At 58.3% G+C, this 54888-nt stretch carries 59 protein-coding genes and 1 pseudogene (1 of these 60 only partly in view); 24 read left to right on the top strand and 36 right to left on the bottom strand.

Annotated features, from left to right (window positions below; translation table 11 throughout):
- From PMI22_RS06385 to PMI22_RS06395, 3 genes are all read right to left on the bottom strand, one after another.
- On the bottom strand, positions 1-30 hold the 5' portion of the coding sequence (locus PMI22_RS06385; protein WP_007947951.1) for a thiol:disulfide interchange protein DsbA/DsbL. 612 nt of this gene lie to the left of the window's left edge; only the first 30 of its 642 coding nucleotides appear in the window; it begins with the start codon at positions 28-30; the stop codon falls past the left edge of the window.
- A gap of 200 nt (positions 31-230) precedes the next feature.
- Complete coding sequence (locus PMI22_RS06390; protein ID WP_007947949.1) at positions 231-860, bottom strand: c-type cytochrome; 630 nt, start codon at positions 858-860, stop codon at positions 231-233.
- 46 nt (positions 861-906) lie between these two features.
- On the bottom strand, positions 907-1197 hold the full coding sequence (locus PMI22_RS06395) for a c-type cytochrome (RefSeq protein WP_007947948.1): 291 nt from the start codon (positions 1195-1197) through the stop codon (positions 907-909).
- Positions 1198-1388: 191 nt separating this feature from the next.
- Here PMI22_RS06395 and yihA point away from each other — a divergent pair, with 191 nt between their 5' ends.
- Positions 1389-2030 carry a ribosome biogenesis GTP-binding protein YihA/YsxC gene (yihA, locus tag PMI22_RS0129685; protein WP_033049579.1) on the top strand — a complete coding sequence of 214 codons (642 nt, stop codon included), beginning with the start codon at positions 1389-1391 and terminating at the stop codon, positions 2028-2030.
- Between the two features lie 300 nt (positions 2031-2330).
- Here yihA and polA read toward each other — a convergent pair whose 3' ends face one another.
- Positions 2331-5102, bottom strand: a complete 2772-nt coding sequence (gene polA, locus PMI22_RS06400) for a DNA polymerase I (protein ID WP_007947946.1) — start codon at positions 5100-5102, stop codon at positions 2331-2333.
- A gap of 74 nt (positions 5103-5176) precedes the next feature.
- On the opposite strand from polA, the gene PMI22_RS06405 reads away from it, so the two are divergent.
- Positions 5177-5467 (top strand): DUF2782 domain-containing protein, encoded by a 291-nt coding sequence (locus PMI22_RS06405; RefSeq protein WP_007947945.1) that lies wholly within the window; start codon positions 5177-5179, stop codon positions 5465-5467.
- A 58-nt stretch (positions 5468-5525) separates the two neighbouring features.
- Positions 5526-6476, top strand: coding sequence for a homoserine kinase (locus PMI22_RS06410; protein WP_007947943.1), 951 nt, complete (start codon positions 5526-5528; stop codon positions 6474-6476).
- 118 nt (positions 6477-6594) lie between these two features.
- On the opposite strand, the gene PMI22_RS06415 is transcribed toward PMI22_RS06410, so the two are convergent.
- On the bottom strand, positions 6595-7515 hold the full coding sequence (locus PMI22_RS06415; RefSeq protein WP_007947942.1) for a zinc ABC transporter substrate-binding protein: 921 nt from the start codon (positions 7513-7515) through the stop codon (positions 6595-6597).
- A gap of 66 nt (positions 7516-7581) precedes the next feature.
- On the opposite strand from PMI22_RS06415, the gene zur reads away from it, so the two are divergent.
- From zur to PMI22_RS06435, 4 genes are read left to right on the top strand one after another with little or no spacing between them, the layout of a single operon-like run.
- Positions 7582-8064 (top strand): zinc uptake transcriptional repressor Zur, encoded by a 483-nt coding sequence (zur, locus tag PMI22_RS06420; protein WP_007947941.1) that lies wholly within the window; start codon positions 7582-7584, stop codon positions 8062-8064.
- On the top strand, positions 8064-8849 hold the full coding sequence (gene znuC / locus PMI22_RS06425; protein WP_007947940.1) for a zinc ABC transporter ATP-binding protein ZnuC: 786 nt from the start codon (positions 8064-8066) through the stop codon (positions 8847-8849). Before zur ends, znuC begins: the two co-directional genes overlap by 1 nt.
- Positions 8842-9630, top strand: a complete 789-nt coding sequence (znuB, locus tag PMI22_RS06430; protein WP_007947939.1) for a zinc ABC transporter permease subunit ZnuB — start codon at positions 8842-8844, stop codon at positions 9628-9630. The genes znuC and znuB overlap by 8 nt, the downstream gene beginning before the upstream one ends.
- A gap of 37 nt (positions 9631-9667) precedes the next feature.
- Positions 9668-10384 (top strand): PA5502 family lipoprotein, encoded by a 717-nt coding sequence (locus tag PMI22_RS06435; protein ID WP_007947938.1) that lies wholly within the window; start codon positions 9668-9670, stop codon positions 10382-10384.
- Between the two features lie 106 nt (positions 10385-10490).
- Here PMI22_RS06435 and katE read toward each other — a convergent pair whose 3' ends face one another.
- Positions 10491-12686 carry a catalase HPII gene (gene katE / locus PMI22_RS06440; RefSeq protein WP_274517764.1) on the bottom strand — a complete coding sequence of 732 codons (2196 nt, stop codon included), beginning with the start codon at positions 12684-12686 and terminating at the stop codon, positions 10491-10493.
- A gap of 205 nt (positions 12687-12891) precedes the next feature.
- Between katE and PMI22_RS06445 the strand changes: the two genes are divergently transcribed.
- The 3 genes from PMI22_RS06445 to PMI22_RS06455 all read left to right on the top strand — a co-directional run bounded on the left by PMI22_RS06445 (position 12892) and on the right by PMI22_RS06455 (position 15417).
- The gene (locus PMI22_RS06445; RefSeq protein ID WP_007947933.1) at positions 12892-13899 is read left to right on the top strand and encodes a methionine ABC transporter ATP-binding protein; all 1008 of its coding nucleotides are present in this window, start codon (positions 12892-12894) and stop codon (positions 13897-13899) included.
- Complete coding sequence (locus tag PMI22_RS06450) at positions 13899-14573, top strand: methionine ABC transporter permease (protein ID WP_007947931.1); 675 nt, start codon at positions 13899-13901, stop codon at positions 14571-14573. The genes PMI22_RS06445 and PMI22_RS06450 overlap by 1 nt, the downstream gene beginning before the upstream one ends.
- Before the next feature lie 73 nt (positions 14574-14646).
- Entirely contained in the window at positions 14647-15417 is a 771-nt protein-coding gene (locus tag PMI22_RS06455; RefSeq protein WP_007947930.1) for a MetQ/NlpA family ABC transporter substrate-binding protein, read from the top strand.
- Positions 15418-15595: 178 nt separating this feature from the next.
- Here the strand turns inward: PMI22_RS06455 and PMI22_RS06460 are convergent, their stop codons facing one another.
- The 5 genes from PMI22_RS06460 to PMI22_RS06480 are packed head-to-tail and all read right to left on the bottom strand — an operon-like array spanning position 15596 to position 19519.
- Complete coding sequence (locus PMI22_RS06460; RefSeq protein WP_007947929.1) at positions 15596-16231, bottom strand: SCO family protein; 636 nt, start codon at positions 16229-16231, stop codon at positions 15596-15598.
- Positions 16228-17127, bottom strand: a complete 900-nt coding sequence (gene cyoE, locus PMI22_RS06465; RefSeq protein ID WP_007947928.1) for a heme o synthase — start codon at positions 17125-17127, stop codon at positions 16228-16230. The genes PMI22_RS06460 and cyoE overlap by 4 nt, the downstream gene beginning before the upstream one ends.
- Positions 17115-18194: a COX15/CtaA family protein gene (locus PMI22_RS06470; RefSeq protein ID WP_007947926.1), complete on the bottom strand. Its 1080-nt coding sequence runs from the start codon at positions 18192-18194 to the stop codon at positions 17115-17117. The genes cyoE and PMI22_RS06470 overlap by 13 nt, the downstream gene beginning before the upstream one ends.
- Positions 18195-18204: 10 nt before the next feature.
- Positions 18205-18813 (bottom strand): hypothetical protein, encoded by a 609-nt coding sequence (locus PMI22_RS06475; RefSeq protein WP_007947923.1) that lies wholly within the window; start codon positions 18811-18813, stop codon positions 18205-18207.
- Positions 18779-19519 (bottom strand): SURF1 family protein, encoded by a 741-nt coding sequence (locus PMI22_RS06480; protein ID WP_007947922.1) that lies wholly within the window; start codon positions 19517-19519, stop codon positions 18779-18781. The genes PMI22_RS06475 and PMI22_RS06480 overlap by 35 nt, the downstream gene beginning before the upstream one ends.
- 70 nt (positions 19520-19589) lie before the next feature.
- On the opposite strand from PMI22_RS06480, the gene PMI22_RS06485 reads away from it, so the two are divergent.
- Positions 19590-19793 carry a twin transmembrane helix small protein gene (locus tag PMI22_RS06485; RefSeq protein ID WP_007940724.1) on the top strand — a complete coding sequence of 68 codons (204 nt, stop codon included), beginning with the start codon at positions 19590-19592 and terminating at the stop codon, positions 19791-19793.
- Positions 19794-19826: 33 nt separating this feature from the next.
- On the opposite strand, the gene PMI22_RS06490 is transcribed toward PMI22_RS06485, so the two are convergent.
- The 4 genes from PMI22_RS06490 to coxB all read right to left on the bottom strand — a co-directional run bounded on the left by PMI22_RS06490 (position 19827) and on the right by coxB (position 24211).
- Positions 19827-20714, bottom strand: coding sequence for a cytochrome c oxidase subunit 3 (locus PMI22_RS06490; RefSeq protein ID WP_007947921.1), 888 nt, complete (start codon positions 20712-20714; stop codon positions 19827-19829).
- 25 nt (positions 20715-20739) lie between these two features.
- Positions 20740-21291 carry a cytochrome c oxidase assembly protein gene (locus PMI22_RS06495; protein ID WP_007947919.1) on the bottom strand — a complete coding sequence of 184 codons (552 nt, stop codon included), beginning with the start codon at positions 21289-21291 and terminating at the stop codon, positions 20740-20742.
- A 117-nt stretch (positions 21292-21408) separates the two neighbouring features.
- On the bottom strand, positions 21409-23001 hold the full coding sequence (gene ctaD, locus PMI22_RS06500) for a cytochrome c oxidase subunit I (protein WP_007947918.1): 1593 nt from the start codon (positions 22999-23001) through the stop codon (positions 21409-21411).
- Between the two features lie 82 nt (positions 23002-23083).
- Entirely contained in the window at positions 23084-24211 is a 1128-nt protein-coding gene (gene coxB, locus PMI22_RS06505) for a cytochrome c oxidase subunit II (RefSeq protein WP_007947917.1), read from the bottom strand.
- Positions 24212-24582: 371 nt separating this feature from the next.
- Here coxB and PMI22_RS06510 point away from each other — a divergent pair, with 371 nt between their 5' ends.
- The gene (locus PMI22_RS06510; protein WP_007947916.1) at positions 24583-25233 is read left to right on the top strand and encodes a hypothetical protein; all 651 of its coding nucleotides are present in this window, start codon (positions 24583-24585) and stop codon (positions 25231-25233) included.
- Between the two features lie 123 nt (positions 25234-25356).
- Here PMI22_RS06510 and PMI22_RS06515 read toward each other — a convergent pair whose 3' ends face one another.
- From PMI22_RS06515 to PMI22_RS06525, 3 genes are all read right to left on the bottom strand, one after another.
- A complete protein-coding gene (locus tag PMI22_RS06515) occupies positions 25357-26883 on the bottom strand; it encodes a SulP family inorganic anion transporter (RefSeq protein ID WP_007947915.1) in 1527 nt (508 codons plus the stop codon).
- A gap of 90 nt (positions 26884-26973) precedes the next feature.
- Positions 26974-27705: a carbonic anhydrase gene (locus PMI22_RS06520; protein ID WP_007947914.1), complete on the bottom strand. Its 732-nt coding sequence runs from the start codon at positions 27703-27705 to the stop codon at positions 26974-26976.
- A gap of 243 nt (positions 27706-27948) precedes the next feature.
- Complete coding sequence (locus PMI22_RS06525; RefSeq protein ID WP_007947913.1) at positions 27949-29007, bottom strand: PA0069 family radical SAM protein; 1059 nt, start codon at positions 29005-29007, stop codon at positions 27949-27951.
- A gap of 193 nt (positions 29008-29200) precedes the next feature.
- On the opposite strand from PMI22_RS06525, the gene PMI22_RS06530 reads away from it, so the two are divergent.
- Together PMI22_RS06530 and PMI22_RS06535 are read left to right on the top strand one after the other, a co-directional pair.
- Positions 29201-29503: a hypothetical protein gene (locus PMI22_RS06530; RefSeq protein ID WP_007947912.1), complete on the top strand. Its 303-nt coding sequence runs from the start codon at positions 29201-29203 to the stop codon at positions 29501-29503.
- A 218-nt stretch (positions 29504-29721) separates the two neighbouring features.
- Complete coding sequence (locus PMI22_RS06535) at positions 29722-30369, top strand: dual specificity protein phosphatase family protein (protein WP_007947911.1); 648 nt, start codon at positions 29722-29724, stop codon at positions 30367-30369.
- Between the two features lie 55 nt (positions 30370-30424).
- Here the strand turns inward: PMI22_RS06535 and PMI22_RS06540 are convergent, their stop codons facing one another.
- Together PMI22_RS06540 and prlC are read right to left on the bottom strand one after the other, a co-directional pair.
- Positions 30425-30712: a YheV family putative zinc ribbon protein gene (locus PMI22_RS06540; RefSeq protein WP_007947910.1), complete on the bottom strand. Its 288-nt coding sequence runs from the start codon at positions 30710-30712 to the stop codon at positions 30425-30427.
- A complete protein-coding gene (gene prlC / locus PMI22_RS06545; RefSeq protein ID WP_162830881.1) occupies positions 30709-32787 on the bottom strand; it encodes an oligopeptidase A in 2079 nt (692 codons plus the stop codon). Before prlC ends, PMI22_RS06540 begins: the two co-directional genes overlap by 4 nt.
- Positions 32788-32849: 62 nt before the next feature.
- On the opposite strand from prlC, the gene PMI22_RS06550 reads away from it, so the two are divergent.
- Both PMI22_RS06550 and PMI22_RS06555 read left to right on the top strand, forming a co-directional pair.
- A complete protein-coding gene (locus PMI22_RS06550) occupies positions 32850-33395 on the top strand; it encodes a gamma carbonic anhydrase family protein (RefSeq protein ID WP_007947908.1) in 546 nt (181 codons plus the stop codon).
- A 29-nt stretch (positions 33396-33424) separates the two neighbouring features.
- Complete coding sequence (locus PMI22_RS06555) at positions 33425-34075, top strand: HAD family hydrolase (RefSeq protein ID WP_007947905.1); 651 nt, start codon at positions 33425-33427, stop codon at positions 34073-34075.
- A gap of 101 nt (positions 34076-34176) precedes the next feature.
- Here the strand turns inward: PMI22_RS06555 and PMI22_RS06560 are convergent, their stop codons facing one another.
- Complete coding sequence (locus tag PMI22_RS06560) at positions 34177-35268, bottom strand: aminopeptidase (RefSeq protein WP_007947904.1); 1092 nt, start codon at positions 35266-35268, stop codon at positions 34177-34179.
- A 59-nt stretch (positions 35269-35327) separates the two neighbouring features.
- On the opposite strand from PMI22_RS06560, the gene PMI22_RS06565 reads away from it, so the two are divergent.
- Positions 35328-35750: a PA0061/PA0062 family lipoprotein gene (locus tag PMI22_RS06565; protein WP_007947903.1), complete on the top strand. Its 423-nt coding sequence runs from the start codon at positions 35328-35330 to the stop codon at positions 35748-35750.
- A 41-nt stretch (positions 35751-35791) separates the two neighbouring features.
- Positions 35792-36217, top strand: a complete 426-nt coding sequence (locus PMI22_RS06570; RefSeq protein WP_007947902.1) for a PA0061/PA0062 family lipoprotein — start codon at positions 35792-35794, stop codon at positions 36215-36217.
- A 6-nt stretch (positions 36218-36223) separates the two neighbouring features.
- Here the strand turns inward: PMI22_RS06570 and PMI22_RS06575 are convergent, their stop codons facing one another.
- Complete coding sequence (locus PMI22_RS06575; RefSeq protein WP_007947901.1) at positions 36224-36457, bottom strand: DUF1161 domain-containing protein; 234 nt, start codon at positions 36455-36457, stop codon at positions 36224-36226.
- Between the two features lie 158 nt (positions 36458-36615).
- Positions 36616-37047, bottom strand: a complete 432-nt coding sequence (locus tag PMI22_RS06580; protein ID WP_007947900.1) for an OsmC family protein — start codon at positions 37045-37047, stop codon at positions 36616-36618.
- 243 nt (positions 37048-37290) lie between these two features.
- Between PMI22_RS06580 and PMI22_RS06585 the strand changes: the two genes are divergently transcribed.
- Complete coding sequence (locus PMI22_RS06585; protein WP_007947899.1) at positions 37291-38292, top strand: LLM class flavin-dependent oxidoreductase; 1002 nt, start codon at positions 37291-37293, stop codon at positions 38290-38292.
- A gap of 63 nt (positions 38293-38355) precedes the next feature.
- Here PMI22_RS06585 and PMI22_RS06590 read toward each other — a convergent pair whose 3' ends face one another.
- Entirely contained in the window at positions 38356-38580 is a 225-nt protein-coding gene (locus tag PMI22_RS06590; protein ID WP_007947898.1) for a DUF1161 domain-containing protein, read from the bottom strand.
- A 123-nt stretch (positions 38581-38703) separates the two neighbouring features.
- Positions 38704-38919 (bottom strand): dodecin, encoded by a 216-nt coding sequence (locus PMI22_RS06595; RefSeq protein WP_007947897.1) that lies wholly within the window; start codon positions 38917-38919, stop codon positions 38704-38706.
- Positions 38920-39074: 155 nt separating this feature from the next.
- On the opposite strand from PMI22_RS06595, the gene PMI22_RS06600 reads away from it, so the two are divergent.
- Positions 39075-39401 carry a DUF883 family protein gene (locus PMI22_RS06600; protein ID WP_007947896.1) on the top strand — a complete coding sequence of 109 codons (327 nt, stop codon included), beginning with the start codon at positions 39075-39077 and terminating at the stop codon, positions 39399-39401.
- Here PMI22_RS06600 and PMI22_RS06605 read toward each other — a convergent pair.
- Positions 39374-40291, bottom strand: a complete 918-nt coding sequence (locus PMI22_RS06605; RefSeq protein ID WP_007947895.1) for a LysR family transcriptional regulator — start codon at positions 40289-40291, stop codon at positions 39374-39376. The two genes, PMI22_RS06600 and PMI22_RS06605, sit on opposite strands and share 28 nt — an antisense overlap.
- Before the next feature lie 126 nt (positions 40292-40417).
- Here PMI22_RS06605 and trpB point away from each other — a divergent pair, with 126 nt between their 5' ends.
- Together trpB and trpA are read left to right on the top strand one after the other, a co-directional pair.
- Positions 40418-41653, top strand: coding sequence for a tryptophan synthase subunit beta (gene trpB, locus PMI22_RS06610; protein WP_007947894.1), 1236 nt, complete (start codon positions 40418-40420; stop codon positions 41651-41653).
- Complete coding sequence (trpA, locus tag PMI22_RS06615; RefSeq protein WP_007947893.1) at positions 41653-42465, top strand: tryptophan synthase subunit alpha; 813 nt, start codon at positions 41653-41655, stop codon at positions 42463-42465. The genes trpB and trpA overlap by 1 nt, the downstream gene beginning before the upstream one ends.
- 95 nt (positions 42466-42560) lie before the next feature.
- Here the strand turns inward: trpA and PMI22_RS06620 are convergent, their stop codons facing one another.
- The 10 genes and pseudogenes from PMI22_RS06620 to PMI22_RS06665 form a co-directional block, all read right to left on the bottom strand.
- Complete coding sequence (locus PMI22_RS06620) at positions 42561-44522, bottom strand: DUF7844 domain-containing protein (protein ID WP_007947892.1); 1962 nt, start codon at positions 44520-44522, stop codon at positions 42561-42563.
- Positions 44519-44839 carry a DUF2388 domain-containing protein gene (locus tag PMI22_RS06625; protein ID WP_007947891.1) on the bottom strand — a complete coding sequence of 107 codons (321 nt, stop codon included), beginning with the start codon at positions 44837-44839 and terminating at the stop codon, positions 44519-44521. The genes PMI22_RS06620 and PMI22_RS06625 overlap by 4 nt, the downstream gene beginning before the upstream one ends.
- Positions 44840-44866: 27 nt before the next feature.
- A pseudogene (locus PMI22_RS32135) lies at positions 44867-45016 on the bottom strand (DUF2388 domain-containing protein); the annotation flags it as partial.
- 56 nt (positions 45017-45072) lie between these two features.
- Positions 45073-45390, bottom strand: coding sequence for a DUF2388 domain-containing protein (locus PMI22_RS06635; RefSeq protein WP_007947888.1), 318 nt, complete (start codon positions 45388-45390; stop codon positions 45073-45075).
- A 340-nt stretch (positions 45391-45730) separates the two neighbouring features.
- Complete coding sequence (locus PMI22_RS06640; RefSeq protein ID WP_007947887.1) at positions 45731-45946, bottom strand: DUF1127 domain-containing protein; 216 nt, start codon at positions 45944-45946, stop codon at positions 45731-45733.
- A gap of 319 nt (positions 45947-46265) precedes the next feature.
- On the bottom strand, positions 46266-47759 hold the full coding sequence (locus tag PMI22_RS06645; RefSeq protein ID WP_007947886.1) for an acetyl-CoA hydrolase/transferase family protein: 1494 nt from the start codon (positions 47757-47759) through the stop codon (positions 46266-46268).
- A 214-nt stretch (positions 47760-47973) separates the two neighbouring features.
- On the bottom strand, positions 47974-49407 hold the full coding sequence (locus PMI22_RS06650) for an NAD(P)(+) transhydrogenase (Re/Si-specific) subunit beta (RefSeq protein WP_007947885.1): 1434 nt from the start codon (positions 49405-49407) through the stop codon (positions 47974-47976).
- The gene (locus PMI22_RS06655; protein ID WP_007947884.1) at positions 49407-49730 is read right to left on the bottom strand and encodes an NAD(P) transhydrogenase subunit alpha; all 324 of its coding nucleotides are present in this window, start codon (positions 49728-49730) and stop codon (positions 49407-49409) included. Before PMI22_RS06655 ends, PMI22_RS06650 begins: the two co-directional genes overlap by 1 nt.
- Before the next feature lie 15 nt (positions 49731-49745).
- Entirely contained in the window at positions 49746-50867 is a 1122-nt protein-coding gene (locus PMI22_RS06660) for a Re/Si-specific NAD(P)(+) transhydrogenase subunit alpha (RefSeq protein WP_007947883.1), read from the bottom strand.
- Positions 50868-51302: 435 nt separating this feature from the next.
- Entirely contained in the window at positions 51303-52202 is a 900-nt protein-coding gene (locus PMI22_RS06665; RefSeq protein ID WP_007947882.1) for a LysR family transcriptional regulator, read from the bottom strand.
- Between the two features lie 158 nt (positions 52203-52360).
- Here PMI22_RS06665 and PMI22_RS06670 point away from each other — a divergent pair, with 158 nt between their 5' ends.
- Both PMI22_RS06670 and PMI22_RS06675 read left to right on the top strand, forming a co-directional pair.
- Entirely contained in the window at positions 52361-53542 is a 1182-nt protein-coding gene (locus PMI22_RS06670; RefSeq protein ID WP_007947881.1) for an acyl-CoA dehydrogenase, read from the top strand.
- 13 nt (positions 53543-53555) lie between these two features.
- Positions 53556-54776, top strand: a complete 1221-nt coding sequence (locus tag PMI22_RS06675) for a CaiB/BaiF CoA transferase family protein (RefSeq protein ID WP_007947880.1) — start codon at positions 53556-53558, stop codon at positions 54774-54776.
- Positions 54777-54888 lie beyond the last annotated feature (112 nt).

Here is a 54888-nt window from a genome sequence, read left to right as displayed (position 1 = left end):
GAACGCGGCGCTGATGATCAGATTACGCATGCTTTACTCCTGGACAATTTTGGTCGCCTCGCGCGACCTGTTTTCAGACAGGTCCTGGCGGGCTTGAGTTCTGTAGTGTAACGGCAGCGGCCACAAAAAAGGGCGGCCTAAGCCACCCTTTTTATACTTGCTGCGACGGATTAATCGAGCGTTAACGTTGCATGAGATGTTCATCACTCGCAACGCCCGATCAACCGGCCTTAGTGCAGGCCTTGAATGTAGCTGGACACGGCGGCGATATCTTCGTCGCTCAGTCGTTTGGCGATTGTCTGCATGGTTTTGGCATCGCCATCGTTGGTGCGTCCGCCTTCTTCCTTGCGGAAATCGGTCAGTTGCTTGGCGACGTATTGAGCATGCTGGCCGCCCAGATGAGGGAAGCCGGCGGTCGCATTGCCCTTGCCGTCTGGAGAGTGGCAACCGGTGCAGGCCGGCAGGCCCTTGGCCAGGTCGCCGCCGCGGAACAGGGCTTCACCGCGAGCCACGATTTTAGGGTCGGCGGCTCCAACACTGCCGTTCTGTTTGGCGAAGTAGGCCGCGATATCAGCCAGATCCTGGTCGCTCAGGTTGGTCAGCAGGCCGGTCATTTCCAGAACGGTGCGCTTGCCCGACTTTATGTCGTGCAGCTGTTTGGTCAGGTAGCGTTCACCCTGACCTGCCAGTTTCGGAAAGTTAGGCGCCATGCTGTTGCCATCCGGGCCATGACAGGCGCCACATACAGCGGCTTTTGCCTGGCCTGCGGCGGCGTCACCAGGTTTTACTGGCTCACCTGCAGCATGGGCAATGCCGGAGATCCCCACGGTCAACAGCAGACTCACGATCAATTTGTTCATCAGCTAATCCAACTACGGCTAAGGGTTAAGGAGTTATGGACCGGGATCACTCGCTCATCCACTGGATGATTGCCTGGTAATCCTCGGCACTGCAGTCCATGCACAAACCACGCGGCGGCATCGCCTTGAAACCCTGGGTCACGTGTTGCACCAGCGTCTCCATACCTTTCGCCAACCTCGGCGTCCAAGCTTCCTGATCGCCCTTTTGAGGGGCCATGGGTAGTTGGCCGGAATGACAGGCACCACAAACACGGTTGTACACAGCTTCCGGATCCTGTGTAGCCTGAGCGCTGTAAAGCGGCATCAAGACACCGGCAGCTAGCAGCCATTTCGTCATAAAACGACCTTTTCAGGGTTGAGAGCATGTTGCGTTCTAGTGCGCAATCAAGGTCAATCGCTCTCGTGATCTTCATCCTACGCTGGGACAAAGCGCACACAAAATCTGCGGCATTATATACTGGCGTCACTGAAACGGAAACGACACCGCTTGCCGCGTCCATTCCCGGCGCCGCCCACATCGGAAATCCCATGCAACTCAAGAATCCCATCCTCGGCCTGTGCCAACAGTCCACCTTCATGCTCAGCGCTGCCAAAGTCGATCAATGCCCGGACGATGAAGGCTTTGAAGTGGCCTTCGCCGGCCGTTCCAACGCCGGCAAGTCCAGTGCGCTGAACACCCTGACGCACGCCAGTCTTGCGCGAACCTCGAAAACTCCGGGGCGCACGCAGCTCTTGAACTTCTTCAAGCTAGACGATGATCGTCGTCTGGTCGACCTTCCGGGTTACGGTTATGCAAAAGTACCTATCCCGTTGAAGCTGCACTGGCAGCGTCACCTGGAAGCGTATCTGGGTGGTCGCGAGAGTTTGAAAGGTCTGATTTTGATGATGGACATCCGTCATCCAATGACCGACTTCGACTTGTTGATGCTTGATTGGGCCGTCGCCAGCGGCATGCCCATGCATATTTTGCTGACCAAAGCCGACAAGCTGACGTACGGGGCGGCGAAAAACGTCCTGCTCAAAGTCCAGGCCGATATCCGTAAGGGTTGGGGGGATGCGGTCAGTATCCAGCTGTTTTCGGCGCCAAAACGCTTGGGTCTGGAAGACGCCTACACGGTACTGGCGGGCTGGATGGAGCTGGCGGACAAGGGTTCCGAAGCTGCCGAGTAAAGCCCTTGAGGCAAACGGCAGGCAAAAAAAACCCCGGACTTCTATGGGGAGGGGGAAGTTCCGGGGCTCAAGTTCCGGACCGCTAGGGCGGGGTCCAGATTATCTGCCAACACTTAACACAACATAGGAGCATCGAAGGGCTTCACCAGCCATTCAGTAACTCTGAGTGGCGGTTGACGGGTTTAGTTCCGAAGAAGTTCCAAATCGATTGGAAATAACGCCAGGCATCTTTATGAAATAGCAGCGCTCGGCGCTTCTGCCACGGCGCTATGCCGCAACAGAAACGCCTGTTTAGACGGATTAGTGAGCCTCGTCCCAGTTATTTCCGACCCCAACCTCTACCAACAGCGGCACATCCAGCTTCACCGCGTTGCTCATGTGGAGGCGAATTTCCTCGCGAACCTGATCGACCAAATCCTCACGGACCTCAAGCACCAATTCATCGTGCACCTGCAAGATGACTTTGGCGTCGAGGCCTGAGGAGGTCAGCCAGTTATCCACAGCCACCATGGCTTTCTTGATGATATCCGCCGCCGTGCCTTGCATCGGCGCGTTGATCGCCGTGCGCTCGGCACCTTTGCGCAGGGCCGGGTTTTTCGCATTGATTTCCGGCAGGTACAGACGGCGACCGAAGATCGTCTCGACAAAACCTTGTTCGGCAGCCTGGGCGCGAGTGCGCTCCATGTATTGCAGCACGCCAGGGTAGCGGGCGAAATAACGGTCGATGTACGCCTGCGACTGCTTGCGATCCACCCCGATCTGCTTGGCCAGGCCAAACGCACTCATGCCGTAGATCAAGCCGAAGTTGATCGCCTTGGCGCTACGACGCTGATCAGTGGTCACATCCGCCAGTTCAACACCGAAAACTTCAGCTGCGGTAGCTTTGTGCACGTCCAGATCATTGCGGAAGGCGTGCAGCAGCCCTTCGTCCTTGGCCAGATGGGCCATGATCCGCAGTTCGATCTGCGAGTAGTCCGCTGCCAGCAATTTGTAGCCGGTTGGTGCCACAAACGCCTGACGAATGCGACGGCCTTCGGCGGTGCGGATCGGAATGTTCTGCAGGTTTGGATCACTGGACGACAAACGCCCGGTCGCCGCGACGGCCTGATGATAAGACGTGTGGATTCGCCCTGTACGCGGATTGATCTGTTCCGGCAGGCGATCCGTGTAGGTGCTTTTCAACTTGCTCATTGAGCGGTACTGCATCAGCACCTTGGGCAGCGGGAAATCCTGCTCGGCCAGTTCGGCCAGTACGGCTTCGGCGGTGGAGGCCTGGCCCTTGGCCGTTTTGCTGAGAACCGGCAGGCCGAGTTTTTCGTACAGAATCACGCCTAATTGCTTGGGCGAGCCCAGGTTGAACTCTTCGCCGGCGATGGCGAACGCCTCACGCTCGAGGGCGACCATCTTCTCGCCCAGTTCCACACTCTGAATGCCCAGCAGATTGGCGTCGACCAATGCACCCTGGCGTTCAATCCGCGCGAGCACCGGTACCAGCGGCATTTCGATTTCGCTGAGGACTTTGCTCAGGCTCGGGATGGCATTGAGCTTTTCCTGCAACGTTTGATGCAGGCGCAGGGTCACGTCGGCGTCTTCGGCGGCGTAAGGCCCGGCCAGTTCCAGTGAAATCTGGTCAAACGTCAGTTGCTTGGCGCCTTTGCCGGCGATGTCCTGAAAACTCGTGGTGGTGTGATTCAGGTACTTGAGCGCCAGGCTGTCCATATCGTGGCGGGTCGCCGTGGAGTCCAGCACGTAGGATTCGAGCATGGTGTCGAAAGCGATGCCTCGCACGGTGATACCGCAGCTCTGATCGCCGCCGATGGCGCAGTTCGCCAAAATGTTCATGTCGAACTTGGCGTGCTGGCCAACCTTGAGCTTGTTCGGATCTTCCAGAATCGGCTTCACTGCGCGAAGCACGGTGTCGCGGTCCAGCTGATCCGGCACGCCCATGTAGGAATGGGTCAGCGGGATATAGGCCGCTTCGTTGGCTTGTACAGCGAACGACAGACCGACCAGTTGTGCCTGTTGCGCATCAATGCCGGTGGTTTCCGTATCGAAGGCGATCAGCTTGGCGTCGTTGAGTTTCTTCAGCCACAGGTCGAAATCGGCCTGGGTGAGGATTGTTGTGTATTTGAGCTCAGTCTCGGCGACGGCTTCTTCAACCACTGGCGCAGTCACTTCCTGGCCGGAGCGTTTGGCATCGCGCTGGTTGTCTTCGAACCAGCTCTTGAACTCCAGCAAGGTGTACAGCTCAGCGAGCTTGTCGTGATCCGGTTTGCCCATTTGCAAGTCATCAAGGCCAATGTCCAGCGGCACGTCGATCTTGATGGTTGCCAGTTGGTAGGAGAGGAACGCCATCTCCTTGTGCTCTTCGAGCTTGGCCGGCAGGGTTTTCGCCCCGCGAATCGGCAGGGTCGGGACGATGTCGAGCTGTGCATACAGTTCGGTCAGGCCGCCATTCACACCCACCAACAGGCCGGAAGCGGTCTTCGGGCCAATACCCGGAACGCCCGGGATGTTGTCGGAAGAGTCGCCCATCAGTGCCAGATAATCGATGATCTGCTCGGGAGCGACGCCGAATTTCTCCTTCACGCCCTCCACGTCCATGCTGCTACCGGTCATGGTATTGACCAAGGTAATGTGGCCGTCGACCAGTTGCGCCATGTCCTTGTCGCCGGTGGAGATGATCACTGGGCGGTCCGCCGCCGCGCTGCTGCGGGCCAGGGTACCGATCACGTCATCGGCCTCGACGCCTTCGACGCACAGCAGCGGGAAGCCCAGGGCGATTACGCTCTGGTGCAGCGGCTCGATTTGCACGCGCATGTCGTCGGGCATGCTCGGACGGTTGGCCTTGTATTCGGCGTACATGTCATCGCGAAAGGTCCCACCCTTGGCGTCGAACACCACGGCGAATGGACTGTCCGGGTACTGCTTGCGCAGACTCTTGAGCATGTTCAAAACGCCCTTGACCGCACCGGTCGGCAGGCCTTTGGACGTGGTCAGCGGTGGCAGCGCGTGAAAGGCGCGGTACAGGTAAGAAGAACCGTCCACCAGGACGAGGGGGGCTTGGCTCATGAGCAGGATCAACCTTTTCGGCGGGTCCGGCGCTAGAATAGCGGGACCGTTGACGACAAAAGGACAAGGTTATCATGCGCACACTAAATCGCCTGTTGCTGGCTGGCTTGTTTGCAACTGTTCCATTAGCCGTCATGGCGGCGGACGATGCGCCGACAGCGGAGCCGGAAGTTACGATCCGCACGGAAGGGGACAAGGTCATTCAGGAGTACCGTCAAAATGGTTTCCTGTATGCGATCAAGGTCACACCGAAAGGCGCACCGCCATATTTTCTGGTGCGCGCCGATGGTACAGATGCAAACTTCATCCGCTCGGATCAGCCGGATATGCTGATTCCGGCGTGGAAAATCTTTGAGTGGAAGTAGTTTCTTAATTTCAATTGGCGCTGGCTCACCAGCGGCGCCCGTACTGGCAGTTTTAACCATGTCTGTGTTCACCCCCCTGGCTCGGCCCGAGCTGGAAACCTTTCTCGCCCCTTATGGCCTCGGCCGCCTGCTTGATTTCCAGGGGATTGCTGCCGGTAGCGAAAACACCAATTTCTTTATCAGTCTTGAGCAGGGCGAGTTCGTCCTGACTCTGGTCGAGCGCGGTCCGGTCGACGAGATGCCGTTCTTCATTGAACTGCTCGATGTCCTGCATGAGGCCGATTTGCCTGTGCCTTACGCCCTGCGCACCACCGATGGCGTCGCCCTGCGCGAACTGGCCGGCAAACCTGCGCTGCTGCAACCGCGACTGGCCGGCAAGCACATCAAGCAAGCCAACGCGCAGCACTGCACCCAGGTGGGTGAGTTGCTTGCACACCTGCACTTGGCGACTCAGGCCAACATGATCAAGCGCAAAACCGATCGTGGTCTGGACTGGATGCTGGAGGAAGGCACGCAGTTTCTCTCCCACCTGAGTGCCGGGCAAAGCGATTTGCTGAAGCGGGCGCTGGATGAAATTGCCGAGCAGAAGGTAAAAATTCTGGCGTTGCCGCGCGCCAATATCCATGCCGACCTGTTTCGCGATAACGCGATGTTCGAAGGCACGCACCTGACCGGCTTGATCGACTTTTACAACGCCTGCTCCGGGCCAATGCTCTACGACGTGGCGATTGCCTTGAACGACTGGTGTTCGGATGACGACGGAGTGCTCGATGGGCCGCGAGCGCGGGCATTGCTGGGAGCTTATGCGGCGTTGCGTCCGTTCACGGCAACTGAAGCCGAGCTGTGGCCGACAATGCTGCGCGTGGCGTGTGTGCGGTTTTGGTTGTCACGGTTGATCGCGGCAGAGTCTTTTGCAGGGCAGGACGTGTTGATTCACGACCCGATGGAGTTTGAGTTGCGGTTGGCGCAGCGGCAGAAGGTCAGCACGCCGTTGCCGTTTGCCCTTTAAAAGCTTCGCGAGCAGGCTCGCTCCCACAGTTGACCGATGTGAGCACAGATTTTGTGTCCACTAAAGATCCCATGTGGGAGCGAGCCTGCTCGCGAATGAGGCGAAGCCGAACAAGCTTTTAAAGCGACTCCAGACACCCTGCCAAATCATTCCCCAACTTCTCCAGCACCTGCTCATACCCCTGAGCGGTCGCTGGCGTGTACCCGCCCAGCGCATCCAGTTCCGCCAGTTTCACCGGCAAGCCCGCTACCAGTGTTTCCGCCAGGCGTGGACGCAGGGGCGGCTCACTGAATACGCAGGTCTTGCCGACTTCCTGCAATCGCGCGCGCATCGCTGCAACGTGTTGGGCGCCAGGCTGGACTTCGGCAGCGACGCTAAATACTCCGGTGTGTTTCAAGCCATAGGCGTCTTCGAAGTAGTCGAACGCTTCGTGGAATACGAAGTACGGTTTGTCTGCGATTGCTGCCAGCCGCGCCTTCAAGCGCAGGTCCAGCGCGTCCAGTCGTTCGTCGAACGCTTTGAGGTTGCTCTGATATCGCACCGCATTGGCCGGATCAGCCGTACTCAGGTCGACGGCCATTTTTGCGGCGATCACCCGGGCATTGGTCGGTGATAACCACAAATGCGCGTCCAGACTGCCAGGCCGGTGATCGTGGTCATGCTCATCAGCATCTTCGGCGTGGGAGTGATTGTCTTGGGCGAAATGACGCAATTTCAGCCCCGGCAAATCCTGTACGGCGACGCTCGGCAGCGTACGACCCTTCAGCACGCGCGGCAGAAAGCCTTCCATGTCTGGCCCGATCCAATACAGCAGATCGACCGATTGCACCTTTCGTACATCGGAAGGGCGCAAGGCATAGCTATGCGGCGAAGTGCCCGGTGGCAGCAATACCTCCGGAACCGCCACGCCATCCTGCACCGCAGCGGCAATCAATTGCAGGGGCTTGATGCTGGTGAGGACTCTGACCTCGGCATGCGCCGAACCGATCAGCAGAAAACTTGTGATAAATGCGATAAAAATAGAAAAAAGTCGGGACACGATGACCACTCGAGGAGGCGAGAACGAGTAACATAATAACGTCTCTCACAAAACCCGTCGCCGCTCATGCCTAAAACACCGATTGCCAGCCGTCCCCACGACCACTCACATTGCGTGCATAGCGCATTGTCTGAGGCGGATGCCTTGTGCGCACGCCAAGGGTTGCGGCTGACCGCGTTGCGCCGGCGAGTGTTGGAGCTGGTATGGCAGAGCCACAAACCGTTGGGTGCCTACGACATCCTCGCGGTGCTCAGTGAGCAGGACGGTCGTCGTGCCGCGCCGCCGACCGTGTACCGCGCGCTGGATTTCCTTCTGGAAAACGTCCTCGTGCACCGCATTTCCTCGCTCAACGCCTTCGTCGGCTGCAATCATCCGGGCCACGCCCACCAGGGGCAGTTCCTGATTTGCCGCGAATGCCACGCTGCCATTGAGCTTGAACAGAAGTCCATCAGCGACGCGATCATTGGCAGCGCCAAGGACGTGGGATTTATCGTCGAAGGCCAGACCGTTGAAGTGGTCGGTCTCTGTTCTGGCTGCCAGGGGGCTTGATGAGCAACGCGCTGATCCGCCTCGAGCAGGTTGCCGTCACGTTTGCCGGGCAAAATGTGCTGGATAACATCGAGTTGAGTGTTGAGCCGGGGCAGATTGTCACCCTGATCGGGCCTAACGGTGCCGGCAAGACCACGCTGGTTCGCGCGGTGCTCGGTCTGTTGAAACCGACCAGCGGCAGCGTCTGGCGCAAGCCGAAACTGCGCGTGGGTTACATGCCGCAAAAACTCCACGTCGATCCGACGTTGCCGCTGTCGGTGCTGCGCTTCTTGCGGCTGGTGCCGGGCGTGGACCGCGCCATGGCGTTGGCGGCACTCAAGGAGGTCGGCGCCGAACAGGTGATCGACAGTCCGGTGCAAAGTGTTTCTGGCGGTGAAATGCAGCGCGTGCTGCTGGCCCGGGCGCTGCTGCGTGAGCCGGAACTGCTGGTGCTCGACGAGCCGGTACAAGGCGTCGACGTGGCGGGGCAGGCTGAACTTTATAACCTGATAACGCGCCTGCGCGATCGTCACGGTTGCGGCGTACTGATGGTTTCCCACGATCTGCACCTGGTCATGAGCACCACCGACCAGGTGGTTTGCCTCAACCGCCACGTTTGCTGCTCCGGGCATCCTGAGCAAGTCAGCGGCGATCCGGCATTCGTCGAGCTGTTCGGCAAGAACGCCCAAAGCCTGGCGATCTATCACCACCATCACGACCACGCCCATGATCTGCATGGCTCGGTGGTCACTGCGGCCTCGGCAGCTCAACCCCACGTTCACGGAGATAGCTGCAAGCATGGCTGATTTTCTGCTCTACGCCCTGCTTGCAGGTTTGGCTTTGGCGCTGGTGGCGGGCCCGTTGGGCTCGTTTGTGGTCTGGCGGCGCATGGCCTATTTCGGCGACACCTTGTCCCACGCGGCCTTGCTCGGTGTTGCGTTGGGATTCTTGCTGGATGTCAGCCCGGCCGTTGCGGTGACCGTTGGCTGCTTGTTGCTGGCGGTGTTGCTGGTGACGTTGCAGCAACGCCAACCGCTGGCGTCTGACACGCTTTTGGGAATTCTCGCTCCGAGCACGCTCTCTCTGGGCCTGGTGGTACTAAGCTTCATGCACGAAGTGCGGATCGACCTGATGGCGTATCTGTTCGGCGACTTGCTGGCGATCAGCCCGACCGATCTGGCCTGGATCCTGGGCGGCAGCGCTGCCGTACTGGCGTTGCTGGTGACCTTGTGGCGGCCGTTGCTGGCCATCACGGTGCATGAAGAGTTGGCCAGGGTCGAAGGTTTGCCGGTGGCGTCGTTACGTCTGGCCCTGATGCTCTTGATTGCCGTGGTGATCGCTGTCGCGATGAAAATCGTCGGCGTATTACTGATTACGTCGCTGTTGATCATCCCGGCGGCTGCGGCACAACGTCACGCCCGGTCACCGGAGCAGATGGCACTGGGCGCGAGCCTGTTGGGCATGCTCGCGGTCTGCGGCGGGCTGTCATTGTCGTGGTTCAAGGACACACCGGCGGGCCCCTCGATTGTTGTGACGGCTGCCGCACTGTTTCTGCTGAGTTTTGTCCTGCCCCGTCGAGGGGTGTAGACTTGCTCGTTTTTTGCGCAAATAGAGAGTCGCAGGAATGAAGTTGTTCGCCTCCCGTTATCTGCTCCTTGTCGCATTTTCTTTGCTGCTGGGCGCCTGCCAAAGCACGCCACCGGCGGCCCCAGAGGCCTCTGAGTCTCGGGCTACGGCCATCGCGCAGCTGGAAAAAAGCCTCGCCAGCAGCGAGTTGGCCACCGCCGAAGATCAACTGGCCGCTTTGCAGGCGCAGTTCCCTGACGATCAATCCCTTGAGCAATACCAACGCCAATTGGCCGAAGCGTATTTGCACCGTAGCCAGATCGTGTTGCAAAAAGGCGATGTGAATGCCGCCGCCACCGCGTTGAGTCGCGCTCGGGCCCTTATGCCGAAAGCCCCGGCGCTGACGGGCGGGGTGAACAATGCGATCGTCACCGCCCGCAAAGCCGAGCTGGATAAAGCCGAAGCCGATCTTAAAGCCGCAGAAGCGCAACCCAAGGCGAAGGTTATTGATCCGACGGCCGAAAGCACTACGGTTGCATTGAATATCACGGATATGGCAAAACTTCGTCGCCAACTCGACGCCATCGCCGCTGATGTGGTGAATTTTAATTGCGACGTGAGCATTCAGGTGCCACGCACCGATGATTATCCTTGGCTGTCGACGTTGCTGACCAAGCGGGTGGAGAAACTCGATTCAGACTTCGATTTGAAGCTGGAAAAGCAGATTCTGCGCAATGTTCAGGCGCAGATGGTTCTGAGCCCGCGCAAGCCTTAAAAGCATCGCGAGCAGGCTCGCTCCCACAGGGGGTTATGTGATCGACACAAATCCAATGTGGGAGTGAGCCTGCTCGCGATAGCGTCCTAACTACCGATATAAAACCTCAAGCCGGAATCGCCTTGGCCTTGGGCTCCCTATCCCAAACCCGATGTTGCCCGATCGCTGCAAAAAACGGCTTGATCAACTGCGTATCCGTCCCCACGATCAATCCCGCATCAGCCTCCAGCTTCAGCACATCCAGCAACTGCTTCGCCTCGCCATGCAGCGCAATCGCCTTCAAGTGCTTGTACGCCTCCAGCAGGTAATGCAGCGCGACACCATCGCCACTCAATGCCTTGATCGACGCCGCGCCACCCGGCACGAACACCGCATCGAATGCCACTGAAGGCAAACCTTCCATCGAAGCATCCACTGGCAATGTTTTGCCATCGGCCGTTTTCACCGGTGCCGAGGTTGGCCCCAGCAATTTGGCGTGTGCGCCTTCTGCCTCCAATGCCTTCTTCATGGCATCAATCGCCGCACCATCGACGCCGTTGGCCGCAAGAATCGCCACTTTTCGGGTTTTGATGTTGCCCGGCAGCAAGTTGGCCTGGCTCAGGGCCGGCGAGCGGTCCAGGGAAGTTTTTGGTACCTCGACGGTCCCGGCTTTCGGCGCTGGCAAACCAAGGTTGGCGGCCACACGCGTGGCCAGCTCCAGATCGATATTGGCCAATATCTCGTTCACTTCGCGGGCGCGGATGGCTTCACGCTCCACCTTGCCGAGTTCAAAGCTGTAAGCGGAGATGATGTGTTCCTGTTCGTGCTTGCTCATGCTGTGGAAAAACAGCCGTGCCTGGGAGAAATGGTCGCTGAACGATTCGCTGCGCTGGCGGATCTTGTTGGCGTCGATGCGCTCCGGATAACTCTCGAAACCGCCATCCTTTGCGGCGGGCGGCGTTTCTTTCGGCCATCCGCCGTCGATGGAGTTGGGTTCGTAGGCTGCGCGCCCCTTGTCGATGGTGGTGCGGTGCATCGCATCCCGTTGACCGTTGTGGAACGGTGCTACCGGCCGGTTGATCGGGATCTCATGAAAGTTCGGCCCGCCCAGTCGGCTGATCTGCGTATCGGTGTAGGAAAACAGCCGACCTTGCAGCAGCGGATCGTTAGAGAAATCGATCCCCGGCACGATATGGCCCGGGCAGAACGCGACTTGCTCGGTCTCGGCGAAGAAGTTGTCCGGATTGCGATTGAGCACCATCTTGCCCAAGGGCGTGATGGGTACGATTTCTTCGGGGATCAGCTTGGTGGGGTCGAGGATATCGAAGTCGAAACTGTGCTCGTTTTCCTCTTCGATGATCTGCACGCCCAGCTCCCACTCCGGATAATCGCCCATCTCGATGGCTTCCCAGAGGTCGCGGCGGTGGAAGTCGGTGTCCTTGCCGGCGAGCTTCTGCGCCTCATCCCACACCAGCGAGCAAGTGCCGGCGGTGGGACGCCAGTGGAATTTGACGAAGCGTGATTTGCCTTCGGCGTTGATCATTCGGAATGTATGCACGCCGAATCCCTGCATGCTACGCAGGCTTTTCGGGATAGCCCGGTCGGACATGGTCCAGATCACCATGTGTGCCGACTCGGGCACCAAAGAGACGAAGTCCCAAAACGTGTCGTGAGCCGAGCCGCCTGTAGGGATCTCGTTATGCGGTTCCGGTTTCACCGCGTGTACGAAGTCTGGAAACTTGATCGCGTCCTGGATGAAGAACACCGGCATGTTATTGCCCACCAGATCGAAGTTGCCCTCGTCGGTGAAGAACTTTACGGCGAAACCTCGTACGTCCCGCACGGTATCGCCTGACCCGCGTGGGCCCTGCACCGTGGAAAAGCGCGTAAATACGGGGGTTTTCTTGCCCGGATCCTGCAGGAAACCGGCCTTGGTCAGCGTGGAATGGTTTTCGTAGGCCTGGAAGTAACCATGCGCCCCGGTCCCGCGAGCATGGACGATGCGCTCGGGAATGCGTTCATGGTCGAAGTGCGTGATTTTCTCACGCATGATGAAGTCTTCCAGCAACGAAGGCCCGCGGGCGCCGACCTTCAAGGTGTTTTGATTGTCCGCAACCTTCACGCCCTGATTGGTGCGCAGGGCCTGTTCGGTGGCGTCGGAGCGAAATTTTTCCAGGCTGTCGAGCTTGGTGTTGGTGTTGCCGCGGTCCAGGGTGTCGGTACCGGCCAGTGCGCTTTTGGTTGGGGCAGGCTTCTTGATACTCATCAGTCTAAACTCCTCGTTGCGATTCCCGCCGTAGCCAGGACTCTGTGCATTCCCCAGGCACGGCACCGGGGGCGTTTTCGAGTTGCCCTATTAGTGACTGATGGGGTTTTTAGCCGTTCCTTTTTTATGATCTTTGATCGAGTTATTGCCAAATCGAAGGATGAATGCGGAATAAATGCTAATAACCTCTATACGGACAGGCTAAAATGCGCGCCCGGCTATCCGCTGATCCTTTTCTAACGCGCCCCACAAGGTTCGCTACGTGATCGAGTTTCAAAACGTCCACAAAACCTACCGCGTCGCCGGTAAGGATATTCCCGCCCTGCATCCGACCAGTCTGACGATTGAGAACGGCCAGGTCTTCGGCCTGATCGGTCATTCCGGTGCGGGAAAAAGTACCCTGCTGCGTCTGATCAATCGCCTGGAGAACTCCAGCGGCGGCAAGATCATCGTCGACGGGGAAGAAGTCACCGCGCTCGACGCCAACAGCCTGCGACGTTTCCGTCAGCAAGTCGGGATGATTTTCCAGCACTTCAACCTGCTGGCGTCCAAGACAGTTGCCGACAACGTTGCGTTGCCGCTGACCCTGGCCGGAGAACTGTCGCGCAGCGAAATCGACCTGCGTGTGGCCGAATTGCTGGCGCGAGTGGGTTTGTCCGACCACGCCAGGAAGTACCCGGCGCAGTTGTCAGGTGGCCAGAAGCAGCGCGTCGGCATTGCCCGCGCCTTGGCGACCAAGCCGAAAATCCTGCTGTGCGACGAAGCCACCAGCGCCCTGGACCCGCAGACCACTGCGTCGGTTTTGCAGTTGTTGGCCGAGATCAACCGCGAGCTGAAGCTGACCATCGTCCTGATCACCCACGAGATGGACGTGATTCGCCGGGTTTGCGACCAGGTGGCGGTGATGGACGCCGGTGTGATCGTCGAGCAAGGTACGGTGGCCCAGGTGTTCCTGCATCCGAAACACCCGACCACCAAGCGTTTTGTGCAAGAAGACGAGCAGATCGATGAAAGCGAGCAGCGCGACGACTTCGCTCACGTGCCGGGCCGCATCGTGCGTCTGACCTTCCAGGGCGAAGCGACCTACGCGCCATTGCTGGGCACCGTCGCCCGGGAAACCGGTGTGGACTACAGCATCCTGGCCGGTCGTATCGACCGCATCAAAGACATCCCCTACGGGCAATTGACCCTGGCCGTGACCGGTGGCGATATGGACGCGGCGTTTGCCCGTTTCACCGCGGCTGACGTCCACATGGAGGTGCTGCGCTAATGGAAGCCCTGACTACGTTCTTCGCCAATATCGACTGGTTCGAAATCTGGCTGGCCACCGGCGACACACTGTTGATGCTTGGCGGTTCGCTATTGTTCACCGTGTTGCTCGGCTTGCCGCTGGGCGTGTTGCTGTTCCTGTGCAGCCCGCGTCAGTTGCTGGAAGCCAAAGGCGTCTATGCAATGCTGTCGCTGGTGGTGAACATCCTGCGGTCGCTGCCCTTCATCATCCTGTTGATCGTGATGATTCCGTTCACCGTGCTGATCACTGGTACGTCGCTGGGTGTCGCCGGTGCGATTCCGCCACTGGTGGTGGGCGCCACGCCGTTCTTCGCCCGACTGGTGGAAACCGCGCTGCGTGAAGTGGATCGCGGCATCATCGAAGCCACCCAGGCCATGGGCGCGACGACGCGGCAGATCATCACCAATGCCTTGCTGCCAGAGGCTCGTCCGGGCATTTACGCGGCAATTACGGTAACGGCGATTACACTGGTGTCCTACACGGCAATGGCCGGTGTGGTCGGCGCTGGCGGTCTGGGCGACCTGGCGATCCGATTCGGATACCAGCGTTTCCAGACAGATGTGATGGTTGTGACAGTGGTGTTGCTGCTGGTGCTGGTTCAAGTGCTGCAAACCGTTGGCGACAAATTGGTTGTCCATTTTTCCCGTAAGTAAGACATGAGCCGGCCATTCGCTGGCAGGCGCCAAACGGGCGCCGCAAGCGGGTGCCTCATATGGAGTTAGCTGAATGAAGAAACTACTCGTCGCGTTCGCTGCTGTTGCAGCCTTTTCCGCCCACGCCGACACCCTGACTGTCGCGGCCACCCCGGTTCCGCACGCAGAAATCCTCGAATTCGTGAAACCTGCCCTGGCCAAAGAAGGCGTGGACCTGAAGGTCAAAGTTTTCACCGACTACATTCAGCCGAACGTGCAGGTGGCGGAAAAACGTCTGGACGCCAACTTCTTCCAGCACCAGCCGTACCTCGATGAGTTTAACAAGGCCAAGGGCACCAACCTGGTCGCCGTGGCCGGTGTTCACCTGGAACCGCTGGGCGCTTACTCCAGCAAGTACAAGGCTCTGACCGAGTTGCCGGGCGGCGCCAATGTGGTGATCCCGAACGACGCCACCAACGGCGGCCGTGCGTTGTTGCTGCTGGCGAAGGCTGGCGTGATCAAGTTGAAAGATTCGAACAACATCCTGTCGACCGTGAAGGACATCACCGAGAACTCCAAGGACCTGAAATTCCGTGAACTGGAAGCCGCGACGATCCCGCGCGTGCTGACTCAGGTCGACCTGGCGCTGATCAACACCAACTACGCGCTGGAAGCCAAGCTTGATCCGGCCAAGGATGCATTGGTCATCGAAGGCAACGACTCGCCTTACGTGAACATCCTGGTTGCCCGTCCGGACGACAAGGACAGCGAAGCGATGAAGAAACTGGTTGCTGCGCTGCACAGCCCGGAAGTGAAAGCTTTCATTCTTGAGAAGTACAAAGGCGCGGTCGTGCCGGCGTTCTGATTGACTGAAAGCAACGAAAAAGGGGACGCCAAATGCGTCCCCATTTTTGTGCCCGAAACACTAATCCCCTGTGGGAGCGAGCCTGCTCGCGAAGAGGCCATCACACTCAACATCACTGCTGACTGACACACCGCTTTCGCGAGCAGGCTCGCTCCCACAGGGGGTATGCGGTGTTTGTTTATTTGCGGTTAAGCATCACCGGCAACTGCGCCACCAATTTAGCGTTGTTCAGCGGCCCCCGGATAAACCCGCGCTGAGTGCCGTCCGGCCCGATCACCGCCAGGTTGCCACTGTGATCCACGGTGTAATTGGGCTTGCTGGTGTCCGCCGGAATGAACGGAATGCTCACCGCGTTGGCCAGCGTCTCAATGTCATCAACCGAGGACGCGGTCAGGCCTTTGAACTGTGGATCGAAGTAGCCCAGGTATTGCTTGAGTTGAGCCGGGGTATCGCGGTTCGGGTCGATGCTGACCAGGATGATCTGCAACTTGGCCACCGCTTCCGGTGGCAGTTCGCTCTTGATCTGGCGCAACTGGGCGAGGGTGGTTGGGCAAATGTCCGGGCAGAAGGTGTAGCCGAAGAATAGCAGGCTCCACTTGTCCTTCAGCTGATTGACCATCACCGGGTTGCCGTCCTGATCGGTCATCTTCACATCCGGCAGGTTGCGACTTTGTGGCAGCAAGATAATGCCCGCGTCGATCAGTGCTGTCGGGTCGCCCTGGCCTTTACCGGAAAGCACTTTGTTGATGGTCAGGCCCAGGACCAGTGCGATCAGGGCGACGAGAATGAAGACGGTTTTCTGGGTTCGGGTCATAGGTTCAACAGTAAGTAGTGGTCTACGAGCAGCGCGATAAACAGCAGGAACAAGTAGTAAATAGAGTACTTGAACGTGTTGATCGCCGCGTGCGGCCGAGTGCCACGGTACAGCACCACGGCCCATTGCAGAAACCTTGCGCCCAGCCCCAGTGCGCAAATCAGATAGAGCATGCCGCTCATGTGGATCACGTAGGGCATCAGGCTGACGGCCAGCAACGCGAAGGTATAAAGCAGGATGTGAACCTTGGTGTAGTGCTCACCATGGGTCACTGGCAGCATCGGGATATCGGCCTTGGCGTATTCCTCTTTGCGGTGAATTGCCAGGGCCCAGAAGTGTGGCGGGGTCCAGGCGAAGATGATCAGCACCAGCAGCAGCGGTTCGGCACTGACGTGACCGGTGGCAGCGGTCCAGCCGAGCAGCGGCGGGGCTGCACCGGCCAGGCCGCCGATGACGATGTTCTGTGGGGTCGCACGTTTCAGGAAACCGGTGTAGACCACTGCGTATCCAAGCAGCGAAGCCAGGGTCAGCCAGGCGGTCAGTGGATTGGTGAACGCGAGCAGCACGGCTTGCCCAAGCACCGCCAATACCAAGGCGAACGTCAGCGCGGCCGCCGGTGACACCCGGCCTTCGGCCAAGGGGCGTTTGTGGGTGCGGGCCATCACTGCGTCGATGCGCCGGTCCACCACATGGTTGACCGCCGCCGCCCCACCGGCACACAGGGCGATCCCCAGATTGCCGAACACCAGCACCGTCCATGGCACTCCGGCGCGGGTCGCGAGGAACATGCCGACCAGCGAGGTGATGAGCATCAGCACCACCACTTTCGGCTTGGTCAGCTCCAGATAGTCACGCCAGATTGCCTGACTGTGACGTTCGCCGATCAGCGTCGCCATGGCATCTCTCCTTTTATTGTTATGGGCCCGGCCGAGTGTGTACGCAGGCTGAAGCGCCAACGACCGTGGGATTGCTGCTTGACCCGAACCAGACTGGTTCGCGCGTGATAATTGACCAGCACCATCGTCAGTAGCAGCATTGCACCGCCGGCGTTGTGGGCGACGGCTATCGGCAGTGGTAAGTGAAACACTACGTTGCTGATGCCAAGGGTGATTTGGGCTGCAAGGGCGATCAGCACCATGGCGGCCAGGCGTGTCATGCCTACGACCTTCAGTTGCCAGGCCAGCCCGAACAGTACGAGCGTGACCAACACCGCGCCGATACGGTGAGTCAGATGAATCGCTGTGCGGGCATCGCTGTCCAGTTGCCCGCCCAGATAATTGGGGCCGATGTGCTGAGTCAGGTGAAAGCCGTTGGCGAAATCAGCTGGAGGCAGCCATTGCCCGTGGCAGGTGGGGAAGTCGATGCAGGCCACCGCTGCGTAATTGGAACTGACCCAGCCACCCAAGGCAATTTGCAGGATGACCAGCAACAGCCCGGCGGTCGCCCAGTACTGCAAACGCCGTGGCACGGTCAGCGCCGGCAATACGCCGGACAATCGCAACGTCAGCAAAAACAGCAGGCTCAACGTCGCAAAACCACCGAGTAAATGCCCGGTGACCACTTGCGGCCAGAGCTTGAGCGTCACCGTCCACATGCCGAACGCGGCTTGAGCGACTACCACCGCCAGCAGGAACAGCGGCAACTTCACCGGCTGCCCTGGATGACGACGATGAACCCAGGCGCGACCGGCCAGTACCGCGATCAATAACCCCAAGGTGCCGGCAAAGTAGCGATGGACCATCTCGTTCCAGCCCTTGTGGGCTTCGACGGGAGCATCGGGAAAATGCAGTTCGGCATGGGCCAATTGAACTTCGCCTTTCGGTACGCTGATAAAACCATAGCAACCCGGCCAGTCCGGGCAGCCAAGGCCGGCGTGGGTCAGGCGGGTATAGGCGCCGAGCAACACCACAATCAGTGCCAGCAAGGTGGCAAACAACGCGAGGCGAAATCCAGGTTTGGCCATGACGATGCCCTTATCCGATGTTCGACAGTTTCAGCAGATGACGCAGGTCGTTAAGCAGATCCTTACCCTTCACCGTAGGGTCGTAGCGCAGCACCAGATTGCCGTGAGGGTCGATGATCCACAGCAGTGGCGCGGTCTTGTCCCCGGTGCCGGCGGTTTTGTTGAAGGTACTGAAGCTGGCGGGGTCCAGGGGATACCTCTGCAGTTGAGGATACTCGCGCGCCAGCTTGGCGTCGTATTCACTGCTCAGCGGTTGGGCCGCGGCCAAGGCATGACTGGCGCGCCCGGCATCGCGACCGAGGCCGATCTGGATCTGCCGCGCCAGGTACACCAGTTGCTGGCAGTCGACCGAACACTCCTTGGGCGCCGTCACCAGTATCTGCCAGCGATCCTCCTGCGCCTGCACGCCGAGGTCGGCGCGGGTCTGGCCATTGCCGATCAGTTCGCCGTGATAGCTGCGCCCCTCCGGTACCCAGAACTGCAATTTGTACATGCCGGTAGCGAGGATCATCGGACCGATCACCCCGAGCACAATCAGCAGTAATTGCAAGCGACCCTTGCGTCGACTCGCCGGCGTTTTCGCCTCAGACATGCTGGGTGGATTCATGGCCGCTCCCATGGTGTTTCTCCTTTGCGTTGTGCCAGCCGAGATAGAGATAGAGGCCGAACAGGGCAAGCGACATGGCGAACCACTGCACGGCATAAGCGATGTGTTTTTCCGGGCCCATGGCGACTACTGGCCAATCGGCCTGATAAGTCGCGGGACCATTTTCTGCGCGTAATTCGTAGGCAAATCCTTCACGGTCCAGCGTTGTCCAGAGCTTCGAAGGCTCGACGGCGGTGACTAACTCCGGCCAGGTGGCGGTGCTTGGGTCGGCGTGCAACTGGAAGGTCGCGCCGGGTGAAACGTAGACCCAGGCGTCCAGGCTCAAGGCTTCTTTGGGGGTGGTGAATTGTGGCGGTGTGCGCCGATCCGGCCACGGCAGCCAGCCACGATTGACCAGCAACCAAAGGCCGGTTGCCTGATCCTGAAATGGTTGCAACAACTCCACGCCGACCTTGCCGTCGCGCTGACGGTTGTCCAGCAGCAGGCTGTGCGCAGCATCGAACTGGCCGTGCAGGCGGACGCGGCGGAAGGCCGGGTCTTCGGTGTGTTGCAGTTCGGTACTGGCCATCGGTTCGGCGACACGGCGCTCGGCGTAGCTTTGCAGCAGCGCACTTTTTTCCGCGCCCCGGTTCAGTTGCCAGAACCCGAGCGACACCAGCAGCGGCAGCAACAGGGCGACCACCAGTGTCGGCACGATGCCCGGCCGAAAGCGCTTCATGGCATGGCCAAAAAGTCGGTATGCGCGATAGCTATACTCACGTGCATCGCCTTTCCCCCGGAGTCTCACCATGCTCAAAGCAGCCATCGTCCTGATGCTGATTGCCACGGTTGTCAGCCTGTTCAGCGGCCTGTTTTTTCTGGTCAAGGACGACAGCAGCTCGAACCGTCTCGTCATTGCCTTGAGTGTTCGTGTTGCACTGGCCGCCGCTACCGTCGGCTTGATCGCCTGGGGTTTCTTCAGCGGCCAGTTGGTGTCACATGTTCCGTGGTAGCTCTAAGCTTGAATCTTGAAGCTTGAAGCTGCTTCACAGCACATAGACGAAAACGAACAATCCGATCCACACCACGTCCACAAAGTGCCAATACCAGCTCGCTGCCTCGAAACCGAACTGGTGATCGGCATCGAAGTGTCCGCGCATGACCCGCATCAACATCACAAACAGGATGATCGTGCCCATGGTCACGTGGGCGCCGTGGAAACCGGTGAGCATGAAGAACGTCGCACCATAGATGCCGGAACCGAGGGTCAGGCCCAGTTCGCGGTAGGCGTGCATGTATTCTTCAGCCTGGAAGAATAGGAATGCGCAGCCCAGCAAAACGGTGAGCGCAAGCCAGAGTTTCAGTGCGCCGCGATGTCCTTTCTTCAGCGCGTGGTGGGCGATGGTCACGGTCACGCTGGAACTCACCAGCAGCACGGTATTGAGCAGCGGCAGGCCCCAAGGGCTGATGACTTCCTTGGGCGGCGGAAAGAGTTTCGAGTCAGGGTTGTTCAGCAGCGGCCAGGTCCACTCGAAGGTCGGCCAAAGCATGTGCGCGATGCCCTTGGCACCTTCACCGCCGAGGGCCGGGCCAGAGACATTGCGTACATAAAACAGCGCGCCGAAGAAGGCGATGAAGAACATCACCTCGGAGAAGATGAACCAGCTCATGCCCCAGCGAAACGAGCGGTCCATCTGTGCGCTGTACAACCCGCCGCGACTTTCCTTGATCACCGTCCCGAACCAACCGAACAACATGTAGGCCACCAACAGTCCGCCGACGAAAAAGATCAGCGGGCCGTGGGATTCCGGCCGCGCGGCTTTCAGATCGTTGAACCAGGTGGCCAGGCCGAATACGGTGGTGAGCATGCCGACCGTGGCGATGATCGGCCATTTGCTCTGGGCCGGTACGTAATAGTGTTCATGAGTTGCCATTTATTGTTCTCCTTATCGGGCACGCTCAGCCGCCAGTGTTTACAGCTACCGGTGGATGTCGGGCGGTGATATCGAACAGCGTGTAGGACAGCGTCAGGTGCTTCACATCCTTGGGCATGTCACGGTCAACGATGAAACGTACCGGCATCTCGATCCGCTGACCGGGCTGCAGCACTTGCTGGGTAAAACAAAAACATTCGGTCTTGTGGAAGTACGCCGCCGCAGCGCTGGGCGCGATGCTCGGCACGGCCTGGGCGCTCATCGGCTTATCGGTCGGGTTGTGCGCGATGAAAATCATCTCGTTCACGGCCCCTGGATTGGCGGTCAGTTCGTCGCTCTTGGGGTAGAAATCCCAGGACATGTCCGCCGAGTTGGTCGAGAGAAACTGCACGCGCACTTGCCGCGAGGTGTCGACCGTTTGTTCGCCCTGGTACTGCCCGGCGGTTTTGCCGTTGATGCCGAAGGCCTTGCACATCACGTCGTAGATCGGCACCAGGGCAAACCCGAAGACAAACATCGCCACCACCACCAGCAGCAGGCGGGTGACCAGTTTTTTCATCGAAATCGAGTCAGCCATGACTACCAACCTCCACCATTAACCCTGTGGGAGCGAGCCTGCTCGCGATAGCGGTGTATCTGGCACACCGCGCCGCCTGCATCGCGAGCAGGCTCACTCCTACAAAGGTCAGGGGGTTCATTTCACTTCCGGTGGCGTGGTGAAGGTGTGATACGGCGCCGGTGACGGAACGCTCCACTCCAGCCCTTCAGCCCCATCCCACGGTTTGGCCGGTGCTGGCGGGCCGCCGCGAATGGTCTTGATCACGATGAACAGGAAGAAGAGCTGCGTGGCACCGAACATGAACGCGCCAATCGACGAGACCATGTTGAAGTCGGCGAATTGCAGGTTGTAGTCCGGAATCCGCCGTGGCATGCCGGCCAGGCCCACGAAGTGCATCGGGAAGAACGCCATGTTCATGCCGATGAACGAGAGCCAGAAGTGCAGTTTGCCAAGGGTTTCGTCGTACATGTGACCGGTCCATTTCGGCAGCCAGTAGTAGGCCGAGGCGAAGATCCCGAAAATCGCCCCCGGTACCAGTACATAGTGGAAGTGTGCGACCACAAAGTAGGTGTCCTGGTACTGGAAGTCCGCCGGTGCGATGGCCAGCATCAACCCGGAGAAGCCACCAATGGAGAACAGGATCACGAACGCCACCGCAAACAGCATCGGCGTTTCGAAGGTCAGCGAGCCTTGCCACATGGTGCTGGCCCAGTTGAACACCTTGACCCCGGTGGGTACGGCGATCAGCAACGTCGCATACATGAAGAACAACTCGCCCACCAACGGAATGCCGACCACGAACATGTGGTGCGCCCAGACGATGAACGACAGGAACGCAATACTCGCCGTGGCGTAGACCATCGAGGTGTAGCCGAACAATGGCTTGCGCGAGAAGGCCGGAATGATCGAGCTGACGGCACCGAAGGCCGGCAGGATCATGATGTACACCTCGGGGTGACCGAAGAACCAGAACACGTGCTGGAACAACACCGGGTCACCGCCACCGGCGGCACTGAAGAAACTGGTACCGAAGTGGATGTCCATCAGCATCATCGTCACGCATCCGGCCAGTACCGGCATCACCGCGATCAGCAGGAACGCGGTAATCAACCAGGTCCAGACGAACAGCGGCATTTTCATCAACGTCATGCCGGGGGCGCGCAGGTTGAGGATGGTCGCGATCACGTTGATCGCGCCCATGATCGAACTGATCCCCATCAAATGGATGGCGAAGATGAAGAACGTCACGCTTTCCGGTGCGTAGGTCGTCGACAGCGGGGCGTAGAACGTCCAGCCGAAGTTCGGACCACCACCGGGGGAAAACAGGGTCGACACTAACAGGAGGAACGCCGCCGGCAGCAGCCAGAAGCTGAAGTTGTTCATCCGTGGCAGTGCCATGTCCGGCGCGCCGATCATCAGCGGGATCATCCAGTTGGCGAGGCCGACGAAGGCCGGCATCACCGCACCGAACACCATCACCAGACCGTGCATTGTGGTCATCTGGTTGAAGAATTCCGGCTGGACGATTTGCAGCCCCGGCTGGAACAGCTCGGCGCGAATCACCATCGCGAACGAGCCCCCCAGCAAGAACATGGAGAACGCAAACCACAGGTACAGCGTGCCGATGTCTTTGTGGTTGGTGGTCAGCACCCAGCGCATCAGGCCTTTGGCGGGGCCGTGGGCGTGGTCGGTGGCGGTATGAACATGTTCATCGACTACAGCAGTCATGTTCTGTCTCCTGCAAACAGATGGGCTGGGCAAGCCGGGGTGCGTAGCCCCGACCGGTTCCTTGGGTGCGCAATAGACCGGGTCATTTGCTTTCCGCCTGTTTCAGCTCCAGCACTTCTTTCGGAGTGACCATGTCGCCCTTGTTATTGCCCCAGGCGTTACGTTCGTAGGTCACGACCGCCGCGATATCGACTTCCGACAGCTGCTTGCCAAACGCCGCCATGGCGGTGCCAGGCTTGCCGTGGAAGACAATGCTCAGGTGATCCTTGATTGGTCCGGTAGCGATTTTCGAGCCCTTGAGTGCCGGGAACATCGGCGGCAGGCCCTGACCTTCGGCCTGGTGACAGGCGACGCAAGTGGTGTGGTAGACCTTGTCGCCGCGCTCCTTGAGCTCGTCGAGGGTCCATTCCTTGCTGGTCAGCTCTTTGAGTTGCAGGGCTTCAGCCTTGCGTTCGGCGAGCCATTTTTCGTAATCGGCCTTTTCCTTGACCTCGACCACAATCGGCATGAAACCGTGGTCCTTGCCGCACAACTCGGCGCACTGGCCGCGGTAGATGCCCGGCTTGTCGACGCGGGTCCAGGCTTCGTTGACGAACCCCGGGATCGCATCGCGCTTGACCGCGAAGGCCGGGACCCACCAGGAGTGGATGACGTCGGCGGAGGTCACCAGAAAGCGCACCTTCGCGCCGATCGGCAGCACCAGCGGCTTGTCGACCTCGAGCAAATAGTGCTCGCCCTTGGTTTCCTTATTGTGGATCTGGTCAGCGGGGGTGGTCAGGTTGCTGAAGAACTCAACGTCCTGGCCCAGGTATTTGTAGTGCCACTTCCACTGATAGCCCGTGACCTGGATGTCGATATCCGGCTCACTGGCGTCGTACATCTTGATCAGGGTTGCCGTCGCGGGCACCGCCATGGCCACCAGGATCAGGAAGGGCACGATGGTCCAGAGGATTTCAACGGTGGTGCTTTCATGAAATTTTGCGGCCACCTGCCCGGTAGAGCGGCGGTGCAGAATCATCGACCAGAACATGGCGCCGAAGACGATGATGCCGATCACTACACAGATCCAGAAAATGGTCATGTGCAGGTCAAATACTGCGTGACTGATTTCAGTCGCTCCCGGCGCCATATTCACAGTCCAAGCGGCTTGTGCTTGACTGAAAATCGACCACAACAGGAGGCCCATCCAGACGTGTGGATGTCGCATCATTGCGGGTTCCCCTTATCGTTCTTGTTATCCCGCCGGCTTTCACCTGCGGCAAGGGAGCGGCTTTTTCAGACTACGAACTTGAATCGCCGAGCCTTGCTGCGTGTGCAGTCGGGCGTCATCAGCTAACTCCATTCCATCCCGAGTATAGACAGCGACTGCCACCTCGCAACGTGAAGGCGTAAATGATCTGAAACAGCTGGGACTTGCGTTCAAGGTCAAGAATGGAGAAGGATGCAGACGAGTGGTGGCAAACCGATATAACGGAGGCGTCTCAAGGATGAAACAATTATGACAAATGCGTCTTAGCATTTTTCATAAGGCAGCTAAGTTATGTCTTTCCTATTTCACTGCCGTTGAATCCTGGAGTTTTCATGAACACCGCCGCATTGCGCGAGCAGATCCAAAAAGCCCAACAACACGAGAAAGAGACCGGCCTGCTGACACGTCAGTTGCAGACCAAACTGCCTCACCTTCACCCTGCTATCCAATTGCCGGAGGCCGATGCCAATGGCGTACTGACACGTTTTGTTTGCGCCTACATAGATGAAGTGCCCGACCTGCTGGACGCAGCCAATGAAGTCGCCAGGGAAGCGGGCATCGAATCGCAAATCAAACCGGTGCTGAAAATCGCCGAGCAGTATTTCCTCCAGCCTCCGGCAATCATGGCCGGGCATGTCGGTCTGGACAGCCTGCTGGACGAAGCCTACCTGGCGCACCGCTTTGTAGAAGAGGTCAATGACCTGTACATCAAGCATTTCGGCCAGCCACTGATCCCCTTGGACATGACGGTCGCCAACTTGATTGCTCACCAATTGATCGGTGAGGAATTTGCCAACCAACTGGACGAAGCGGTACATCACACCATCGACGAGATGCTCAACGAAGAGAGTTTTGCGCTGGAATCGGTGGAAGCCTACCGTGAGAAACTCAATAGCCCGGACACCGGCGCCGCGTGGAAGCGCTGGCCGTGCATGTCGCGCCGATTGGGCGTAGGCCTGGAGCTGGATCAGCCGGCGGCTTGACCCTTTAGATTCAACACTGACCCCTGTGGGAGCGAGCCTGCTCGCGATGGCAATAGTTCACTCAACATTGATGTCGATTGACACACCGCTATCGCGAGCAGGCTCACTTCTACACGGATTTATCTACCCGGCAGCACCTACGCCGGATGTGGTCCGCAACCGCCCTTCCAACCTGCGCTTCAACCCCCGCGCTTCAATCAGTAGTATCGAACCCTTGGCCGCATTCGCCCGACCCCATTCCTCAAGCAACTCAAGGCACGAGTGATCGATGTAGCTCAGGTTATTGAGCGGCACATGCACCGTTGCACCTGCGGGAATGGTGCCCAGCACCTGGGTCAGCGCCGGCACCTTGAGAAAGGTTGCTGCGCCCGTCAGCCGCAACTCCATTTCTCCCTTTGCCGGCAAGTCGATCAAGCTGATTTTCAGTCGTGAAGCCTTCCAGGCCAGTTTGGCCAGGGTCAGGCCGAAGCCAATCAACACACCTGTGAGCAGGTCAGTAAAGATGATCGCCAGCGCAGTCGCCGCGTAGGTGAACATCGGCATCCGGCCATAGCGGCCCAGACCGCGAAAGGCCTTGAGATCGACCAGTTTGAAACCGGTGTAGACCAGCACACCGGCAAGGCTCGCTACCGGTATGCTTTGCAACACACTCGATAGCAACAACACGAACGCCAGTAGCCACAGACCGTGGAAGATGGTCGACAGTCGCGTGGTGGCGCCGGCCTGGACATTGGCGGAACTGCGTACGATCACGCCCGTCATAGGCAACGCGCCCAAGAGACCGCAAAGCATGTTGCCCACACCTTGCGCCGATAACTCCCGGTCGAAGTCGGAACGCTGGCCGCTGTGCATGCGGTCCACTGCGGCGGCCGATAGCAGGGTTTCGGCGCTGGCGATAAACGCCACGGCGAATGCGGCGACCAGCAAAGTCGGGTCCGCCAGATTGAGCAAGTCAGCGGGCTTCAGCCAATCGATGGCCTCGGCAAGGTTGGCAGGGACTTCCACGCGTTTGACCTGCAAGGCAAGGATCAGGCTGGCGACTGTTGCCAGACCGACGCCCAGAAGCGCTCCCGGAACAAACCGCAACGAATGAGGCCGCAATTTTTCCCACAACCACATCACCGCCATCGTCGACAGCCCGAGCAACCCGGCTTGCCAGCCCAAGGACGGCAGGGCTTGCATCACCGCGGCTGGAAAGGCGGCCAGGTTATCCAGCCCGGAAGGCCTGGGCACCCCGTCGAGCATCACATGCACCTGCGACAGCACGATAAGCACGCCAATCCCGGCGAGCATGCCATACACCACCGCTGGCGCCGTTACCCGAAACCAGCAACCCAGTTTCAGGCGCCCGGCGACCAATTGCAGAAACCCCGCCAGCAGCAGGATGGGCCCGAGCATGGCGATGCCGTGCTGGCGCACCAGTTCGAACACCAGAACCGCCAAGCCCGCCGCAGGGCCACTGACTTGCAGCGGCGAGCCGGCAAGCCAACCCACGACCAGACCGCCGATGATCCCGGTGATCAATCCTTTGGCTGGTGGCAGCCCCGAAGCGATGGCGATACCCATGCACAAGGGCAGGGCGACCAGGAACACGACCACCGAAGCCAATAGCTCCCGTGGCAAAACAGCTTTAAGTTGCGCAGCACGCATGTTGACGCTCCCGACTTTTTTCAGGCATGGCTAAGCCGGGCTACTGAATCAGTAGCCTCGGCAAACACCACGCGGGGGATTTAGGAGGTTTTAGAAACGCGCTTTGGGCGTTGCCACCGGAATCGGATGGCTGCCATCGAGCGGCAGGAAACAACCCTGGTCCGCGTCGTAAGCTTTGATTTCGCTGGTTTCGATGCTGTACACCCAGCCATGGATAAACAGATGACCGTTGGCCATGCGTGAGGCTACCGATGGATGCGTGCGTAAATGCTGTAGCTGAGCGATCACATTTTCCTCGGTGAGGATGTGCATGCTTTCGTTTTCGTCAGCGCAATGGCAATTTTCCTGGACCATGGTTTTTGCCACTTCGGCGTGACGCAGCCAGGCTTTGACCGTGGGCATTTTTTCCAGGCTTTGTGGGTTCAGCACCGCACGCATCGCACCGCAGTCGGAGTGCCCGCATATGATGATGTGCTGCACGCCGAGGGCCAGGACCGCGTATTCGATGGCGGTGGAAACACCGCCGTTCATTTGCCCGTAAGGCGGTACAACGTTGCCGACGTTACGGGTTACGAACAGATCGCCAGGAGCGCTTTGGGTGATCAGTTCAGGAACGATGCGCGAATCGGCGCAGGCGATGAACATCGCTCTGGGGCTCTGGGCCGTGGCGAGTTTTTTGAAGAGCTCTTCCTGTTGTGGAAAGACCTCGTGATGAAAATGCAAAAAGCCGTCAACGATATGCTGCAGCGCTGCATCGGCGGTTTCCGCCTCGGGGAGTACTTGCGCCGACGCAGCGGAAGGCTGTTTATCCTTGTCATTCATGAATTCATCCTCATTGGCGGAGTCAGGGAAGTTTCCCGTTTTGTCCGATGTGAAGCCAGTGGCTGTTTAAAAAACATCCAGGTCATCAACTCGACCCATCAGTCACTCGATGAACAAGGTAGCGGCCGAAACTTAACTCAAACTGAATAGAGCGCTCTAGAACGCGTGTTCCAGGTCACAAAAAGCGTGACCAGCCTGAAGGCACCAGGTATTTCTCACTACTCAACTTTAGGCCAATTGTCCTCAAATCAATGACATCTGGCGACCCGGCGGACAGAAGGCTTCGCAGTCCAGATCAAAACCTTCGCGACGATTAAGTCCCAGGCGTTTTATGGCTTTGGAAAAACGTTGCGCCAGCAGGTCGGCAAAGGGGCCTTCGCCGCGCATCCGGGCACCAAACCGGCTGTCATAGAGCTCGCCGCCACGGCTCTGGCGGATAAGGCTCAATACATGAGCGGCACGCTGGGGATAGTGGGCCGCCAGCCATTCTTCAAACAGCGGCGCCACTTCCAGTGGCAGGCGCAACATCATGTACGCCGCACTTTGCGCGCCGGCCCCATGAGCCTCCGTGAGCAAGCTTTCGAGTTCACTGTCATTAATCATCGGAATCATCGGCGAGCACAACACACCCACCGGAATTCCCGCTTCACGCATCACGCGTATAGCCCGTAACCGGGCCTTGGGTGCTGCGGCACGTGGTTCGAGGATGCGCTTGAGTTCGTCGTCGAGGGTGGTGAGGCTGATCATTACCGCCACCAAGCGTTGCTCGGCGAGTTCGGCAAGCAGGTCCAGATCACGAAGAATCAGCGAGCCTTTGGTGATGATGGTCACCGGATGACGGTAACGCAGCAGCACTTCGAGGGTTTTGCGAGTGATGTTGTGGTCGCGCTCGATGGGCTGGTAAGGATCGGTGTTGGAACCCAGGTTGATTGGCGCGCATTGATAGCCGCGTTTGCTCAGTTGTTCTTCCAGTACATCGGCGGCGTTGGTCTTGGCGATCAGCCTGGTTTCGAAATCCAGCCCCGGCGACATGTCCCAATAGGCGTGACTGGGCCGCGCATAGCAATAGATGCAGCCGTGTTCGCAGCCGCGATAGGGATTGATCGAGCGATCAAAGGGCAAGTCCGGCGAGTTGTTGCGGGTGATGATGGTTTTCGCCGTTTCGATACGCACCTCGGTACCTTGGGTGACGGGCGCTTCCTGATACCAGCCGTCATCTTCGACCACTGAACGATTCAGCGCGAAGCGGTTATGCGGATTGGTCGCGGTGCCGCGTCCGCGAGGTGGCAAGGGCGTAGTCATTGACAAGATCCATTGGCTGTATGTGCATACAGTATCCGGGTTTGGCGGAATCGACCAGCGCCGTTCAGCACCTGACAGTTATGAGTTTCGTCATTATGCGAAACATAAATCGCGTAGAACTTTTATCGGTCTTGTCAGTATTCTTCGCTTCACACGAAGTTGTCGTGTTCTCAATATTAAAAGGATTTAATAAATGTCTGGCTACAATCAGCGCGGTGTATTTCTGCAACTACAAGCGCCTTCTATCGTTAGTCCAAAAGAAGTTCGGGTTTCCATGCAGTTCGCGTTAAAGGAAGAGGGTTATGACCCTGAAAACCGTGCGCCCACCTACTCTCTGCTGGACTCCAGTACTCGCGCGGCTGTGTCCAACGATGGCGGCATCACCTTTACCATGGGCAACACACCTGATGTCAACGGAGATGGTGCAATCGATGCGCAGGACAAAGTTGTTTTGATTGCATTGGCGAAAGCCTACTCGAAGATTATTAATCCTTGAAAGCAGCTTAACTCCTGCAATCAATAAGTATTGATTGCAATAAACGACACGGAACTTCTCCGTGTCGTTTTTTTATAGAGGCTTATAGGTGTCGCGAATAAAGCCGGGATAAGCCATTCCATTCACAATTCTTTGACAGCCGGCTCACAGGCCTTTGACTGCTTGGAGCTGAAGCTCTGTGACACCTAGCCACCCGATTCCCATACGGTTGCCCGAGCATGTCCCGACTGCGCCTATTTTCTGCGACGTTTCTGATATCACTGGCCGCATTTTTCAACCTGACTCTGGTCCATGCGGATGACAGCACGTCCCCTCGTCCGGCGGAATGGGCTCAACCGGTGGAAATGCAATACAACCTCTTTCAAATGTCCCCGACGCTCTACCGCAGCGCCTTGCCTGACCGTGGCGTCATTGCGTTGCTGGAAAAGCTCAAGGTGAAAACCGTCATCAATTTCCTGCCCGAGACGGATTCAAGCTGGTTGTCTACGCCGGGTATCACTCAGGTCCAGTTGCCCTATCGCACCAATCACGTAGATGACGAGGATGTCCTTAAAGCCCTTCGTGCCATTCAGACTGCCGAGTCCCATGGCCCAGTGTTGATGCACTGCAAACACGGGTCGGATCGCACGGGCTTGATGGCGGCCATGTATCGGGTCGTGATCCAGGGTTGGAGCAAGGAAGACGCCCTGGACGAAATGACGCGGGGCGGCTTTGGTGACAGTACTCATTTCAAGGATGGCGTGCGCTACATGATGCAGGCCGATGTCGACAAACTTCGCACCGCGTTGGCCAATGGCGATTGCAGCACCACCCCGTTCGCCGCATGTTCGATGAAGAGCTGGTTGAAATCCGCTCACGTTGAATAAACAGGGGGGAGGGCACCACCTTGAGCCCGGTTCAAAGGCGCAAGGTGGTGGTCACTCAGTGTTGCTCGTCAGGCTTTTTCTTCAGCTTTGGGTTGGGGAAAAACTGTACGGCCTGAATCTTGGCGTCCGGCACTTTCAGCGCCGAAGTATTGACCCGCGTGCCCAACTCCTTGGGCACGGACAGACCTTGTTCATTCAATGTGTCGGAATAACCGCAGGCCACGCACTCGCGGTGTGGGACTTCGTCTTCGTTCCACATCATCAATTTGTCCGGCTCGCTGCACGCCGGGCAGACCGCCCCGGCGATAAAGCGTTTTTTGGTAATCACAGGCCCCTCGCTCATGCTGCCGCGTCCTCACTCAGGCCGCTGTGGCGCAAGAGTGCGTCAATCGAGGGTTCACGGCCACGGAAGTCGACGAACAGCACCATCGGTTCCTGGGAGCCACCGCGCGCCAGAATGGCTTCACGGAACGCGCGACCGGTCTCGGCATTGAGCACGCCGTCTTCTTCGAACTTCGAGAACGCATCGGCGGACAGCACTTCCGCCCATTTGTAGCTGTAGTAACCCGCCGCGTAACCGCCAGCGAAGATGTGCGCAAAGCTGTTCGGGAAACGGTTGTAGGCCGGGGGACGCATGACCGATACCTCATCACGCACGCCTTCAAGCACCTGCGCCACGCTACGGCCATCACCGTGGGTGGCGTGCAGTTCGAAGTCGAACAGCGAAAACTCCAGCTGACGGACCATCATCAGGCCGGACTGGAAATTTTTCGCCGCGAGCATTTTCTGCAGCAGGTCTTGAGGCAGTGGCTCGCCGGTTTCGTAATGACCGGAGATCAGCGCCAGGCCTTCTGGCTCCCAGCACCAGTTTTCCATGAACTGGCTCGGCAGCTCGACGGCATCCCAGGCCACGCCGTTGATGCCTGAGACGCCGGCGTGTTCGACGCGGGTCAGCAGGTGGTGCAGGCCGTGACCGAACTCGTGGAACAGGGTGGTGACTTCATCATGGGTCAGCAGTGCAGGCTTGCCGCTGTCGGCCGGGGTGAAGTTGCATACCAGATTGGCCACCGGGTTTTGCAACGCGCCTTCGGCCGTGCGGCGACGGTCGCGAGCGCCGTCCATCCACGCACCGCCGCGTTTGTTGGCACGGGCGTAAAGGTCGAAGAAGAAGCGGCCGACGTGCTGCCCGTTTTCCTTGATTTCAAACAGGCGAACATCCGGGTGCCAGGTATCGAAGCCTTTCTGCTCGGCGATTTCGATGCCGTACAGACGCTGGACGATGGCGAACAAGCCACCCAACACCTTGTCGATCGGGAAGTAGGCGCGCAGGGCTTCCTGAGCCACGCTGTAACGCTGCTCGCGCAGCTTCTCGCCGTAGAAACCGCTGTCCCAGCTTTGCAGGTCCGGGCAACCCTGTTCGGCGGCATAGGCTTTGAGCTGTTCCAGGTCCAGCGCGGCAAACGGCTTGCTGCGTTTGGCCAGGTCACGCAGAAAGCTGAGCACCTGATCGCTGGACTCGGCCATTTTGGTGGCCAGGCTCAACTCGGAGAAACTGGTGAAACCCAGCAGCCTGGCCAGTTCCTGGCGCAGGTCGAGGATTTCTTCCATCACCGGGCCGTTATCGTTCTGGCCGGCATTCGGGCCTTGGTCCGACGCACGGGTGCAGTAGGCGGCGTAGACTTCTTCGCGCAGGGCGCGGTCGTGGGCGTAGGTCATCACCGCGTAGTAACTCGGGAATTCCAGGGTGATCAGAAAGCCTTCCAGGCCTTTGGCCTGTGCGGCGGCGGCCATTTGCGCCTTGGCCGAATCGGTCAGGCCGGCGAGGGTGGCTTCATCGGTGACGTGCCGGGTCCAGGCCTGAGTGGCGTCGAGCAGCTGGTTGGAGAAGCGGCTGCCCAGTTCCGAGAGCTTGCTCTGCACTTCGGCGTAACGCTTTTGCTCGGCCTCTGGCAGGTCAATACCCGACAGACGGAAGTCTCGCAGGGAGTGTTCCAGGATAGTTTTCTGCGCCACATCGAAACCGGCGGCTTCCGGGCTGTTAGCCAAGGCTTCGAAGGCTTCGAACAATTCGCGGTTCTGGCCCAGTTCGGTGGAGTAGGCGCTCAAGGCCGGCAGGCAGGATTCATAGGCTTCACGCAATTCGGCGCTGTTGCACACGGCATTCAGGTGGCTGACCGGGCTCCAGGCCGCGCCCAGGCGATCGTTGAGCTCATCCATTGCCAGTACAAGACCAGCCCAGGTAGGTTGTTTGCCCTGGGTCTTGAGGATCTCGATAATGGCGGCGCGGTTGTCAGCCAGGATCTGTTCAATGGCCGGTTGTACGTGTTCGGCACGGATCGACGAGAATGGCGGCAGGTCGTAGGACTGCAAAAGAGGGTTGTTCACGCTCACGGTTGGCACCTTGGCTGGAAGAAACATGCGGCCATCTTAATTACAATCGACGCTCACCGCAGCTATCAGCAACAGAGAGAAACCCTATCGTGACCCTTCGCAAGTATCAGAACCACACGCCGCTGCTGGGCAAAGGCGCTTTTGTCGACGGTTCGGCGGTGGTAATCGGCGACGTTGAAATCGGCGAAGACAGCTCTGTCTGGCCGCTGACAGTGATCCGCGGTGACATGCACCGCATCCGCATCGGCGCGCGCACCAGTGTTCAGGACGGCTGCGTTTTGCACATCACCCATGCCGGCCCGTTCAACCCCGATGGCTTTCCGTTGCTGATCGGCGACGACGTGACCATCGCGCATAAAGTCATGCTCCACGGTTGCAGCGTGGGCAGCCGGGTTCTGATCGGCATGGGCAGCATCGTCATGGACGGTGCGGTGGTCGAGGATGAGGTGATCATCGGCGCTGGCAGCCTGGTGCCGCCGGGCAAGCGCCTGGAAAGCGGCTTCCTTTATGTCGGCAGCCCGGTGAAACAGATCCGCCCACTGACCGACAAGGAGAACGCCTTTTTCACCTACAGCGCGGCGAATTACGTGAAGCTCAAGGATCTGCATCTGGCTGAAGGTTACGACCAGCTCTGACCCTGCCCCGTTATTGCCCAGGAATAGTCATGCATTACCAAACCGTTTTATTCGACCTCGATGGCACGTTGACCGACCCGCGCGAAGGCATCACGCGTTCGATCCAGTTTGCCCTGGGCAAACTGGGCATTGATGAGCCCGACTTGAGCAAGCTGGAACACTTCATCGGCCCGCCGCTGCTGCAGGCGTTCATGCAGTTTTACGATTTTGATGAGGCCAAGGCCTGGGAAGCGGTGAATTTCTATCGCGAGCGCTTCAAGGTCACTGGTCTGTATGAGAACAGCGTGTTTGACGGCGTCACCCCGCTGTTGGAAACGTTGAGCGGGCAAGGGCGGCAGTTGTACATCGCCACGTCCAAGCCTTGGGTTTTCGCCCGGGAAATTGCCCGGCACTTCGACTTCGCTAAACACTTCAAAGTTATTTACGGCAGTGAGCTGGATGGCACGCGTACGAATAAGGTTGAGTTGATTGCGCATCTGATGGCTGAAGAAGGTCTGGATCCTGCCAATACCCTGATGATCGGCGACCGCAAACATGACCTGATCGGTGCGCGCAGTAATGGGCTGGACTCGGCGGCGGTGGGTTATGGATTTGGCAGCCACGAAGAGCTGAGTGCAGAAGCGCCGACCTATCATTTCGAAACGCTGGATGAGATGCATCAGGCGTTTTTGCAGCGCTGATAAATCCATTCGCGAGCAAGCCCGCTCCCACATTCGATCGCATTCCTCAATGGATAAACCTGGTTGAATGTGGGAGCGGGCTTGCTCGCGAAGAGGCCCGCTCAACCAGCGGAAATTTTCGATTTTGCCAAGGCTCTCAACGCCGCCTTGCGTTCCCCAACCGGCAACGCCCCCAGCTGTTCGACCGCCGCATAAAACCTCACCCAATCCCCACCCTCTTGCCTGAACAACACGCTAAACGCCGGCACCCATTGGTCATACAACCCAAACGGCAACAGCCGGGCATTGTTCATCGGCGCGCTGATCCAGGCGTCATAGCGTTTGTCCCCAGCCCATTGGCTATCGCGTAACTGCCGGTATTCGCTGCGCAGCCGCTCGAACTCGGCAGCCTTGCGCTGGCGCATTTGATCCGCCGGCAATGGCTGGGCGTACAGTTTTTCAAGGCGCGTGCGAGTATCCAGCACCAGTTGAATAAATTGATCCCGTCGCTGTTCCTGTGTGCCGTTGTCTGGCGCCAGATTGCGGGATGCGCGCCACTGGCGGGTGCCTTCCTGTTCGACGAAGGTGGCGAAAGACTCGTTGAACTCCGTGTCGTCCTTCACATAAATACGTTGATGCGCCAACTCATGGAAAATCAGGCTGGCCAGCCGTTCGTCACCCCAGCCCATCATCGAGCTGATGATCGGATCGTTGAACCAGCCAAGCGTCGAGTAAGCCTCGACGCCGCCAATCGATACGTCCATTCCTTGAAGGCGCTGCACGGCTGCCTCGCCGCGGGCGGCGCTCTGGCTGTAGTAACCGCGATAGGCGACACAACCTGCGATCGGGAAGCAATGGTTCTGCGGCGTCAGGGAAAACTCAGGCGTGACGAAGACATTCCAGACCACGTACGGCCGGCCAATGTCGGCATATAGCCGGTAGCTTTGATTATCCGGCAGGTGCAGTTGCTCGCTGGCGAATGTCCGGGCTTTTTGTGACTGGGTCAGATGGGCGCGCAGTTTCTGATCACGGGAGGGATCTGCAATCACCTCGGCCACCGGTTCACGAGACTGCAGCAGTTGCAGCTGGCCACTGGCCAATTGACCGTAATAGCTGACGCTGGCGCAACCGTTGAGTAACAAAAGCAACACACCCGGAAACAAAACGCGGAAAACGCGATCAAGTAACCCAAGGCTTGGAAACGGCCTGATCAAAATAAAATCATCCCTGGAAAGTCTGCCGCAAGACTATCCCGCCTGACCGGAGCTGCGCTATGCACAAGTTGATGCTGACGGGGAGCCTGTTATTGCTGACAGGCTGTGCTGGATTTGGACTGCCCTACCATGACCCGTCGCAAGCCTGGATCGACCTGAACTCACAACAGGAAGACACGAAGCTGCAGGCATTGGACGTCGACGATAAAGCCGCCACCGACAAACGCTATTTTCAGGTGCCGCCGGGTAGTCATGAGCTGACAGTGCGTTATAAGTTCCCGGTCGAACCGACCAATATCGGCCCGGATGCCGCGCCGCTGTGGCGTGACTGTCAGTTAAATGTGAAATACAGCGAATTCAGCGCCGGTGAGCGCTATCAGCTGCACGCGGGGAATATCGGCTTTCGTCCGTGGGCAAAACTCTATAACCAACAGGGAAAAGTGATTGGCCAAGGCACACCGGCAGGCTGCCAACACACCTGATCAGCGTTATGCTGAATGACCAAATCATTGGGACATTCATCATGCGCAGGTTGATGCTGTTGCTCGCCGCCAGTGCAGTTGCTGGTTGTCAGAGCCCGTTGCCGCCGGTTGATCCGCAGATGGCCTGGGTCGATTTTTCTACGCCATTCCCCAACGATACGTTGTTGATGGCCGAACGGCTGGACAATCAGCGTTTGCGTGACGGGCGTTTTTTCCAGGTCATGCCCGGCAGTCACGTGTTGCTCGTTCGATTCGACTTTCAAGTGCCAGGCGGGGGCGGAGGTTGGGGGATGATGGGCGGCCCGGCGGAACGGTTGTGCTACCTGACCATCAAGTACGATCATTTCGAAGCTGGTCAGCGTTATTTACTGGTAGGCCAGTCGATAGTGTTTACCCCCGGCGCCCGGCTGTACAACGCCAAACGCGAGATCGTCGCTGAAGATAGCGAGTCCTATTGCCTGATGTGAGGCGAGTCAGCGGTCGTTTTTCTGGTAAATAATTTTCTTGGTGCCGTTTTCGCACGAGCCTACGACCATGTTCTGATCGTGGACTTCGTCATTTGTGACGATTTCCAGGGTGTAGGAAGAGACGTTATTGGCCTGAATCTTGGCTTCGATTTCGGCCTTTAATTCTTCACAGGATTTCGTCTTCGCAAGGGCCGATGTGGCCAGTGCGCAACAGATAACCGCCAAGGCAAAACGTTTCATGGTTGAAGCTCCTTTGAGGCAGCGCGCAGGGTAATACGCTTTCACTGCTGTCATTTATTCGACCACAATTTGGCTGGCCAGGTTTTGTCCGTGCGCAAAAAAAAGACCGCTGCCTGCTTAAAGCCGCGATCTTTTCCAGGTGACTGTAAAAGCGTTGATCAGCTGAGCAATGTCGCCTCCAGACTGATTTTCGCATTCAAAACTTTGGAAACCGGGCAGCCTTCTTTGGCCTTGTTGCTCAATTCCTCGAACTGCGCCTGAGTTGCCCCAGGGATTTTCGCCTGGAGGATCAACTTGACGGCTGTGATCGAAAAACCACCGTCCACTTGATCCAGGGTGACTTCGGCATTCGTATCGATGCTGTCAGCCTTGAGACCGGCATCACCGAGAATCATTGAAAACGCCATGGAGAAGCAACCCGCATGGGCTGCGCCGATCAGCTCTTCCGGATTGGTACCTTTGCCGCCCTCGAAACGCGCTTTGAAGCCGTAAGGCGCTTCTCTGAGCACGCCGGTTTCAGTGGAGATCGAGCCAATACCGGTTTTCAGGTCACCTTCCCAATGAGCCGATGCTTTCTTCGTAATAGCCATTTCTGCCTCCTCAATATCCGGCGCGAAGCGCCGCGCCTTGGTGGTTTTCGGTTGCTAGGGTTCTGAGGATAGACGGTGATACAAAGTTCACCTGATCTGATTAGTCCTACCGTTTTCGTAGGTTTTTTTGGGCTTGGCTATTGAAACTCGGGTATATGCCCTCATTGCATGAAGCACGCTTATGGATTCGGCAGGTTTTCGTTTGCAAGAAAAACCTGCGACCTCAATTGGAGAAGCAGGCTTATGAAACGACTGTCCGACATCAAGTTCTCGACCCTTGATCTGGTGCCTGTGCGCGAGAACGGCAGCGCAGCTCAGTCGCTGCGCAACTCCCTGGACCTGGCGCAGCACGTCGAAAAGTTCGGCTATAACCGCTTCTGGGTCGCCGAGCACCACAACATGGACGGCATCGCCAGCTCGGCGACGTCCGTGTTGCTCGGCTATCTGGCGGGCGGCACCTCGACCATTCGTGTCGGTTCGGGTGGCGTGATGCTGCCTAACCACGCGCCGCTGGTGATCGCCGAGCAGTTCGGCACCTTGGAAAGTCTTTACCCGGGGCGTATAGACCTGGGCCTGGGCCGCGCCCCCGGTTCTGATCAAATGACAGCCCGTGCGCTACGCCGTGAACGTTCCGGCAGTGCTGATGACTTCCCGCAAGACGTGGCTGAATTAATGCGTTACCTCGGCCCACGCACCCCGGACCAGCGAATCATCGCCATGCCGGGCACCGGCACCAACGTCCCTGTCTGGTTGCTGGGCTCCAGCCTGTTCAGCGCGCAACTGGCCGGTGAGCGTGGTTTGCCCTACGCCTTCGCCTCGCATTTCGCACCGCGTTTCATGCATGAGGCGATTCGCGTCTACCGCAACCACTTCAAGCCTTCAGCGGTATTGGATAAGCCCTACGTGATGCTCGGTGTGCCGCTGGTGGCTGCTGATACGGACGAGCAGGCTGATTACCTGGCGACGTCGGTCTATCAGCGGATTCTCGCGCTGATGCGTGGACAAAGTCTGGTTCAGCGTCCGCCGGTGAAAACCATGGACGGGTTGTGGCTGCCGCACGAAAGGGAAGCGGTCAGTGATTTCCTCGGGTTGGCGATGGTGGGCAGCCCGCAGAAAATCCGCGCCAAACTGGACGTGCTGGTCGAACAGACGCAGGCCGACGAACTGATTTTTACCTGCGACCTGTACGAACATGCCGATCGTCTGCGCTCCTATGAATTGTTGGCGCAGGTTATGAAGGGCTGAAACTTAAACGGCACCCACAAAAAAGCCGACGCCATTGCGTCGGCTTTTCAGTTTCGAAGAGGGTCAGCCCTGCTTGTAGACGATTTGCCTGGAGCCTTTTTCACAGGTGCCAACGACTTTTCCTTCAGCAGCAGCGCCTTTTTCGATAATTTCCAGCGTGTAATTAGCAATACCCTTGGCATCCAGTTTCGCTGCGATTTCGGCTTTCAGCTCGTCGCAAGACTTGCCCTGGGCAAAGGCTGTTCCCGCAAGGCTCAACAAACAACCCGCCAAAATAAATTTCTTCATCGGTCGCATTCCCCTGGTCAGATCAAAAGAGGCATCCACCCATTTGCTGGATACACACATGTAGCGCTTTGCCTTTCCAGATGGCACTCGGCCAGCGCGCAAGTCTAGAAGACTAGCTCAAACTCAGCTACTGGCAATCCGGAATCCGACTTTGAGCGTCACCTGAAAATGGGCCGCCTTGCCGTCCTTGATGTGCCCGCGGGTTTCAGTCACTTCAAACCATTCCATGAGCTTGAGGCTTTTGCTGGCTTCGGCAAGCGCGTTATTGATGGCATCTTCAATGCTACTGGTGGACGAGCCGACCAGTTCGACTTTTTTGTAGGTGTGATGGTCAGTCATGGCGTTCTCCTCAGGGTGTGAATTACAGCCTAGCAGTGATTTTTCGTCTTACTCGCGTTGGCCAATCCGATAGGGATGCACAGATTTACTGCACTTTCTCCAACCCCTGAAGTCCCAACCATCACACGCAACTCAATCAATGCAGGAGAGCCACCATGGCCACCACTTCATTACGTAAAGCCTCATTGCAAAGCATGGAAGCCGAAATCGAGAGTCTGCTGAAATCGTTGGAAAGCTTGAAAGATGATGCGTCAGACGAGTCGCGTAGAACCCTCAAAACCCTGAAAGCCAACGCCGAAAGTGCGCTGAAACATTCGCGTCATCTGCTCAGCGATGCGTACGAAGACGTCAAAGTCAAAACCCGTGAAACCGGAATCGCCACGCGGGACTACGCTCAGGAACACCCTTGGACGACAGCCGGTGTTGCCGTGGGTGCGTTGGGCCTTCTCGCGGCCTATCTGCTGTGCAAACGCGGGAACTGATCCGCTGGGTGCAGTTCGTTCTTGAGCCACTGCGCCAGTTGCCGAGCCCGCCCGTCCGCGGCACGCTTGGGTAGCCACAACGCCAGTTGCGCCGGGGTTTCACTGAAACCCCATGGCGCAACCAGGCGACCGGCCTTCACGTCTTCGGCCACCAGCGGCTCCGGTGCAATTGCCACCCCGAGGCCGGCCACTGCGGCTTCCAGCAAGTAATACAAATGCTCAAAACCCTGACCGTATTTCAACGCTTTGGCGTCGAGGCCGCTTTGCTGCGCCCAGCTCGGCCACGCTTGTGGGCGTGAGGTGGTGTGTAGTAATGGCTCGTTCAGCAGCGCCATGGCCGGTGCGCCTTGCAACCTATCGTAGCCGGCAAATCGTGGGCTCATGACCGGGCCGATCCGTTCGCTGGTCAATTCATAGACCTGCATGTCCGCTGGCCATGGTGGCTCTGCAAATACCAGTAACGCATCGAGCCCCGGCCGACGCGGATCGAGATCGCCTTCTCCGGCTGACAGGTGCAGACGTAAATCCGGCAGGTCCGCATTCAGCCGTCCCAGGCGTGGAATAAACCAGCGCGCGAGCAGACTTCCCGAGCAGCCAAGCACAAAGGGCGCGTTGGCGGTGCTTTGCGTCAGCTCTGCACAGACTGTCCGTAAGCGTTCGAACGCTTCACCGCTGGCATCGCGCAACCGAATACCGGAATCTGTGAGTTTAAGGCCGCGACCGTCCTTGATGAACAGGCTGACACCGAGGTGTTCTTCGAGCACCTTGAGCTGCCGGCTGACCGCGCCATGGGTGACGTGCAGCTGTTCGGCGGCCTGGCTGACGCTGTTCAGTCGGGCAGTGGCTTCGAAAGCACGAAGTGCGTTCAGCGGGGGAAGGTCGTGGCTCATATGATCTGTGAGTTTTCCTGACAGGTTGTGGCGATCTTATCGGTTTTCAGGTTGGGCTGTCAGGGGTAGAGTTAAGCCCACTCTCTCTTCACAAGCATCATCTCACCCATTCAACCGGAGCGACCCATGACTCAGACTAATCTGCGCAACGGCCCCGACGCCAACGGCCTGTTTGGCGCGTTCGGCGGCCGCTACGTCGCCGAAACCCTGATGCCGTTGATCCTCGACCTGGCCCGCGAATACGAAGCGGCCAAGGAAGATCCGGCGTTCAAAGAAGAATTGGCCTACTTCCAGCGAGACTACGTCGGACGTCCAAGCCCGCTGTATTACGCCGAACGCCTGACCGAGTTCTGCGGCGGCGCGAAGATTTATCTCAAGCGCGAAGAGCTGAACCACACCGGCGCGCACAAGATCAATAACTGCATCGGCCAGATCCTGCTGGCACGGCGCATGGGTAAGAAACGCATCATCGCCGAGACTGGCGCGGGCATGCACGGCGTGGCGACGGCCACCGTGGCGGCGCGCTTTGGTCTCGACTGCGTGATCTACATGGGCACCACCGACATCGAGCGTCAGCAAGCCAACGTGTTCCGCATGAAGCTGCTGGGTGCTGAAGTGATCCCTGTCGTGGCTGGCACCGGCACCCTGAAAGACGCGATGAACGAAGCGCTGCGTGACTGGGTGACCAACGTCGACAGCACCTTCTATCTGATCGGCACTGTGGCCGGTCCGCACCCTTATCCAGCCATGGTTCGCGACTTCCAGGCCGTGATCGGCAAGGAAACCCGTGATCAGTTGCAAGCTCAGGAAGGCCGTCTGCCGGACAGCCTGGTGGCGTGCATCGGTGGTGGCTCCAACGCCATGGGCCTGTTCCACCCGTTCCTTGACGACAAGAGTGTCGAGATCATTGGCGTGGAAGCCGCCGGTTACGGTATCGAAACCGGCAAGCACGCGGCCAGCCTGAACGGCGGCGTGCCGGGCGTGTTGCACGGCAACCGTACCTTCCTGTTGCAGGACGACGATGGCCAGATCATCGACGCCCACTCGATTTCCGCCGGCCTCGACTATCCAGGTATCGGCCCGGAACATGCTTGGTTGCATGACATCGGCCGCGTTCAGTACACCTCAGTGACCGACGACGAGGCTCTCGACGCGTTCCACAAATGCTGCCGCCTGGAAGGGATTATTCCTGCATTGGAAAGCGCCCACGCCCTGGCCGAAGTGTTTAAACGCGCGCCGACCCTGCCGAAAGATCACCTGATGGTGGTCAACCTGTCGGGCCGTGGCGACAAAGACATGCAGACCGTAATGCACCACATGGAACACTCTCAACAAGAGCAATCGAAGCAGGAGAAACACTGATGAGCCGCCTGCAAACGCGCTTTGCCGAACTTAAAGAACAGAATCGCGCCGCCCTGGTGACCTTCGTCACCGCTGGTGACCCGAGCTACGACACTTCCCTGGCGATCCTCAAAGGCTTGCCCGCTGCTGGCGCCGACGTGATCGAATTGGGCATGCCCTTCACCGATCCGATGGCCGATGGCCCGGCGATCCAGCTGGCCAACATTCGCGCCTTGGGCGCCAAACAGAACCTGGCGAAAACCCTGCAAATGGTTCGAGAGTTCCGTGAAGGCAACAGCGAGACTCCGCTGGTGCTGATGGGTTACTTCAACCCGATCCACATGTACGGCGTGCCGCGCTTCATCGCCGACGCCAAAGAGGCCGGTGTTGATGGTTTGATCGTGGTCGACTTGCCACCGGAACATAACGGTGAATTGTGCGACCCGGCTCAGGCAGCGGGCCTGGATTTCATCCGCCTGACCACACCGACCACCGATGACGTGCGTCTTCCAACCGTTCTGAACGGCAGCTCCGGTTTCGTGTACTACGTGTCGGTGGCCGGTGTGACCGGTGCAGGTGCAGCGACTCTGGAACACGTTGAAGAGGCAGTTGCCCGTTTGCGTCGCCACACTGATTTGCCGATCAGCATCGGTTTCGGCATTCGTACCCCGGAGCAGGCCGCTTCCATTGCTCGTCTGGCAGACGGTGTGGTTGTGGGGTCGGCGTTGATCGATCACATCGCCAACGCTACGACACCGGATCAGGCGATTGATGGCGTACTGAGCCTTTGCGCTGCGCTGGCAGAAGGTGTGCGTCAAGCACGGGTCAGCTGAAGGTAAAGTTGCTGTTGCAGAGGAATTAGAGCCTCGCGGCACAGAGTAAACAGCAAGACAAAGGGCTTCAGAACTGTGTTCTGAAGCCCTTTTTTCTACGGCAGTTCCAACCCGCCTGCTGCTTTGTGCAGTTTCCTCAAATGCTCGCCAACTTGCCTCAAGTTGGCTTCATTGGCGGCCATTTCGGCCGCGCGATCCGGGTCGAGCAGCGCCCGCACTTCTTTGTCCAGGTCCCCCGTCAGCGCCAGCAACTGCTTTTGGCGCTGGTTGCTCTCCGACTCCAGGCGTTGCCACTCGCTAGGTTGGGGCAATCCATATCCGCCGCTACCGAGCAATTCAGCCGGACGGCTAAGGTAGCCGCTATTGGCGAGAATCTGTTGCAAGGCCGCATCGGCCTTGTCCATGCCGCCGTTTTTCAGATTCCGAGCGCCGAGGTAGCGCTGTTTTACTTCGTCCTGGGCCAACAGCATTTGTTGGCGGAAGGCTGCCTGCTCCAACAGCAGCAATGCGGCACTGGCGCGCAGGTCTGCCTGTTCGAACCATTGCCGGCGCTCAACCGCTTTCAATGCCAGCCAGTCTTCGACTTTGTCCTGCTTGATCGGCACGCGCTTTTTCAGCACATCGAACATGGCCTGATACCGGTCGCGAAAGGAATCGAAACGATAGCCCAGCCGGAGCGCTTCGCGTGGGTCGTCAAGCACGCTGGTATCTGCCAGTCCGCGACCTTTGAGCACTGCCAGCAGGCCGTTTGGCATGATGTTATCCAGCCCGACCAGTTGTGGATGGTTGGTGGCGCTGCGTAGCAGTTTCAGGTCTTCTACCGCACAGTTGTTCGACAGGAAAAAGTAATTGCCGTCGTAACTCCAGTGCATCTCGGCGGCATGTTCCACGATACCTTCGATTTCGCTGCGCGACAGGTTCAGCGGCACCGAGGCCACACTGCGCAGTTCGGTCTTGGTGTATTCGTCGATGACCTGGGAGAGCGGCAGGACAAACAGGCGCGACGGGTATTTTCCGACAAGTCCGCCCCAACTCGAAAGCTGCACGTCACCGACAAAGGCGCGGTAGGACAAGGCCAGATGCTGGTCAAGATCAAGACGGCAGTCAGGGCCTCGTGGTCGCCCGGGTGCACATATGACCAAGCGCAACATGCTGTGGCCCCAGCGGCTGACCCAGTTCTGATTGGCTTCGGCCAGCAGATAGTCGATGGCGTAGACCCGTTCCGGATCGACCTGCCCCAAGGGTTGCTTGGCGAAGTCATTGCCGGCGTTGAGGAAGGCGACGGTGTTGGCGCAGGTGTCTTTGGACGCCGGTGCCCAGCCAAAGTGTTCCTGGTAGTAGCGATACAGCGCCGGACGGCGACAGGCATAGCTCGGGTCGAGGAGGAAATACTCTATGTTGACCGCGACGAACTCTTTCGGACTGCTCGTTTCGTAAATGTCCGGGCTGCGGGCGATCTGTCGGTTGTGCTGTTCACGCTCGCCGCGACGGCCGACATATTGTGGCCAGCCTGCAAGGTCGAGCAGGCGAGGATCGTCGCTGAGAGTAAAGCGTCGATTGGTCTGGCCACGGCACTGATCGGGAATCCCTACCAGTCCTGAGCTGCTGCTGCGCCGGGTGCAGTGTTGAATCAGTTTGCGCTCAGCGTCTGGCCACAGGCGCGAGCGATCGTAAATGTGGGTGAGTTCGTGCAGCACCGTGGCGAGCATTTCACGGCGGACAGTGCCATGAGGGCGATTGGTCTTCTTGCTTGCGGCACTGCCATCGGTGAGGCTGGCGAGCAGGTTACGGTTCAAGTCGAGTCTGGATACCAGCGACGCCTGGCCGTAGGCATTGCTCGGCATGTCAGCGGTCCAGTCGACATCAATACGCCGATCCAGTTGCTCGATGAACCGCGGCGGCAGCGCCTGCATGGCTTCATCGAGCAGTGCCTGACTGGCTTGCTGTTGAGCCGGGCTAAGACCTTGCGTCATGAGCTGCAATTGCAGGCTGGCGTTGGCCGTGCTGCCGAACAGCATCATGACCCCGGCCAGCAGCCAGGCGGCTGACGGCCTCACAGTGCGAGGATGGCTTCGGCGAGTACCTGGTCACTGGCGTCCCGCGCTTGCGGCACGCGATCGCGCAGGGTAATGAAAGCTGCTTCAAGGTGCGCTCCGCGGATATCGCCATTGCTGGCGACGAAACTCGCTGCATCGTCGTGTGCCTCGCGAATGATCTTCGAGTCACGGATGGACGTGGTGGTATCAGAGGTGAAATCAAGCGTGCGCTGGGTGGCACGAATGAGAATGTTACTGGTGGCAACCAGGGTTTGGGCCTGGGCCACATCGGCCAACAACAGCAGGCCAAGGGTGGCAGCAATCAGCGGGTTACGCATGGAACGACTCCGGGGAAACAGGGATAACTATTGGACGAGAATTGCTTGCGCCAGTTCAAGGTCGCTTGCATGAAGTTTTGGCTGGGTATGAGTGGCGAGCAGCAGTTTACGGTCGAAGGGCGCGGAGGTCACCAGACTGGAGCCATAACCACCGGCCTCAGTGCCTTTAGTAAAAAGCAGGCAGTGCCGAAACATGGGGACACGCAGGGCGTGTCCCACGTCAGTGCTATCGCTTAAATGGTCAGAATCGCCTGCGCCAACTGTGCGTCTGTTGCATTCAGTTGTGGGGCCTGATGGCGAATGTGATCGAGGGCGCTTTCGAGTTTCACCCCCCGGATGGACCCTTCGCTGGCAACGAAGCTGGCGGCATCATCACGGGCAGCCAAGACAATCTTGTCGTCCTTGAACGAAGACGTGACATTGGACGTTGCATCTGACGTGGCTTTGAGTGCGTTTACGACAGCATCGGTGGTCACGATAAAACTGGTGGCGTGGGAATTGGCAGCCACGGCAAGCAGGGCTGCAGCGCTGAGCAGGCGAAGTCGGGACATGGGGTAACTCCTTTGGATAAATCGATTGTGAGGTGGTGAGGTAGCAACTGGATCAGACACCGCTCGCCACGTTCTGGTTTGATATTAGGCCTGCTTTTATTCTTTCGCACTGTCCGGTCTGTTCAGTCAGTCATTCATGGCTAAGCAGACACTTTCTATTGAAAGTGTACTGTACAAATATTGGGTTAGAAGAACTGTATCTGTATGCCGTGGGGGCGGTTGTTTTGGGGAGAAAAACACGAAAACGACAAAGCCCGTCGTGGTTTCCCACGACGGGCTTTGTTTTTTCAATCTGGATTGCTGGCAGTGGACCCGATAGGTCAGGGCCAGCGACGCTAACTTAGCGCCAGAATGGCTTGCTCAGCTCTTCGTAACGCTGTGCTTCGCTAATCCCTGCGTCAGCCAGCAGACGCGAATCCAGGCGAGCCAGTTGATGGCGGCTGGAGATGCGGCGCTGCCACAGCATCAGGTTGGCGATAACGCGCAGAGGCATGGAAGCCTGGGTTTTTGCAGCAGTGTCTTCGAAGAACAGGTCGGAACTGAGTGTACGTTCCATGATTGACATCCTTCCGCTTGTGGCGGGATTAGGTAGTGGTTTAACTGGTGCCCATGATCCTCTCGTTTGCCTAGTCTCTGTAGATACAGTTCATCTGTATTGTGAGGGACCAGTTAACTGTTAATAGGCGGTGTACTGGTCCAAATAGAGGCAACTGTACCTGTCCGCACCGATGTGGTGCGTTTTCGTTCGTGTGGCTGGAAAAGGTAGGTTCTTTCGGTAGGAAATGACCAGTACAGCAGTACAGTTTTCAACAGTTTTTTGTCTGGCAACAGCAGGCTGACGAAACTGTGTTTGCGTCAGCTGCCATCTGTACCAATTACACCTTGAGCATGCGCCCCGTTTCTTCCAGATTTATGTGCCAGCTCAGCGCGTCACGCAGGATATGCGGCGTGTGCCCGCCAATCGCACAAGCTGCGGTGAAGTAGTCGTCCAGAGTCTGGCGATAGTCCGGGTGCACACAGTTGTCGATGACGACCCGGGCTCGTTCCCTGGGTGCCAGCCCGCGCAAGTCCGCCAGGCCGATCTCGGTGACGAGGATGTCGACGTCATGCTCTGTGTGATCAACATGGCTAACCATGGGCACGACACTGGAGATCGCGCCGCCCTTGGCGATTGATTTGGTGACGAAGACGGACAAATGCGCATTGCGCGCGAAGTCGCCTGAGCCTCCAATACCGTTCATCATCCGTGTACCGCAGACATGGGTGGAGTTGACGTTGCCATAGAGATCGAACTCCAGCGCCGTGTTGATGCCGATGATGCCAAGTCGGCGTACCACTTCAGGGTGGTTGGAAATTTCCTGTGGGCGCAGCACCAATTTGTCTTTATAGCGCTCGAGGTTGCCAAACACGTCGGTATTGCGTCGGCTCGAGAGTGTGATCGAGCTGCCCGATGCAAAAATCAGTTTGCCGGCGTCGATCAGGTCGAATGTCGAGTCCTGCAGCACCTCGGAGTACATGGTCAGGTCTTCGAACGGCGAATCAAGCAGGCCGCACATCACTGAGTTGGCAATGTTACCGATGCCGGCCTGCAAGGGGCCGAGCTTGTTGGTCATGCGCCCCGCGGCCACTTCCTGTTTGAAGAAGTTGATCAGGTGGTTGGCAATCGCCTGGGTTTCAGTGTCCGGTGGCATTACGGTGGACGGCGAGTCCGATTGATTGGTGATCACGATCGCGACGATCTTCTCTGGCGGGATCGGGATGGCGGTGCTGCCAATGCGGTCATCGACCTTCACCAGCGGAATCGGCGTTCGGGTTGGACGGTAGGTCGGGATATAGATGTCGTGTAGGCCTTCGAGATTCGGGTTGTGCGCCATGTTGATCTCGACGATCACGTGTTTGGCGAAAATCGCGAAGCTGGCCGAGTTGCCGACTGACGTGGTCGGCACGATATGGCCGTGCTCGGTGATCGCCACCGCTTCAATCACCGCGAGGTCGGGCAACTTGAGTTGCTGGTTGCGCAGTTGCTCTACGGTTTCCGAGAGGTGCTGGTCGATGAACATCACCTCGCCCGCATTAATGGCCTTGCGCAGGGTGCTGTCCACCTGGAATGGCATGCGTCGTGACAGTACGCCGGCTTCGGTGAGTTGTTTGTCGAGGTCGTTGCCCAGGCTGGCGCCGGTCATCAAGGTGATTTTGAGCGGCGAGACCTTCGCGCGCTCGGCCAGTGCCTGGGGAACGGCTTTCGCTTCGCCGGCGCGGGTGAAGCCACTCATGCCAACGGTCATGCCGTCCTCAATCAGAGCGGCGGCGTCGGCGGCACTCATCACTTTATCCAACAAGGAAGGCAGGCGAATACGGTCACGGTACATGGGATGTTATCTCGGGCAACGGGTAGCAGGGCGTGCAGTCTAGTGAATTGCACCGACTTCTGTCCCGCTACCAAGGTCGCAAATGAGGTGTCTATTCCGGGCCTTTCGAGCAAAACACCATTACCGGATCGGTAACAAAAGCGTAGTGTTGTCTGACGTATTGCGCAAACAAAAACGCCCCGACGAGTCGGGGCGTTCTGTGTGCCGCTGAAGATTACTCGACGGCTTTGACCATGTCTTCGATGACTTTCTTGGCGTCGCCGAACACCATCATGGTCTTGTCCAGGTAGAACAGTTCGTTGTCCAGACCGGCATAACCGCTGGCCATCGAGCGTTTGTTGACGATGATGGTCTTGGCTTTGAACGCTTCCAGAATCGGCATGCCGGCAATCGGCGATTTCGGATCGTTCTTCGCGGCCGGGTTGACCACGTCGTTGGCGCCCAACACCAGCACCACGTCGGCTTGGCCGAACTCGGAGTTGATGTCTTCCATCTCGAACACCTGGTCGTAAGGCACTTCGGCCTCGGCGAGCAAGACGTTCATGTGGCCAGGCATCCGACCGGCAACCGGGTGGATTGCGTACTTCACGGTCACGCCGCGATGGGTCAACTTCTCGGTCAGTTCTTTCAGCGCGTGCTGCGCCCGTGCAACCGCCAGGCCGTAGCCCGGCACGATGATCACGGTGTCGGCGTTGGTCAGCAGGAAGGTCGCGTCGTCAGCCGAACCGGATTTGACCGGGCGAGCTTCCTGGGCGCCGGCTGGACCTGCATCGGCCGTGTTGCCGAAACCGCCGAGCAGCACATTAAAGAACGAGCGGTTCATCGCCTTGCACATGATGTACGAGAGGATCGCACCGCTTGAGCCCACCAGCGAACCGGCGATGATCAGCATCGAGTTGTTCAGCGAGAAGCCGATACCGGCCGCGGCCCAGCCGGAGTAGCTGTTGAGCATCGACACGACGACCGGCATGTCTGCACCGCCAATCGGGATGATGATCAGCACGCCCATGACGAAGGCCAGGGCTAGCATCAGAGCGAAAGCGCCGAGGTTGCCAGTCAGCATGAAGGTGATGCCCAAGGCCAGGGTTGCAACACCCAGCAGCAGGTTCAACTTGTGCTGACCGCTGAACTGTACCGGTGCGCCCTGGAACAGGCGGAACTTGTACTTGCCCGACAGCTTGCCAAAGGCGATCACCGAACCGGAGAAGGTAATTGCACCGATGGCAGCGCCGAGGAACAACTCCAGGCGGTTGCCGGCAGGAATCGAGTCGCCCAGTTGCTTAACGATGCCCAGGGACTGCGGCTCAACGACAGCAGCAATGGCGATGAACACGGCGGCCATACCGATCATGCTGTGCATGAAGGCGACCAGTTCCGGCATCTTGGTCATCTCAACGCGCTTGGCCATGATCGAGCCAGCGGTGCCGCCGACCAGCAGGCCAACGATAACGTAACCGATCCCGGCGGTGGCCAGCTCAGCGCCCAGCTTATAGATGAGGCCTACGGTGGTGAGAATCGCCAACGCCATGCCGAGCATGCCGTATAAATTGCCACGCCGGGACGTGGTTGGGTGCGACAGGCCTTTGAGGGCCTGGATAAAGCAGATCGACGCGATCAAGTAGAGCGTCGTGACAAGGTTCATGCTCATTACTTGGGCGCCTCTTCTTTTACGACTTTCGGGGCTTTTTTCTTGAACATCTCAAGCATTCTGCGGGTGACCAGGAAGCCACCAAACACGTTCACCGCCGCCAGAGCCACCGCCAGGGTGCCCATGGTTTTGCCCAGAGGCGTGACGGTCAGCGCCGCTGCCAACATGGCGCCGACGATCACGATTGCCGAGATGGCGTTGGTCACGGCCATCAATGGCGTGTGCAGTGCAGGTGTAACGTTCCAGACCACGTGATAACCGACATAAATCGCCAGCACGAAGATGATCAGGTTGTAGATACCGGGGGAGATAAGCTCTTCCATCGTCTGAATCCCTGCTTAGGCGTTTTTGCGGATGACTTGGCCGTCGCGGCACATCAGGCACGCGGCGACGATGTCGTCTTCTAGGTTCACTTCGAACTGGCCTTCTTTGTTGAAGACCAGCTTCAGGAAGTCCAGCAGGTTGCGTGCGTACAGGGCCGAAGCATCTGCCGCCACCGCGCCGGCCAGATTGGTCGGGCCGCAAATGGTCACGCCATTCTCAACCACCACCTGATCCGCTACGGTCAGCGGACAGTTACCACCCTGAGCGGCCGCGAGGTCGATGACCACCGAGCCAGGCTTCATCTGTGACACGGTTTCCGCGCTCAACAGCGTCGGTGCCTTGCGACCCGGAATCAGCGCAGTGGTGATGACGATGTCAGCCTGTTTGGCGCGTTCATGCACGGCCAGGGCCTGACGTTGCATCCAGCTGGCCGGCATTGGACGTGCGTAACCGCCGACACCGACAGCGCATTCGCGCTCTTCATCGGTTTCGTACGGCACGTCGACGAACTTGGCGCCCAGGGATTCGATTTGTTCCTTCACCGCCGGACGTACGTCCGAGGCCTCGATCACTGCGCCCAGACGCTTGGCGGTCGCAATGGCCTGCAAACCTGCCACGCCTGCGCCCAGAATCAGCACGCGCGCCGCTTTCACAGTGCCCGCAGCGGTCATCAGCATCGGCATGAAGCGTGGGTAGTGATGAGCGGCCAACAACACGGCTTTATAGCCGGCGATGTTCGCCTGGGAGGACAACACATCCAGGCTCTGCGCACGGGAAGTGCGTGGCGCGGCCTCCAGCGCGAAGGCGGTAATGCCGCATTCGGCCAGCTTTGCGATGGTTTCATTGCTGAACGGATTGAGCATGCCCACCACAACGGTGCCGCTTTTAATCAGCGTCAGTTCGCTGTCGCTGGGAGCGACCACCTTGAGAATCAGCTCGGCCCCAAACGCATCGTTGGCGCTGCCAATCGTTGCGCCTGCCGCTTCATAAGCACTGTCGACAACGCTGGCATTAATGCCGGCGCCGCTTTGCACAGTGACCTTATGACCCTGGCCGATCAGCTTCTTGATGGTTTCCGGGGTTGCAGCAACCCGTGTTTCACCCGTCTGGGTTTCGAGAGGAACACCAATGTGCACGTCAAATCTCCTGCGTGATCTTATTGAGTAAACCCAGGCACTTCGGATGGTGCGGCTGGGGCGGCCGATCAGCACGATCCCGCCGAATCAGGGCGGGGCGCGGCATTTTGCAGGCGAACTTTGTGCCCTTCAAGGGATTATGACGGGTGACGGAAAATTAACTACAAGTCACCCCGTGACCGAATGTCGCAACTGACGGGCTCAATCCCTTGCGGGCCGTGACTTGTAAGGGGTTTTGTCGTAATTCGGTAAATTACATATCTTTACCGTGAATGAGGCGTCATTGCCTTCCTATGGAGGCTCAAAGCCACGTCGTCAGGCGCTTGTGGGACGTTTGTGCTCCTTCTCCGTACAGTCTCTTCAGATGCGACATATAGTTATATCTGTAGGGCTTTTATTTTATTGACTACGAGGTCAGCTATTTGGCTTGAGCCTTTATCCCTCTAGGTTGTAGCTGTGCGCCTGATTGAGTAGCCAGTCGCGAAATGCCTTCAATGAAGCCGATTCCACCTTTCGCTCGGGAATCATCAGGTAATAAGCCTTGATACTCGACAACGCTTGCGTGTTGGCAATCACCAGGCGCTTCTCCGCCAATTCGCGCTGAATCAGGAACGGTGGGATCAGCGCAATCCCCATGTCGTGCATCGCGGCTTGAGCGAGCATGGAGAATAGCTCGTAGCGCGGTCCTGTCATGTCCCGTGGGATATTCAGGTTCTTTGAGTTGAACCATTGGCGCCAGGCATAGGGGCGTGTGGTCTGTTGCAACAGAGGCAGTTCCGCTATTTCAGCGGGCGACAGGTGTGTCTGCTTGCCCAGTAGGGCAGGACTGCACACCGGCATCGGATTTTCACCCATCAACCTGTGGGACTCGGTGCCTGACCAATCGGCGTCGCCAAAGTAAATCGCAGCATCAAAATCGGTGTCGGCGAACAGGAAGGGGCGCGTGCGGTTGGTGAGGTTCACCGTCACTTCCGGGTGCTTGTGTTGAAAGTCTTTAAGTCGTGGGAGTAACCATTGGGTGCCAAAGGTCGGAACCACTGCCAGTTCAATCACGTTGGCGCCCTGTTGCCCCATCACCGACAGGGTGTCCCGTTCCACCGCATCGAGTTGTGTGGCCACGCGGCGGCTGTAGGAAAGACCGGCTTCCGTCAACTTCACCCCGCGCCGTGAGCGTCGGAAAAGTTCGACGCTGAGGAACTCCTCCAGACTGGCGATCTGCCGGCAAATGGCGCCCTGTGTCAGTGAAAGCTCCTGGGCGGCCTTGGTAAAGCTTTCGTGGCGTGCGGCCGCTTCGAAGCTGATCAGGGCTGTCGTGCTGGGGATTTTCCTGCGCATGTACGGCAACCTCACTAATACATCGCATAAAAGCTATCTTGCGATGTTTCGGAGTGAGAAATTAGCACAACAGTATGCAAAATCCTCGTTTGCCGTAAAGCCGAACCCGGCCTAGGATCAGTCCACGTAATTTGACCCTGATTCGAGAGGACACACTCATGGGCGGTAAAGCGAGCTTCAACTGGATCGATCCTCTGCTGCTGGATCAACAGCTCACTGAAGAAGAACGCATGATTCGAGACACTGCCGAGCAATTCGCTCAGCAGAAACTCGCACCGCGCGTTCTCGAAGCTTTCCGCCATGAGAAGACCGACCCGGCAATCTTTCGTGAAATGGGCGAAGTCGGCCTGTTGGGTGCAACGATTCCAGAGCAGTACGGTGGCAGCGGGCTGAACTACGTCAGCTACGGCCTGATTGCTCGTGAGGTCGAGCGTGTCGATTCCGGTTACCGCTCGATGATGAGCGTGCAGTCTTCGCTGGTGATGGTGCCGATCAACGAATTCGGTACCGAAGCCCAGAAGCAGAAATACCTGCCAAAACTCGCCACCGGTGAGTGGATTGGTTGCTTCGGTCTGACAGAGCCAAACCACGGTTCCGACCCGGGCGCGATGATTGCTCGTGCGCGCAAAGTGGAAGGCGGGTACAGCCTGACCGGAAACAAGATGTGGATCACCAACAGTCCGATCGCTGATGTGTTCGTGGTCTGGGCTAAAGATGACGCTGGCGACATTCGTGGCTTCGTTCTGGAGAAGGGCTGGAAAGGCCTGAGCACTCCCGCGATTCACGGCAAGGTTGGCTTGCGTGCGTCCATCACCGGTGAAATCGTCATGGACAACGTATTTGTCCCTGAAGAGAACATCTTCCCGGACGTCCGTGGTTTGAAAGGTCCATTTACCTGCCTCAACTCCGCACGTTATGGCATTTCCTGGGGCGCACTGGGTGCTGCCGAGTTTTGCTGGCACACCGCTCGCCAGTACACCCTGGATCGTCAGCAGTTCGGTCGTCCACTGGCTGCCACTCAGCTGATCCAGAAGAAACTGGCTGACATGCAGACCGAAATCACCATGGCGCTGCAAGGCTGCCTGCGCCTGGGGCGAATGAAAGACGAAGGCACTGCGGCGGTCGAAATCACTTCGATGATGAAGCGCAACTCCTGCGGCAAGTCCCTGGACATCGCTCGTATGGCTCGCGACATGCTGGGTGGTAACGGCATCTCCGATGAGTTCGGTGTCGCCCGCCATCTGGTCAACCTGGAAGTGGTGAATACCTATGAAGGTACCCATGACGTTCACGCGCTGATTCTCGGTCGTGCGCAAACTGGCATCCAGGCGTTCTATTAATAGGAGAACGTCCATGGGCGCGCTTTCGCATCTGCGGGTACTGGATTTGTCGCGAGTATTGGCCGGGCCTTGGGCCGGGCAGATCCTTGCGGACCTTGGCGCTGAGGTGATCAAGGTCGAGCGCCCGGGCAATGGCGATGACACGCGCGCCTGGGGGCCTCCTTTCCTTAAAGACGCCTACGGTGAGAACACCAGCGAGGCCGCCTATTACTTGTCGGCCAATCGCAACAAGCAATCGGTCACCATCGACTTCACGCGTGCGGAAGGTCAGAAGTTAGTGCGGGAGTTGGCGGCCAAGTCGGACATCCTGATCGAAAACTTCAAGGTCGGTGGTCTGGCAGCTTACGGGCTGGACTATGAGTCGCTCAAGGCGGTCAATCCGAATCTGATTTACTGCTCGATTACCGGGTTTGGTCAGACGGGGCCCTACGCCAAGCGTGCGGGCTATGACTTCATGATTCAGGGCTTGGGTGGCCTGATGAGCCTGACGGGGCGACCGGAAGGGGATGAGGGGGCAGGGCCGGTGAAAGTCGGTGTGGCGCTGACAGACATCTTGACCGGTCTCTACTCGACGGTGGCGATTCTGGCCGCGCTTGCGCACCGGGATCACGACGGTGGGGGCCAGCATATCGACATGGCATTGCTGGATGTCCAGGTCGCGTGCCTGGCCAACCAGGCAATGAACTACCTGACGACAGGCAACGCACCGAAGCGCTTGGGTAATGCCCATCCGAACATCGTGCCCTATCAGGACTTTCCTACGGCGGATGGCGACTTCATCCTTACCGTGGGTAACGACGGTCAATTCCGCAAGTTTGCCGAAGTGGCGGGGCAGCCGCAGTGGGCGGACGACCCGCGCTTTGCGACCAATAAGCTGCGGGTAACGAATCGTGCTGTATTGATTCCGCTGATCCGTCAGGCAACGGTGTTCAAGACCACTGCCGAGTGGGTGTTACAGCTTGAGCAGGCTGGCGTGCCATGTGGCCCGATCAATGATCTGGCTCAGATGTTTGCTGATCCTCAGGTCAAGGCGCGTGGGCTGGCAATTGAGATGCCTCATTCGTTGGCGGGGAGCGTGCCGCAGGTGGCGAGCCCGATTCGTCTGTCCAAGACCCCGGTGGAGTATCGCAATGCTCCTCCGTTGCTGGGTGAGCATACGCAGGAGGTTTTGCAGCGCGTGCTGGGGTTGGGGGCTGGGGCTGTAGCTGCATTCAAAGAGTCTGGGGTGCTTTGAGGATCCGTTCTATATAGAGGAGGGTGGTTTGCTCCTCTATATAGAGAGGAATCGGGTTGTTTTCCGCCTTTTTGCAAGTTATTGATAGAGAAGCCAAATCAATGCTTGACGG

This window comes from Pseudomonas sp. GM21 (assembly GCF_000282215.1).
In the GTDB taxonomy this organism is placed as follows: domain Bacteria; phylum Pseudomonadota; class Gammaproteobacteria; order Pseudomonadales; family Pseudomonadaceae; genus Aquipseudomonas.
The sequence above is the reverse complement of the archived record's forward strand: the minus strand, read 5'-3'. Positions and strand labels throughout refer to the sequence as shown.

What these genes read in the sequence shown, in the direction of transcription:
- PMI22_RS06390 (WP_007947949.1), bottom strand. Translation starts at nt 860, where the DNA reads ATGAACAAATTGATCGTGAGTCTGCTGTTGACCGTGGGGATCTCCGGC.
- PMI22_RS06395 (WP_007947948.1), bottom strand. Translation starts at nt 1,197, where the DNA reads ATGACGAAATGGCTGCTAGCTGCCGGTGTCTTGATGCCGCTTTACAGC.
- yihA (WP_033049579.1), top strand. Translation starts at nt 1,389, where the DNA reads ATGCAACTCAAGAATCCCATCCTCGGCCTGTGCCAACAGTCCACCTTC.
- polA (WP_007947946.1), bottom strand. Translation starts at nt 5,102, where the DNA reads ATGAGCCAAGCCCCCCTCGTCCTGGTGGACGGTTCTTCTTACCTGTAC.
- PMI22_RS06405 (WP_007947945.1), top strand. Translation starts at nt 5,177, where the DNA reads ATGCGCACACTAAATCGCCTGTTGCTGGCTGGCTTGTTTGCAACTGTT.
- PMI22_RS06410 (WP_007947943.1), top strand. Translation starts at nt 5,526, where the DNA reads ATGTCTGTGTTCACCCCCCTGGCTCGGCCCGAGCTGGAAACCTTTCTC.
- zur (WP_007947941.1), top strand. Translation starts at nt 7,582, where the DNA reads ATGCCTAAAACACCGATTGCCAGCCGTCCCCACGACCACTCACATTGC.
- znuC (WP_007947940.1), top strand. Translation starts at nt 8,064, where the DNA reads ATGAGCAACGCGCTGATCCGCCTCGAGCAGGTTGCCGTCACGTTTGCC.
- znuB (WP_007947939.1), top strand. Translation starts at nt 8,842, where the DNA reads ATGGCTGATTTTCTGCTCTACGCCCTGCTTGCAGGTTTGGCTTTGGCG.
- PMI22_RS06435 (WP_007947938.1), top strand. Translation starts at nt 9,668, where the DNA reads ATGAAGTTGTTCGCCTCCCGTTATCTGCTCCTTGTCGCATTTTCTTTG.
- PMI22_RS06450 (WP_007947931.1), top strand. Translation starts at nt 13,899, where the DNA reads ATGGAAGCCCTGACTACGTTCTTCGCCAATATCGACTGGTTCGAAATC.
- PMI22_RS06455 (WP_007947930.1), top strand. Translation starts at nt 14,647, where the DNA reads ATGAAGAAACTACTCGTCGCGTTCGCTGCTGTTGCAGCCTTTTCCGCC.
- PMI22_RS06460 (WP_007947929.1), bottom strand. Translation starts at nt 16,231, where the DNA reads ATGACCCGAACCCAGAAAACCGTCTTCATTCTCGTCGCCCTGATCGCA.
- cyoE (WP_007947928.1), bottom strand. Translation starts at nt 17,127, where the DNA reads ATGGCGACGCTGATCGGCGAACGTCACAGTCAGGCAATCTGGCGTGAC.
- PMI22_RS06470 (WP_007947926.1), bottom strand. Translation starts at nt 18,194, where the DNA reads ATGGCCAAACCTGGATTTCGCCTCGCGTTGTTTGCCACCTTGCTGGCA.
- PMI22_RS06475 (WP_007947923.1), bottom strand. Translation starts at nt 18,813, where the DNA reads ATGGGAGCGGCCATGAATCCACCCAGCATGTCTGAGGCGAAAACGCCG.
- PMI22_RS06480 (WP_007947922.1), bottom strand. Translation starts at nt 19,519, where the DNA reads ATGAAGCGCTTTCGGCCGGGCATCGTGCCGACACTGGTGGTCGCCCTG.
- PMI22_RS06485 (WP_007940724.1), top strand. Translation starts at nt 19,590, where the DNA reads ATGCTCAAAGCAGCCATCGTCCTGATGCTGATTGCCACGGTTGTCAGC.
- PMI22_RS06490 (WP_007947921.1), bottom strand. Translation starts at nt 20,714, where the DNA reads ATGGCAACTCATGAACACTATTACGTACCGGCCCAGAGCAAATGGCCG.
- PMI22_RS06495 (WP_007947919.1), bottom strand. Translation starts at nt 21,291, where the DNA reads ATGGCTGACTCGATTTCGATGAAAAAACTGGTCACCCGCCTGCTGCTG.
- ctaD (WP_007947918.1), bottom strand. Translation starts at nt 23,001, where the DNA reads ATGACTGCTGTAGTCGATGAACATGTTCATACCGCCACCGACCACGCC.
- coxB (WP_007947917.1), bottom strand. Translation starts at nt 24,211, where the DNA reads ATGATGCGACATCCACACGTCTGGATGGGCCTCCTGTTGTGGTCGATT.
- PMI22_RS06510 (WP_007947916.1), top strand. Translation starts at nt 24,583, where the DNA reads ATGAACACCGCCGCATTGCGCGAGCAGATCCAAAAAGCCCAACAACAC.
- PMI22_RS06515 (WP_007947915.1), bottom strand. Translation starts at nt 26,883, where the DNA reads ATGCGTGCTGCGCAACTTAAAGCTGTTTTGCCACGGGAGCTATTGGCT.
- PMI22_RS06520 (WP_007947914.1), bottom strand. Translation starts at nt 27,705, where the DNA reads ATGAATGACAAGGATAAACAGCCTTCCGCTGCGTCGGCGCAAGTACTC.
- PMI22_RS06525 (WP_007947913.1), bottom strand. Translation starts at nt 29,007, where the DNA reads ATGACTACGCCCTTGCCACCTCGCGGACGCGGCACCGCGACCAATCCG.
- PMI22_RS06530 (WP_007947912.1), top strand. Translation starts at nt 29,201, where the DNA reads ATGTCTGGCTACAATCAGCGCGGTGTATTTCTGCAACTACAAGCGCCT.
- PMI22_RS06535 (WP_007947911.1), top strand. Translation starts at nt 29,722, where the DNA reads ATGTCCCGACTGCGCCTATTTTCTGCGACGTTTCTGATATCACTGGCC.
- PMI22_RS06540 (WP_007947910.1), bottom strand. Translation starts at nt 30,712, where the DNA reads ATGAGCGAGGGGCCTGTGATTACCAAAAAACGCTTTATCGCCGGGGCG.
- prlC (WP_162830881.1), bottom strand. Translation starts at nt 32,787, where the DNA reads ATGTTTCTTCCAGCCAAGGTGCCAACCGTGAGCGTGAACAACCCTCTT.
- PMI22_RS06555 (WP_007947905.1), top strand. Translation starts at nt 33,425, where the DNA reads ATGCATTACCAAACCGTTTTATTCGACCTCGATGGCACGTTGACCGAC.
- PMI22_RS06565 (WP_007947903.1), top strand. Translation starts at nt 35,328, where the DNA reads ATGCACAAGTTGATGCTGACGGGGAGCCTGTTATTGCTGACAGGCTGT.
- PMI22_RS06570 (WP_007947902.1), top strand. Translation starts at nt 35,792, where the DNA reads ATGCGCAGGTTGATGCTGTTGCTCGCCGCCAGTGCAGTTGCTGGTTGT.
- PMI22_RS06575 (WP_007947901.1), bottom strand. Translation starts at nt 36,457, where the DNA reads ATGAAACGTTTTGCCTTGGCGGTTATCTGTTGCGCACTGGCCACATCG.
- PMI22_RS06580 (WP_007947900.1), bottom strand. Translation starts at nt 37,047, where the DNA reads ATGGCTATTACGAAGAAAGCATCGGCTCATTGGGAAGGTGACCTGAAA.
- PMI22_RS06585 (WP_007947899.1), top strand. Translation starts at nt 37,291, where the DNA reads ATGAAACGACTGTCCGACATCAAGTTCTCGACCCTTGATCTGGTGCCT.
- PMI22_RS06590 (WP_007947898.1), bottom strand. Translation starts at nt 38,580, where the DNA reads ATGAAGAAATTTATTTTGGCGGGTTGTTTGTTGAGCCTTGCGGGAACA.
- PMI22_RS06595 (WP_007947897.1), bottom strand. Translation starts at nt 38,919, where the DNA reads ATGACTGACCATCACACCTACAAAAAAGTCGAACTGGTCGGCTCGTCC.
- PMI22_RS06600 (WP_007947896.1), top strand. Translation starts at nt 39,075, where the DNA reads ATGGCCACCACTTCATTACGTAAAGCCTCATTGCAAAGCATGGAAGCC.
- PMI22_RS06605 (WP_007947895.1), bottom strand. Translation starts at nt 40,291, where the DNA reads ATGAGCCACGACCTTCCCCCGCTGAACGCACTTCGTGCTTTCGAAGCC.
- trpB (WP_007947894.1), top strand. Translation starts at nt 40,418, where the DNA reads ATGACTCAGACTAATCTGCGCAACGGCCCCGACGCCAACGGCCTGTTT.
- trpA (WP_007947893.1), top strand. Translation starts at nt 41,653, where the DNA reads ATGAGCCGCCTGCAAACGCGCTTTGCCGAACTTAAAGAACAGAATCGC.
- PMI22_RS06625 (WP_007947891.1), bottom strand. Translation starts at nt 44,839, where the DNA reads ATGCGTAACCCGCTGATTGCTGCCACCCTTGGCCTGCTGTTGTTGGCC.
- PMI22_RS06635 (WP_007947888.1), bottom strand. Translation starts at nt 45,390, where the DNA reads ATGTCCCGACTTCGCCTGCTCAGCGCTGCAGCCCTGCTTGCCGTGGCT.
- PMI22_RS06640 (WP_007947887.1), bottom strand. Translation starts at nt 45,946, where the DNA reads ATGGAACGTACACTCAGTTCCGACCTGTTCTTCGAAGACACTGCTGCA.
- PMI22_RS06645 (WP_007947886.1), bottom strand. Translation starts at nt 47,759, where the DNA reads ATGTACCGTGACCGTATTCGCCTGCCTTCCTTGTTGGATAAAGTGATG.
- PMI22_RS06650 (WP_007947885.1), bottom strand. Translation starts at nt 49,407, where the DNA reads ATGAGCATGAACCTTGTCACGACGCTCTACTTGATCGCGTCGATCTGC.
- PMI22_RS06655 (WP_007947884.1), bottom strand. Translation starts at nt 49,730, where the DNA reads ATGGAAGAGCTTATCTCCCCCGGTATCTACAACCTGATCATCTTCGTG.
- PMI22_RS06665 (WP_007947882.1), bottom strand. Translation starts at nt 52,202, where the DNA reads ATGCGCAGGAAAATCCCCAGCACGACAGCCCTGATCAGCTTCGAAGCG.
- PMI22_RS06670 (WP_007947881.1), top strand. Translation starts at nt 52,361, where the DNA reads ATGGGCGGTAAAGCGAGCTTCAACTGGATCGATCCTCTGCTGCTGGAT.
- PMI22_RS06675 (WP_007947880.1), top strand. Translation starts at nt 53,556, where the DNA reads ATGGGCGCGCTTTCGCATCTGCGGGTACTGGATTTGTCGCGAGTATTG.